54 protein-coding genes (2 of these 54 cut by a window edge) are annotated in these 55031 nt (G+C 66.5%); 13 read left to right on the top strand and 41 right to left on the bottom strand.

Translation table 11 applies throughout. From position 1 onward, the window contains the following. Both JQX08_RS05110 and JQX08_RS05105 read left to right on the top strand, forming a co-directional pair. Positions 1-389, top strand: partial view of an aminoacyl-tRNA deacylase gene (locus JQX08_RS05110; protein WP_204915162.1) — the 3' portion only. 79 nt of this gene lie to the left of the window's left edge; 389 of the gene's 468 nt are visible here — the last part of the coding sequence; its start codon lies off the left edge, out of view; its stop codon occupies positions 387-389. Positions 390-567: 178 nt separating this feature from the next. Then, positions 568-1071 carry a phosphate-starvation-inducible protein PsiE gene (locus tag JQX08_RS05105; RefSeq protein ID WP_204915161.1) on the top strand — a complete coding sequence of 168 codons (504 nt, stop codon included), beginning with the start codon at positions 568-570 and terminating at the stop codon, positions 1069-1071. Here JQX08_RS05105 and JQX08_RS05100 read toward each other — a convergent pair. Further along, complete coding sequence (locus JQX08_RS05100) at positions 1035-1355, bottom strand: DUF3509 domain-containing protein (protein ID WP_204915160.1); 321 nt, start codon at positions 1353-1355, stop codon at positions 1035-1037. The two genes, JQX08_RS05105 and JQX08_RS05100, sit on opposite strands and share 37 nt — an antisense overlap. A gap of 274 nt (positions 1356-1629) precedes the next feature. Between JQX08_RS05100 and JQX08_RS05095 the strand changes: the two genes are divergently transcribed. The 6 genes from JQX08_RS05095 to JQX08_RS05070 all read left to right on the top strand — a co-directional run bounded on the left by JQX08_RS05095 (position 1630) and on the right by JQX08_RS05070 (position 5792). Beyond that, positions 1630-1929, top strand: coding sequence for a DUF3649 domain-containing protein (locus tag JQX08_RS05095; protein WP_204915159.1), 300 nt, complete (start codon positions 1630-1632; stop codon positions 1927-1929). Further along, positions 1926-3458: a PepSY-associated TM helix domain-containing protein gene (locus JQX08_RS05090; protein ID WP_204915158.1), complete on the top strand. Its 1533-nt coding sequence runs from the start codon at positions 1926-1928 to the stop codon at positions 3456-3458. Before JQX08_RS05095 ends, JQX08_RS05090 begins: the two co-directional genes overlap by 4 nt. Then, the gene (locus tag JQX08_RS05085) at positions 3458-3781 is read left to right on the top strand and encodes a DUF3325 domain-containing protein (RefSeq protein WP_204915157.1); all 324 of its coding nucleotides are present in this window, start codon (positions 3458-3460) and stop codon (positions 3779-3781) included. The genes JQX08_RS05090 and JQX08_RS05085 overlap by 1 nt, the downstream gene beginning before the upstream one ends. A 227-nt stretch (positions 3782-4008) precedes the next feature. Continuing rightward, a complete protein-coding gene (locus JQX08_RS05080; protein WP_204915156.1) occupies positions 4009-4311 on the top strand; it encodes a DUF3509 domain-containing protein in 303 nt (100 codons plus the stop codon). Between the two features lie 126 nt (positions 4312-4437). After that, complete coding sequence (locus JQX08_RS05075; protein ID WP_204915155.1) at positions 4438-4839, top strand: PA2779 family protein; 402 nt, start codon at positions 4438-4440, stop codon at positions 4837-4839. Beyond that, positions 4827-5792, top strand: a complete 966-nt coding sequence (locus JQX08_RS05070; protein ID WP_204915154.1) for a PA2778 family cysteine peptidase — start codon at positions 4827-4829, stop codon at positions 5790-5792. The genes JQX08_RS05075 and JQX08_RS05070 overlap by 13 nt, the downstream gene beginning before the upstream one ends. A gap of 37 nt (positions 5793-5829) precedes the next feature. On the opposite strand, the gene JQX08_RS05065 is transcribed toward JQX08_RS05070, so the two are convergent. Continuing rightward, positions 5830-7416, bottom strand: coding sequence for an AMP-binding protein (locus JQX08_RS05065; RefSeq protein ID WP_204915153.1), 1587 nt, complete (start codon positions 7414-7416; stop codon positions 5830-5832). Between the two features lie 155 nt (positions 7417-7571). Next, a complete protein-coding gene (locus JQX08_RS05060) occupies positions 7572-8450 on the bottom strand; it encodes an AraC family transcriptional regulator (RefSeq protein WP_204915152.1) in 879 nt (292 codons plus the stop codon). Between the two features lie 145 nt (positions 8451-8595). Here JQX08_RS05060 and JQX08_RS05055 point away from each other — a divergent pair, with 145 nt between their 5' ends. Continuing rightward, a complete protein-coding gene (locus JQX08_RS05055) occupies positions 8596-9489 on the top strand; it encodes a DMT family transporter (RefSeq protein WP_204915151.1) in 894 nt (297 codons plus the stop codon). A 292-nt stretch (positions 9490-9781) separates the two neighbouring features. Here the strand turns inward: JQX08_RS05055 and JQX08_RS05050 are convergent, their stop codons facing one another. From JQX08_RS05050 to yaaA, 32 genes are all read right to left on the bottom strand, one after another. After that, a complete protein-coding gene (locus JQX08_RS05050; RefSeq protein WP_204915150.1) occupies positions 9782-10756 on the bottom strand; it encodes a 2-hydroxyacid dehydrogenase in 975 nt (324 codons plus the stop codon). Positions 10757-10826: 70 nt separating this feature from the next. After that, complete coding sequence (locus tag JQX08_RS05045; protein WP_204915149.1) at positions 10827-11087, bottom strand: hypothetical protein; 261 nt, start codon at positions 11085-11087, stop codon at positions 10827-10829. 235 nt (positions 11088-11322) lie between these two features. Further along, complete coding sequence (locus JQX08_RS05040) at positions 11323-13860, bottom strand: TonB-dependent receptor (RefSeq protein ID WP_204915148.1); 2538 nt, start codon at positions 13858-13860, stop codon at positions 11323-11325. Between the two features lie 112 nt (positions 13861-13972). Next, a complete protein-coding gene (locus JQX08_RS05035) occupies positions 13973-14926 on the bottom strand; it encodes a FecR domain-containing protein (RefSeq protein WP_204915147.1) in 954 nt (317 codons plus the stop codon). A gap of 1 nt (position 14927) precedes the next feature. Further along, positions 14928-15437 carry a sigma-70 family RNA polymerase sigma factor gene (locus JQX08_RS05030; protein ID WP_204915146.1) on the bottom strand — a complete coding sequence of 170 codons (510 nt, stop codon included), beginning with the start codon at positions 15435-15437 and terminating at the stop codon, positions 14928-14930. A 150-nt stretch (positions 15438-15587) separates the two neighbouring features. Then, entirely contained in the window at positions 15588-15965 is a 378-nt protein-coding gene (locus JQX08_RS05025) for a hypothetical protein (protein WP_204915145.1), read from the bottom strand. Positions 15966-16046: 81 nt separating this feature from the next. Beyond that, positions 16047-16523 carry a 2TM domain-containing protein gene (locus JQX08_RS05020; protein ID WP_204915144.1) on the bottom strand — a complete coding sequence of 159 codons (477 nt, stop codon included), beginning with the start codon at positions 16521-16523 and terminating at the stop codon, positions 16047-16049. A 95-nt stretch (positions 16524-16618) separates the two neighbouring features. Then, positions 16619-17401, bottom strand: coding sequence for an N-acyl homoserine lactonase family protein (locus JQX08_RS05015; RefSeq protein ID WP_204915143.1), 783 nt, complete (start codon positions 17399-17401; stop codon positions 16619-16621). A 74-nt stretch (positions 17402-17475) separates the two neighbouring features. Then, positions 17476-18477, bottom strand: a complete 1002-nt coding sequence (locus tag JQX08_RS05010; RefSeq protein WP_204915142.1) for a GNAT family N-acetyltransferase — start codon at positions 18475-18477, stop codon at positions 17476-17478. 23 nt (positions 18478-18500) lie between these two features. Further along, entirely contained in the window at positions 18501-19154 is a 654-nt protein-coding gene (locus tag JQX08_RS05005) for a glutathione S-transferase family protein (RefSeq protein WP_239481963.1), read from the bottom strand. Between the two features lie 92 nt (positions 19155-19246). Continuing rightward, complete coding sequence (locus JQX08_RS05000; RefSeq protein WP_204915140.1) at positions 19247-19681, bottom strand: GFA family protein; 435 nt, start codon at positions 19679-19681, stop codon at positions 19247-19249. A gap of 94 nt (positions 19682-19775) precedes the next feature. Beyond that, a complete protein-coding gene (locus JQX08_RS04995) occupies positions 19776-20213 on the bottom strand; it encodes a YciI family protein (RefSeq protein ID WP_204915139.1) in 438 nt (145 codons plus the stop codon). A 128-nt stretch (positions 20214-20341) separates the two neighbouring features. After that, on the bottom strand, positions 20342-20755 hold the full coding sequence (locus JQX08_RS04990) for a DUF6841 family protein (protein WP_204915138.1): 414 nt from the start codon (positions 20753-20755) through the stop codon (positions 20342-20344). A 258-nt stretch (positions 20756-21013) separates the two neighbouring features. Continuing rightward, a complete protein-coding gene (locus JQX08_RS04985; protein WP_204915137.1) occupies positions 21014-21592 on the bottom strand; it encodes a hypothetical protein in 579 nt (192 codons plus the stop codon). A 29-nt stretch (positions 21593-21621) separates the two neighbouring features. Next, a complete protein-coding gene (locus JQX08_RS04980; RefSeq protein WP_204915136.1) occupies positions 21622-22074 on the bottom strand; it encodes a hypothetical protein in 453 nt (150 codons plus the stop codon). Positions 22075-22122: 48 nt separating this feature from the next. After that, positions 22123-22452, bottom strand: coding sequence for a hypothetical protein (locus tag JQX08_RS04975; RefSeq protein WP_204915135.1), 330 nt, complete (start codon positions 22450-22452; stop codon positions 22123-22125). Positions 22453-22608: 156 nt separating this feature from the next. Further along, on the bottom strand, positions 22609-23439 hold the full coding sequence (locus JQX08_RS04970; RefSeq protein ID WP_204915134.1) for an SDR family oxidoreductase: 831 nt from the start codon (positions 23437-23439) through the stop codon (positions 22609-22611). A gap of 82 nt (positions 23440-23521) precedes the next feature. Beyond that, complete coding sequence (locus tag JQX08_RS04965) at positions 23522-23986, bottom strand: multidrug transporter (protein WP_204915133.1); 465 nt, start codon at positions 23984-23986, stop codon at positions 23522-23524. A gap of 167 nt (positions 23987-24153) precedes the next feature. After that, a complete protein-coding gene (locus JQX08_RS04960; protein WP_204915132.1) occupies positions 24154-25266 on the bottom strand; it encodes a transporter substrate-binding domain-containing protein in 1113 nt (370 codons plus the stop codon). 210 nt (positions 25267-25476) lie between these two features. Further along, entirely contained in the window at positions 25477-26934 is a 1458-nt protein-coding gene (locus JQX08_RS04955) for a mannose-1-phosphate guanylyltransferase/mannose-6-phosphate isomerase (RefSeq protein ID WP_204915131.1), read from the bottom strand. A 129-nt stretch (positions 26935-27063) separates the two neighbouring features. After that, positions 27064-27723, bottom strand: a complete 660-nt coding sequence (locus JQX08_RS04950) for an alginate O-acetyltransferase AlgF (protein ID WP_204915130.1) — start codon at positions 27721-27723, stop codon at positions 27064-27066. A gap of 15 nt (positions 27724-27738) precedes the next feature. Continuing rightward, entirely contained in the window at positions 27739-28890 is a 1152-nt protein-coding gene (locus tag JQX08_RS04945; RefSeq protein WP_204915129.1) for an alginate O-acetyltransferase, read from the bottom strand. A gap of 12 nt (positions 28891-28902) precedes the next feature. Further along, positions 28903-30465, bottom strand: a complete 1563-nt coding sequence (locus JQX08_RS04940; protein ID WP_204915128.1) for an MBOAT family O-acyltransferase — start codon at positions 30463-30465, stop codon at positions 28903-28905. Positions 30466-30686: 221 nt separating this feature from the next. Further along, the gene (locus JQX08_RS04935; protein WP_204915127.1) at positions 30687-31796 is read right to left on the bottom strand and encodes a mannuronate-specific alginate lyase; all 1110 of its coding nucleotides are present in this window, start codon (positions 31794-31796) and stop codon (positions 30687-30689) included. 8 nt (positions 31797-31804) lie between these two features. Next, positions 31805-33232: an alginate O-acetyltransferase gene (locus tag JQX08_RS04930; RefSeq protein ID WP_204915340.1), complete on the bottom strand. Its 1428-nt coding sequence runs from the start codon at positions 33230-33232 to the stop codon at positions 31805-31807. A gap of 26 nt (positions 33233-33258) precedes the next feature. Then, complete coding sequence (gene algG, locus JQX08_RS04925; RefSeq protein ID WP_239481962.1) at positions 33259-34926, bottom strand: mannuronan 5-epimerase AlgG; 1668 nt, start codon at positions 34924-34926, stop codon at positions 33259-33261. Between the two features lie 17 nt (positions 34927-34943). Continuing rightward, positions 34944-36404 (bottom strand): alginate export family protein, encoded by a 1461-nt coding sequence (locus tag JQX08_RS04920; protein WP_239481961.1) that lies wholly within the window; start codon positions 36402-36404, stop codon positions 34944-34946. Between the two features lie 32 nt (positions 36405-36436). Beyond that, the gene (algK, locus tag JQX08_RS04915) at positions 36437-37897 is read right to left on the bottom strand and encodes an alginate biosynthesis TPR repeat lipoprotein AlgK (RefSeq protein ID WP_430472500.1); all 1461 of its coding nucleotides are present in this window, start codon (positions 37895-37897) and stop codon (positions 36437-36439) included. 7 nt (positions 37898-37904) lie between these two features. After that, positions 37905-39068 carry an alginate biosynthesis protein Alg44 gene (locus JQX08_RS04910; protein ID WP_204915125.1) on the bottom strand — a complete coding sequence of 388 codons (1164 nt, stop codon included), beginning with the start codon at positions 39066-39068 and terminating at the stop codon, positions 37905-37907. A 33-nt stretch (positions 39069-39101) separates the two neighbouring features. Next, positions 39102-40583: a mannuronan synthase gene (alg8, locus tag JQX08_RS04905; protein WP_204915124.1), complete on the bottom strand. Its 1482-nt coding sequence runs from the start codon at positions 40581-40583 to the stop codon at positions 39102-39104. A 237-nt stretch (positions 40584-40820) separates the two neighbouring features. After that, the gene (gene algD, locus JQX08_RS04900) at positions 40821-42131 is read right to left on the bottom strand and encodes a GDP-mannose 6-dehydrogenase (protein ID WP_204915123.1); all 1311 of its coding nucleotides are present in this window, start codon (positions 42129-42131) and stop codon (positions 40821-40823) included. Positions 42132-42800: 669 nt separating this feature from the next. Next, on the bottom strand, positions 42801-43580 hold the full coding sequence (yaaA, locus tag JQX08_RS04895) for a peroxide stress protein YaaA (protein ID WP_204915122.1): 780 nt from the start codon (positions 43578-43580) through the stop codon (positions 42801-42803). A gap of 437 nt (positions 43581-44017) precedes the next feature. On the opposite strand from yaaA, the gene JQX08_RS04890 reads away from it, so the two are divergent. After that, positions 44018-45409 carry a PhoH family protein gene (locus tag JQX08_RS04890; protein WP_204915121.1) on the top strand — a complete coding sequence of 464 codons (1392 nt, stop codon included), beginning with the start codon at positions 44018-44020 and terminating at the stop codon, positions 45407-45409. A gap of 186 nt (positions 45410-45595) precedes the next feature. Here JQX08_RS04890 and JQX08_RS04885 read toward each other — a convergent pair whose 3' ends face one another. The 6 genes from JQX08_RS04885 to JQX08_RS04860 all read right to left on the bottom strand — a co-directional run bounded on the left by JQX08_RS04885 (position 45596) and on the right by JQX08_RS04860 (position 53824). Further along, positions 45596-48055, bottom strand: a complete 2460-nt coding sequence (locus JQX08_RS04885; protein WP_204915120.1) for a TonB-dependent siderophore receptor — start codon at positions 48053-48055, stop codon at positions 45596-45598. Positions 48056-48209: 154 nt separating this feature from the next. Continuing rightward, on the bottom strand, positions 48210-49172 hold the full coding sequence (locus tag JQX08_RS04880) for a FecR domain-containing protein (protein WP_204915119.1): 963 nt from the start codon (positions 49170-49172) through the stop codon (positions 48210-48212). Continuing rightward, positions 49169-49672 carry a sigma-70 family RNA polymerase sigma factor gene (locus tag JQX08_RS04875; protein WP_204915118.1) on the bottom strand — a complete coding sequence of 168 codons (504 nt, stop codon included), beginning with the start codon at positions 49670-49672 and terminating at the stop codon, positions 49169-49171. The genes JQX08_RS04880 and JQX08_RS04875 overlap by 4 nt, the downstream gene beginning before the upstream one ends. A gap of 120 nt (positions 49673-49792) precedes the next feature. Next, positions 49793-52249, bottom strand: coding sequence for a TonB-dependent siderophore receptor (locus JQX08_RS04870; RefSeq protein WP_204915117.1), 2457 nt, complete (start codon positions 52247-52249; stop codon positions 49793-49795). A gap of 76 nt (positions 52250-52325) precedes the next feature. After that, positions 52326-53291 (bottom strand): FecR family protein, encoded by a 966-nt coding sequence (locus JQX08_RS04865; protein ID WP_204915116.1) that lies wholly within the window; start codon positions 53289-53291, stop codon positions 52326-52328. Then, positions 53288-53824 (bottom strand): sigma-70 family RNA polymerase sigma factor, encoded by a 537-nt coding sequence (locus JQX08_RS04860; protein WP_204915337.1) that lies wholly within the window; start codon positions 53822-53824, stop codon positions 53288-53290. Before JQX08_RS04860 ends, JQX08_RS04865 begins: the two co-directional genes overlap by 4 nt. Positions 53825-53982: 158 nt before the next feature. On the opposite strand from JQX08_RS04860, the gene moaC reads away from it, so the two are divergent. The 3 genes in view from moaC to moaE are tightly spaced (at most 2 nt apart) and all read left to right on the top strand, a layout consistent with a single transcriptional unit that may run on beyond the window. Then, complete coding sequence (moaC, locus tag JQX08_RS04855; RefSeq protein WP_204915115.1) at positions 53983-54459, top strand: cyclic pyranopterin monophosphate synthase MoaC; 477 nt, start codon at positions 53983-53985, stop codon at positions 54457-54459. Further along, positions 54456-54704, top strand: a complete 249-nt coding sequence (locus JQX08_RS04850; protein ID WP_204915114.1) for a MoaD/ThiS family protein — start codon at positions 54456-54458, stop codon at positions 54702-54704. Before moaC ends, JQX08_RS04850 begins: the two co-directional genes overlap by 4 nt. A gap of 2 nt (positions 54705-54706) precedes the next feature. Beyond that, a protein-coding gene (gene moaE, locus JQX08_RS04845; RefSeq protein WP_204915113.1) for a molybdopterin synthase catalytic subunit MoaE crosses the window boundary here: on the top strand, positions 54707-55031 show its 5' portion. Its footprint extends 125 nt past the window's final position; 325 of the gene's 450 nt are visible here — the first part of the coding sequence; its start codon is at positions 54707-54709; its stop codon lies off the right edge, out of view.

Raw genomic sequence — 55031 nt, 5'->3', positions numbered from 1 at the left:
TCACCACCCGCGAAGCCGCGCGCCGCGCCGGCATCCCGCTGCAGCAGATGGCCAAGCCGGTGATCCTCGACGACTTCCAGGGTCACTGGCTGATGGCGGTGGTCCCGGCCAGTCGCCAGGTCGATCTGCAAAAAGTCCACAAGCTGACCAGCCGGCATTGGCGGCTGGCCCATGAGGGCGATTTCGGCAACCGCTTCGACGACTGCGCACTCGGCGCGATTCCCGCCGTCGGTACGGTGTTCGGCCTGGAGACGCTGATCGACCAGGCGCTCACCGAGCAGCCCGAGGTCTACTTCGAGGCGGGCGACCACGCCGCGCTGGTGCACATGAGCGGCGCGGCCTACCTCGAGCTGATGCCCGAGGCGCGGCGCGGCCGCTTCAGCGAGTAGCGCGCGACCGCCGCCAGCCGCAACGGCCGGCTCGTCCGAGTCGGCCGCGAGTGGGCTGCGGCTGTTTGCCGCGTGGCCTGGGTCAGCGACGCACCTTCACACTGGGGCTGGCCTTGTTTCTGCATAACGTCATGAACAGGCCGCAGACTGATCCGCCTGTTGCACAAGGAGCCTCACCGTGAAGATCAATTGGGCCGAAGACCTGCGCGAGCGCGTGCACGACCTGGCGGAATCGCTGGGCAACCTGTTTGTCGAAGGCTTCCACTACCTGGCGCTGTTCGCCATCGGCGGCATCACCGCCTGGGCCTCGGTGATGGCCTTTCTGGGCATGGTCGAGAAGGGGCACATCTCAGTCGATGACATCCTGCTGCTGTTCATCTACCTCGAGCTGGGCGCAATGGTCGGCATCTATTTCAAGACCAACCACATGCCGGTGCGCTTCCTGATCTACGTGGCGATCACCGCGCTGACGCGCCTGCTGATCTCCGACGTGTCGCACCACAACGGCCCGGGCATGGGGGTGATCTACGTGTCGGCGGCGATCCTGCTACTGGCGCTGTCGATCCTGGTGGTGCGCTATGCCTCCTCGCAATTTCCCTCGGAGGTGAGCGCCAAGCCGCGCACGCGGCGCCATCTGGTCATCGCTCAGAACCGCGCGGAAGGCGATCCCGGCGAGAGCTGAACGCGCTTGAGCGGGCGGCCCAGGTGTGCGCTGCTGAGGGTGTCGAGCACCTCGCGCGCGGCCTGGCCCTGGTCGATAGCGATGCCGAACTGCACGCTCTGGATCAGGTTGTGCAGACGCTTCGGGTCGCGCCGCTGCTCGGCGCTGATGCGTCGCTTGGCGATCACCGCGCCACGCGCATCGGAGAGCGTCAGCATCACGCAGCCATCCAGGCTCTCGATGCTGAAGTTGACCCGGTACTGGGGATGGAAGGCGTCGGTCAGCAGCTGGAAGGGATTGTCCATGGCGAGATACCGGGAAGGAGGGCGATGAGCGATGGACCTGCCCGGCGGGGCAAAAGTTCGTCACTGCAGACGATTGGCGCGCACCGTTTGTCTCCTGGTTTTCGCGCGTGATTGCAGCGGCCGATTGGCCCCGCCATGCAAGCTCGGCACCAATCTGCATGATCGGAACATTTAGAGATAATCTCGCCTTTCTGTCGCGAATGTTTCTCAATAATATACGCAGGTCTATCGTTGCCTGTTGCTGTTCGGCGGGCACTCCATTCAGGACCTGACCGTGACCAGCAAGCACAAAGCCTCCAGCCCCTGGAGCATCACTTCGCGCGTCCTCGCCGCCCTGCTCGGCGGGTATGCGCTGGCCTACGCGTTCACCGCCTTCTTCACCGTCTACCTGCCGCTGGCGCGCCCCGACCGCGTGGTGTTTTCCAGCCTGGTCTGCTTCGCCGTGTGGACCGCCGCGGCGATCTATGTGTTCGCCGCGCGCAGTGCCAGCCGCGCCTGGCTGGTGCTGCTCGGGCTGATCCTGGTGATGGGCCTGGCGGCGTACCTGCCGAACGACCTGGGGGTGCGCCCATGAGCCTTCGACAAAGCATGGCCGGTCTGCACACCTGGGGTGGTCTGCTGCCGAGCTGGTTGCTCTACGTGATCATCTTCGCCGGCACCGTGGCCTGCTTCGACAAGGAGCTGGAGCGCTGGATGCGACCGGCGCTGCATGTGCCGACTGAAAGCAGCCTGAGCGCCGACCAGGTGCGCGGCTGGCTCGAGCAGAACGTCCACGAGCCGCTGCATGCCTTCTGGGTGCAGGGGCCGAGCGAGCGTGAGCCGTACTGGCGGCTCGGCTGGGAAGTGGACAAGACCGAGGAAATCCACAACGTCGCGTTCGACCCGGCCACCAGTCAACCGATGCCGGAAACCCTCGGCGGCAACTTCTTCTTCACCCTGCACTACAACCTGCACGGCGGCACGATCGGCATGTACATCGTCGGCCTGGCCGGCATGTTCATGCTGGTGGCGCTGGTCAGCGGGGTGATTATCCACCGGCGCATCTTCAAGGACTTCTTCACCCTGCGGCCGAACGCCAATGGCCAGCGCGCCTGGCTGGACGCGCACAACCTGTTCGGCGTGATCGGCTTCCCGTTCCACCTGGTGCTGGCCTACACCGGCGTGGCGATCTTCGTCGCCTCGTACATGCCGGCCGGCGCGCAGACTGCCTACAAGGGCAACGTCGAGCACTTCTTCAGCGAAGTGATGGGCGCCTACAACCGCGAAGGCATCGACCAGAAAGCCAGCAGCCGCACCTCGCTGGATGCGCTGATCGCCCAGTCGCGGGAGAAGTGGAACGGCGCGGAAGCCGGTTGGACCAGCGTGCACCACCCGGGCGACGTCGCCGCGGTGGTCGACGTGCGCCAGCGCAGCGAGTCGCGCATCGGCTCGCCGCAGGCGACCCTCAGCTATGACGAAGCGACCGGCGAGTTGCTCAGCGAGCAGCAGGCCTCCACCGGCTATCGCGCCTACATCTGGCTGGCCGGCCTGCACATGGGCCAGTTCGGTGGCGGGCTGGTGCGCTTCCTGTACTTCTTCCTCGGCCTGGCCGGCTGCGCGATGCTGGTCGGCGGCCTGCAGGTCTGGCTGAACAAGCGCGAAGCGCGTGGCGGTGCTGGTATCGGCGTGGTGCGCGCGCTGAACGGCGCGGTGATCGGCGGCTTGCCGCTGGCCAGCCTGGCGCTGCTGTGGGGCAACCGCCTGCTGCCAGCCGGCCTGGCCGAGCGCGCCACGGCGGAAGGCTGGGTGTTCGCCGGTAGCTGGATGCTGTTCGCCCTGTGGGCCGTGCTGCGCCGCAGCCAGCCGCGCGCGCTGCGTCGCGACCAACTGGCGCTCGGTGCCGTGCTGGCACTGGGGCTGCCGCTGCTCAACTGGCTGACCACCGCCCACGGCCACCTCGGGGCGACCCTGGCGCGCGGCGACTGGGGGCTGGCCGGCGTCGACCTGACGCTGCTGCTGAGTGGCGCCCTGGCTGCGCTGTTTGCCTGGCAGGCCGCGCAGCCGCAAGTGGTGTGCAGCAAGGCGCCGCGTGAGCGCCGCCAGCTGGCCGAGGAGGGTGTGTGATGCTGTGGTTGAGTTTCGCCTTCCTCTACCTGGCCATGCTCGGCCTGAGCCTGGCCATGTCGCGCCACCACAAGGCGCTGTTCGGCGCCGCCCCGGCGCCGGGCCGGCAACGCCTGCTGCGCCTCGCCGCGACGGTCGTCGGCGTGATTGCCCTGGCGCTCTGCGTGCAAGCGCGTGGCGGAGAGATTGGCACGGTGATCTGGCTGGGCCAGCTGATGCTCGCCGGCGTGCTGCTCGGTGGCATGCTGGCCTGGCGGCAGCGCTGGGCACTGTCGCTCGCCGCGCTGCTGCCGGCCGGCGCGCTGCTGCAGCTGCTGGTCTGAGGCCTGCGGTCAACGCCCGGCAGGGCTGGCTTTTGGCTATCAGCGCTGTTGCCCGCAAACGGGGCAACAGCGCCAGAATTGCGCCGTTGTCTGTCGTCTTGGCTGAGCGCCACTGTCGCCGTAGCGCCCATTTAGAGGGGTGACGACCACTGGTCGCAGTTCTTGGCGAGTTGGCCTCGCCCTTGCTGGTACCCAGACGTGTCCGCAATCGCGTCAGGTGTACCGCCATGCTCAATCCCTTCAAGTTCGTCAGTGACTCCTTCAAGGGCCAGTTCCAGGTCCGCTTCACCATTGGCAGCCCGGATGGCAGCACCACCTTGTCGCTCTGCGACGAGCAGGGCACGGTCGCGCAACGTCTGCTCAGTAGCGAGCAGTTGTGCGATCCGGCCAAGCTCGAGCAGACCATCCAGAGTATCCGCTTCGGCCTGGCCATCGACCGCGGCCAGGGCCTGTCCGGCCTCGACGAACTGAGCAAGCCGCCGGCCAACGAAGACGCGCTGCGCTGGGACGGCCCGAGCACGCGGCTGTAAGGTTTTTCGGCGGGTAATGGCGAGGCAGCCGCGGCGGTTGCCCCCGCGCCAGCGGCGGCGGAAGACCTGTGGAACCGCCGCTTCGCTTGGCCGGTCTACTGGGAACCCCACCTCAGGAGAGACCCCATGCCCAATCCCGCCTCGATGCGCCGTCTTGCCGCCGGCGTTGCCGCCCTGCACCTGGTGATGTTCGCCCAACTGCCGATGGCCCAGGCCGCGATGATCGGCACGCCGCAGGTACTGCAGCAACAGCAGCATCAGGTCGACCAGGCGCAGCTGCGCGCCATGCTCGATGACCAGCAGGTGCAGCAGAAACTCGAAGCGTTCGGCGTCGAGCGCACTCAGGTCGAGGCGCGCATCGCCAGCCTGACCCCGGCCGAACTGGCCCAGTTCAACCAGCAGCTGCAGCAGGAGCCGGCCGGCGCCAGCGGCGTGGTCGGCATCATCGTGCTGTTCCTGGTGATCTTCATCATCACCGACATGCTCTGCGCCACCGACATCTTCAGCTTCATCAAATGCATCCGCTGACCGCCCTGCGCGCGGCGGCGTTGCTGGCCCTCGGCCTGCTCGCCGGCTGCGCCGGCCACATGCAGTTGCCGGCGCAGAGCGAGCGTCTGCCGCAGGCGGTGGAGCTGAGCGACACGCCGTTCTTCCCCCAGGACGCCTACCAGTGCGGCCCCGCCGCGCTGGCCACGGTGCTGGTGCAGCGCGGCGTCGACACCAGCCCAGCGCAGCTCAAGCCACGCGTCTACCTGCCCGAACGCAAGGGCAGCCTCAAGCTCGAGCTGGTCGCCGCCGCGCGGCAGAGCGGCCTGCTGGTCTATCCGCTGGCGCCGGAGCTCGACGCGGTGCTGGCCCAGGTGGCCGCCGGCAATCCGGTGCTGGTGATGCAGAATCTCGGTTTCGACTGGTGGCCGCAGTGGCACTTCGCGGTGGTGGTCGGCTATGACCGCCGCAAGCAGGAACTGGTGCTGCGCTCGGCGACCACCAAGCGCTGGCTCACCGATTTCGCCGCGTTCGACATCAGCTGGCGGCGCGCCGGGCGCTGGGCGGTGGTGACCCTGCCGCCAGAGCGGTTGCCCGCCGAGGCGCAGCTGCAACCCTGGCTGCAGGGCGCCAGCGACCTCGAGGAAACCGGCCAGCGTGCGGTTGCCGCACGCGCCTACCGCACCGCCGCCACGCACTGGCCGCGCGAGCCGATGCCGGCCTTCGCCCTGGGCAATGCGCGCTATGCGGACGGCGACCGGCAGGGCGCCGAACAGGCGCTGCGCGACAGCGTGCAGCGCCAGCCGGACTTTGCCCTCGGTTGGTTCAATCTCTCGGAAGTGCTCAACGAGCAGGGTTGCGCCAGTCAGGCCGGCGTCGCACGGCGCTGTGCCCAGCAACTGGCGCCCACGGACGGCCGCCTGGCGGCGCCGCTGGAGGCCGCCGGCAAAGGCGCTGCGCAGTGCAGCGCGCTGCCGGCCTGTCCACTGCGTTGAAGGTCGTCGCACCCGGCCGGTGCCGGGTGCGCCGCCACTAGGCCGACTGCTCTGCAGCCAACTGCTTGCGCAGCTCGGCCTTGGCGATCTTCTCCAGGGTCACCCGCGGGAAGTCCTCGACGATGCGCCAGCCGGTCGGCACCTTGAAGTCGGCCAGCTGCTCGCGGCACAGCGCCTGCAGGCGCTCGACGAACTCCGCGTGACGCTCGGCGGCGATGTCGTCGGCCAGGCGCACGAAGGCGAACGGCACCTCGTTGAGCATCTCGTGGGGCTGGGCCACCACCGCCACCTCGACCACACCGGGCAGGCTCATCAGCACCCGCTCGACTTCCGAGGCCGCGACGTTCTCGCCGCCGACCTTGAGCATGTCCTTGTCGCGATCGCCGAACTGCAGGGAACCGTCTTCCAGCAGCTTGATGCGGTCACCGCTGATGAACCAGCCGTGTTCGTCGAACGCCGCGGCGGTTGCCTCGGGGTTGTCCAGGTATTCCTTGAACAGCGACACGCCGCGCATGCCGAGCACGCGCAGCTCGCCGCTGCCACCGGCGGCCACCGGCTGGCCCTGCTCGTCGAGCACGGCGATCTGGTAGGTGGTGGCGGCGCGGCCGATGCTCATGCTGGTGTTGGGCAGGTCGCCGAGCGCGATGATCGGGTGTGAGATGGTTTCGGTCATGCCCCACCAGCCGATCACCTTGATGCCGAACGGCTGGGCCGGCGCCGGGTCGCACATCGCCGTGCCCCACAGGCGGAAATGGTGGCGCTCGGGGATCGGCTGGGCGAGCAGGGCGCGCATGAAGAACGGCAGGGTCGAGTGCCAGGTGCAGCGGTTGCGCAGGGCGATGTCCCAGAAGCGGCTGGCCGAGAAGCGCGGCATCAGCACCAGGGTGCCGCCGACCCACAGCGATCCGAGGAACGAGTAGCCCAGCGCGTTGGTGTGGAACAGCGGCATCGCCGCCAGCTGCACGTCGTCGCTGCGCAGCTCCATGTGCAGCGCATTGACCCGCGCCGACCACAGCGCGTTGCCGTGGGTGAGCACCACGCCCTTGGGCCGGGAGGTGGTGCCGGAGGTGTACTGCACGTACATCGGTCGCAGCGGGTCGGCTGGCAGCCGGCGGCGCTCGGCGGCCGGCTCGCTAGCGAGCAGTTCGGCGAAGGGCAGCACGCCGGCCGGCAGCGGCGCCGGTGCGCCAGCATCGTGGGCGGTGCAGGCCACCCAGCGCAGCTGCTCGCGTACGCGTTCCAGGCTGGCCAGCAGGTTCGGCTGGGTGATCGCCACCCGGCACTGGCTGTGGCTGACGTAGTAGTGCATTTCTTCGACGCTGGAGCGGGTGTTGGTGTTCACCGCGATGGCGCCGAGCTCGCCGCAGGCGGCCCAGGTGAAGAGGAACTCCGGGCAGTTTTCCAGGTGGATCAACACCCGGTCGCCGCTGCTCACGCCGAGCGCGGCCAGGGTGCTGGCGACGCGGCCTACGTTGGCGTGGAATTCGGCGTAGCTGATGGTCTGCGGCGGCTGGTCGAAGGGTTCCCAGACCAGCAGCGGCTTGTCGGGGTGCGCGGCGGTGCGGGCGGCGAGCAGCCAGTTGAAGTCCTGGCCGGCGAACGGATTGCTGAACTGATGCGACATGGGCCCTCTCTGCTTGTTGTTTTTGGTGGAGGTGCCCGGATTCTTGCACCGCCCGCCGCCTTCACGTTGCAACTTTTTGTATCTCGGCGGCGACCGGAGGCGCGCACGTGGTCGTTGTCCGACCATGGGCGTGGCGGCGCGGGGAATGGCGCGAGCTAGTGCGTGGTGACGGCCAGGCGGTAGTGGCCGGGCGTGGCGCCGAACGCTGCGCGGAAGCGATTGCTGAAGTGACTGGCGCTGGCGAAGCCGCAGGCCAGGGCGATCTCGCCGAGCGGCAGCTGGCTGTGGCGCAGCAACTGGCAGGCGCGCGCCAGGCGGCGGGCGAGCAGGTAGCGGTGCGGCGGCACGCCGAAGCTTTCGCGGAACATTCGCGCGAAGTGGTACTCGGACAATGCGACCAGCGCGGCGAGGTCCTCAAGGCTCAGCGGTTGCTCGAGGTGCTGCTCGATGTAGTCCTGCAGCAGGCGGCGCTGGTGCGGCGCCAGGCCGCCCTTGAGGCGCGGCGCGTGGCGCGGCCCGGCCTGGGTGAGCAGGGCGTGTTCGAGCATGGCGTGGGCCAGGCTGCTGGTCAGCAGGCGTTCGCCCGGCTCGCGCCAGTCGAGGGCGATCAGCTGGCGGAAGCGCTGTGCCTGCTGCGGGTCGTCGACAAAGGTCTCCTCGCGCAGTTCGAGCTCGCGCGGTTCGCGGTCGAACACCTGCAGCGCGCCGAGGGCGAAGCGTTCGGCGCTGACGTACAGGTGCACCAGGCGGATCTCGCCATTGATCACCCAGGACGACTCATGCCCGGCCGGCAGCACGCACAGCTTGTCCGGCGCGCCGCGCTCGTACGGCCGGTCGCGGCGGAACGTGCCGGTGCCGCCGGCCAGGTAGCAGGACAGCGTGTGATCGCGCGGGCTGTGGTACTCGCGGGCGTCGTGGTGGTTGCTCCACAGCGCCACGCACAGGCCGTCGCCGAGCTCGGCGCACTGCTCGAGGCGGGCGTGCGGCGAACTGCTGAGCGACTGGAAGACCTGGTGCTGTTCGAGCTGCGACATGAGCCGACTCGCGCGGTGGGAGATGGGCCTCATGCTAGCGCGCCCGCGCGCCGCTGGCAGCCGGTCGCGGACAATAGGCGCAAGAACGTGCAAGCGCCCGGCGCGGCGGCGGACGACACTGGCGACAGTCGCCATGGAGCCTGTCATGAACCTCGGCCTGTACCTGCTCACCGTGCTGATCTGGGGCACCACCTGGATCGCCATCAAGCTGCAACTGGAGGTGGTCGCCATTCCGGCCTCCATCGCCTATCGCTTCGCCCTCGCCGCGCTGGTGCTGTTCGCCGTGCTGCTCGTCAGCCGGCGTCTGCAGAAGCTCGACGTGCGTGGCCAGCTGATCTGCCTGGCGCAGGGCGTGTGCCTGTTCTGCCTGAACTTCATGTGCTTCTACACCGCCAGCCAGTGGATCCCCAGCGGGTTGATCGCCGTGGTGTTCTCCACCGCCACCTTGTGGAACGCGCTGAACGCGCGGCTGTTCTTCAAGCAGCGCATCGCCGCCAACGTGTTGGCCGGTGGCGCCCTGGGCCTGCTCGGGCTGGGTCTGCTGTTCTGGCCGGAACTCGGCGGCCATCGGCCCAGCCAGCAGACCCTGATCGGCCTGGCGCTGGCGCTGGTCGGCACGCTGTGTTTCTCCGCCGGCAACCTGCTTTCCAGTCTGCAGCAGAAGGCCGGCCTCAAGCCGCTGACCACCAACGCCTGGGGCATGCTGTATGGCGCGCTCCTGCTGAGCGGCTACTGCCTGCTGAGCGGCACGCCGTTCGCCTTCCAGTGGAGCAGCGGCTATGTCGGCTCGCTGCTGTACCTGGCGATTCCCGGCTCGGTGATCGGCTTCACCGCCTACCTGACCCTGGTCGGGCGCATGGGCCCGGAACGCGCCGCCTACTGCACGGTGCTGTTCCCGGTGGTGGCGCTGAACATCTCGGCGTTCGTCGAGGGCTACCAGTGGACCGCGCCGGCGCTGCTCGGCCTGGTGCTGGTGATGCTCGGCAACGTGCTGGTGTTTCGCAAGCCCAGGGTGCTGCCAGTGACGAAGCTGGCGTAGGGCTCAGTGCCTGCTCTTTGCTGCGCTGGGTGCGGCGGCTGGGTGTGAAGGGCGGTCGCCTGAAGCGCTTTGCGGGGCGCGGTGGACCTCGGTGGCCGGTTTTCTGGGGCCCCGCCTGCGCGGGGACGACGGGGCCAGGTATTCGGTGCGTCGAAATCCCTCCGCGCTGGCGCGGGGACAACGAGGAGCGGATGTCCCCGCTGAAGCGCCTCGCACCGTCAGTCCCGCGCAGGCGGGAATCCAATTGCGCAGCCGGGCGTAGGCGCCGCGCCGGCCAGCCGGCGCGGAGCGCTTAGGCCCGCCACACCTGCGGATTGACCAGGTCACGCGGGCGTTCGCCGGCGAGCGCGGCGAGCAGGTTGTCCACCGCGCGATCGGCCATGGCCTGGCGCGTCTCGTGGGTGGCCGAGCCGATGTGCGGCAGGCACACCACGTTGGGCAGCTGGAACAGCGGCGAGGTGGCCAGCGGCTCCTGTTCGTAGACATCCAGCCCGGCGCCGCGAATCTGCCGGCGCTGCAGGGCGTCGGTCAGCGCCGCCTCGTCGATCACCGCGCCGCGGGCGATGTTGACCAGGATCGCTCCGGGCTTCATCAGCGCCAGTTCGCGGCGGCCGATCAGCTGGCGGGTCTGCGCACTGAGCGGCACCACGATGCAGACGAAATCGGCCTCGGCGAGCAGCGCCTCGAGGCTGCGGTACTGCGCGCCGAGCTGCTGTTCCAGCGCCGGCTTGCGGCTGTTGCCGCTGTACAGCACCGGCATGCCGAAGCCCAGGTGGCCGCGGCGGGCGATGGCCGCGCCGATGTTGCCGAGGCCGACGATGCCGAGGGTCTTGCCGTGCACATCGCTGCCGAACAGCTCCGGGCCGAGCGTGCGCGTCCAGTTGCCGGCGCGCGTCCAGGCGTCCAGTTCGGCGACGCGGCGTGCGGCGCTCATCAGCAGGGCGAAGGCCAGGTCGGCGGTGCTTTCGGTGAGCACGTCGGGGGTGTTGGTCAGCAGGATGCCGCGCTCGCTGAGATAGTCGACGTCGTAGTTGTCGTAGCCGACCGAGATGCTCGACACCACCTCCAGGCTTTCGGCAGTCGCCAGGCTGTCGCGCCCCAGGCGCCGGCCGACGCCGAGCAGGCCGTGAGCGCGCGGCAGGGCGGCGGCGAACTGCGCGTTGAGGTCGCCGCCATCGGCGCCGGGAATGATCAGCTCGACCTGCTCCTGCAGGCGTTCGACGATGCTCGGCGCGAGGCGGCTGAAGGCGAGTACGGTCTTTTTCATCGGGACTTCTCGTAACGGCAGAACGACAGTTGCCCACGTTAGCATCGCCGAGATGTCTAGCGCGCCGTGTTCAGGGCGTTTGCGGGCGATTATCGGCGCTTGTCTGTTCGGTCTTGCGCGCGCCGCGGATGTTCATCGCCGCCAGACACAGCTGCAGAACGATCAGCGCCCAGGCGTGGGCGTACCAGCCCCAGGCGATCCACAGCAGGTTGCTGGCGATGAATACCCAGAAGCCGACCTTGCGCCGACTTTTCCGTTGCGAGCCGATCAGCCAGGCGGCGGCGATCGTCACCAGCATGGCCGGCCATTGCAGCCAGTCGAGGTAGTCCATGAAGAGGGTTCGCCCGTTTGCCGTGGTTCTCTAGTGAGCGGCAAAGCGAGGCGGTGGTTCCGTTGCAGATATCGAGTTGGCTGGCAGGTCGGGCGGGGCGCAGAGCTAGGCCGGCCCTCACCCTAGCCCTCTCCCGAAAGGAGAGGGGGAACGGAGCTGGGGCGGCGTGCGGTATCAGGCCTCGCAAGCACCCTCTCCCACTGGGAGAGGGCCGGGGTGAGGGGCGGTGCGGCGATCAGAAGTCCACGCTGTAGCTCAGGCTGTAGGTGCGCCCACGGCCCTTGTAGTCGAACAGCGCGGCGGGCGCGAGGGTGCCGTAGAACACCTGGGCGCGCTGGCCCCAGACCGTGGTGTAGTCCTTGTCGAACAGGTTCTGGATGCCGGCGCTGAGCGTGCCGACCGGCAGCACCTGGCTGCCGAGCAGGTCGAAGGTGGTGTAGCCGTCGATCTTGTGGTCGTTGCCGTCGAACTGGCCGGCCACCAGGTTGCCGTCGTCGCTCAGGTTGAAGGTGCGCACGCCCTGCAGGCGCACGCTGGTCTCGCCGTTCTGCCAGCCGACGAAGGCGGTGGCCTTGGACGGGCTGGCGGCGGTGACGTCCTGCTTCTCCCAGCGGTCGTTGATCTCCTGCTGCGAGCGGATCGCCAGCGCGCTGGTGCCGAGCTGCCAGTTGTCATCCAGCCAGTAGGTCAGCTGACCTTCCAGGCCGTAGTTGCGCTTCTTGTCGGCCAGCTGTTCGACCAGCAGGGTGGTGCGGTTGTAGGTGATGCTCTTGTCCGACCAGGCGTAGAACGCGGCGAGCTGGGCATCCAGGCTGCCGTCATGGTGGCGCCAGCCGAGCTCGACCTGCTTGGTCTTGATGCCGTCGAGCGCCGACTCGGCGACGTTGACGCTGTTCTGCAGCACCCAGCGACCGGCCACTGGCGCGGCGCTGTAGACGCCCTGGCCGTAGTACTTGGCCGGGTCGGGCAGCTCGAAGCCTTCCGAGTAGTTGGCCCAGACCTGCTGCGCCTGGCTCAGCTTGTACACCGCGCCGAGGTTGTAGAGGTCGACGTCGTAGTCCTTCTCGCCGCCGGGAATGGCGTCGGCGCTGCTGCCGAGGCCCTTGCTGATGAGGATCTGCTGGGTGGCGCCGACGAAGTCGCCGATGTCGGTGGTGATCCACTGGCGGCGCCAGCCGCCGGACAGGGTCAGGTCCTCGGTGGCTTTCCAGGACAGCTGGGCGAAGCCCGAGCGGCTGTCGGTGTCGATGCCCGGGTAGCGGCCGACCTTGGCGTACTGGTCGGCGACCAGGCCGCCGCTGGCCTGCGCGGTCGGCAGGTCGAACAGGCTCTGGCTGGAGGTGAAGTTCTCCCACTCGAAGTCCGCGCCGTAGTTCAGGGTGACGCTGTCCCATTCCTTGACCAGCACGGTTTTCAGACCCCAGTAGTCGGTGTCCTGCTGCGACGCGGAGTAGTACGACTGCAGCGGGTTGACCGCGCCGCCGCCCGTGAAACGCACGTTGGGAAACGGCTGGAAGGCCATCTCCTCGGTGCGGTAGTAGGCCTGCACGTAGAGGTCCTGACCGAGCACTTCCGGGGCGTGGTAGGTGGCGTTGTACTGCTGGCGCTGGGTTTCCGGCTCGAGGTCGTAGTCGGCGCCGCTGCGCATGTCGAACGGCGCCGTGCCGCGCAGGGCCTGGAAGTTCTGGCCGAGATACAGGCCCTTGTCGCCGTCGTAGCCGGAGTCGTACCACTGCGCGCCGAAGCTCAGGCTGTGGCCGTTGGCGAAGGCGACGTCGAGGCTGCCCATCACGTCGACCGCCTTGTTGTACTGCAGGTCGGTCTGGGTGATGTCCATCAGCACCTGGTCGCCGTTGCCGTCGTAGGCGGCGCCGTTCTTCTGGTAGGCGACGGAGAGGCGGCCGTTGATCTGCTCGGTGCCGCCGCTGACCGACTGCGCGGCGCGCCAGTCGTGGTCGTCGCTTTCCTGGAAGCCGCTGCGCACGCCGACTTCGCTGGTGAAGCGCGCTGCGCCGGCTTCGCCCTTCTTGGTGACGATGTTGATGATCCCGCCGGTGGCGCCGCCGCCGTACACCGCGCTGGCGCCGGAGAGCACTTCGATGCGCTCGACGTTGAACGGGTCGATCGAGTCGAACTGGCGGCTGATGCCGCGCGAGCTGTTCAGCGACACGCCGTCGATCATCACCAGGGCGCTACGGCCGCGCAGGTTCTGGCCGAAATTGGTGCGCCCCTGCGGGCCGATGTCGAGGCCGGGGATCAGCTGGCCGAGGGCTTCCTTGAACGGCACGCCGGCCTTGGTCTGCTCCTGCAGCTGGGTGCTGTCGATTACCCACACGGTGCCCGGCAGCTCGCTGATGCTGGTTGGCGCGCGCGAGCCGATCACCACGGTGCGGTCGACTTCCACCGCCACGCCGGAGAGTTTCAGGGTGTAGCCGCCGTCGCTGGCCACCGCGCGCAGGCCACTGCCGTCGAGCAGGCGGTCGAGGCCGTCGGCGACGCTGTAGCTGCCGTCCAGGCCCTGGGTCTGGCGGTTGGCGGTGAGCTCCGAGCTGAACGACAGCAGCACGCCGGCCTGTTCACCAAACTGGTTGAGCGCGCTTTCCAGCGGCCCGGCGGCGATGTGGAACTGCTGCAGGCCGGCCTGCTGTTCGGCGGCGATCGCCGGCAAGGCCGGGGCGACGCCGGCGACGGCCAGGCCGAGACCGAGGAGCAGCGGCGACAGCGCACGGCTGAGGGGCGAGCGGGCGAAGGGAGCGGGGCGGGATGGACGCATGGGCTTCTCGTGCAAGGGAAATAAGTGGGGTTCTGATGGCCTTGTCACGCGAGCTCGGGAAAAAGGTTCAGGCGGCTGCAAAAAAGTTGGCGGTCGGCGCGGCGCGGGCGCCTCAGGCCCGCGCGCGTGGATGCACGCTGACCCAGTAGCGGGTGAAGTGGCGCACTTCGATGGGCAGCGCGCGCGGCAGCAGGGCGAGGATGCGTTCGCTGTCATCCAGCGGGTAGCTGCCGGACAGGCGCAGGTCGGCGATCGCCGGGTCGCAGCTGAGGCGGCCGTGGCGGTAGCGGCTCAGTTCGGCGAGGAAGTCGGCCAGGCGCATCTGGCTGGCGATCAGCATGCCGCGGCTCCAGGCGCGGCTGTTCTCGTCCACCGTCTGCAGCGCGCCGAGCTGGCGGCTGTCGAAGCTGAGCTGCTGGCCGGCCAGCAGGCGCAGTGGCGCACCGGCGTGGGCGCGCGGCTGCACCAGCGCCTGGCCCTCGAACAGGCTGACCCGGCTGCTGGCGTCGGCCAGGCGCACGCTGAGCTGCGTGCCGGCCGGGTCGATCAGGCCGTGCGGCGTACTGACGCGCAGCGGCCGCGGGTCGGCGGCGCCGTGCAGGAAGATCTCGCCACGCTGCAGGTCGATCAAGCGCTGGGCGTGGTCGAAGCGGATGTTCACCGCGCTGTCGGTGTTCAGCACCAGGCGCGTGCCATCGGCGAGGGTCAGGTCGCGGCGTTCGCCAACCGCGGTGTGCTGATCGGCCAGCCAGGGTTGCCAGGGCTTCTCTTCGAGCAGCCCCCAGCTGGTGGCGCCGGCGCCGAGCAGCACCGCCAGGGTCTTCAGCGCATCGCGGCGCTGGCGCGAGGCCGGCGCGTCGAGGGTCCGCCGCGCCAGGCCGCTGGGTACCCCACGCAGGCGCTGGTTGACCGATTCGATGCGCTGCCAGGCCTGCTCATGCTCCGGCGCGGCGGCGCGCCAGGCGGCCCAGGCCTGGCGCTGCTGGTCGCTGGGCTGGCCGTCCTGCAGTTCGAGCAGCCAGCGCACCGCCTGCTCGGCGACCGCGGCACTGATCGGCGCATGCATCTCAGTCGACCTCGGCGAAGTAGCACTGCTGCGCGGCCTTGGCCAGGTAGCGCTTGACGCTGGACAGCGAGATGTCCAGCTGCGCGGCGACCTCGGCGTAGGTCAGGCCGTCCAGCTGCACCAGCAGGAACACCTGGCGGGCCAGGCGCGGCAGACCGTCGAGCAGGCGATCCAGCTCGAGCAGGGTTTCCAGGATGATCGCCCGGCTTTCCTCGCAGGGCACCTCGGCGACCGGCAGGCTGGCCAGCGCTTCCAGGTAGGCGCGTTCGATGTCCTGGCGGCGGTAGTGGTTGGCCAGCACGCGCTTGGCGATGGTAGTGAGGAACGCGCGCGGCTCGCGGATCGCCGGCAGCTCGCGGGCCACCAGGACTTTGACGAAGGTGTCCTGGGTCAGGTCGGCGGCGCTTTCCGGGCAGCCGAGGCGGCGCCGCAACCAGCCGCTCAACCAGCTGTGGTTGTCGAGGTAGAGGCGCTGCAGGGCGATGTCCGGTGCGGTCTGGGCGATCGACACGAACGCGGGCTCCAGGAAGAGTCGTTTATCAAATGCTAACTGTTCTTAATTGTATGGGCTTCGCATCGGATTGAGCAATATTTGGCCATGCGCCGGACGCCGCGCCGGTTGGGTGGCGTGCTGGTGCGGTGCGGAAAATGCGGGGGCGAGCTAGCGGAAACGCGCGAACACCCGGGGCGACAGGCACAGCCACAGGCTCAGCGGATACAGCAGGTAATGCAGGAAGAACAGCACGGTGCCCATCGGGCTGGGCTGGTCCTGCAGGGTCATCATCAGCAATAGCAGCAGGTAGAGCACGCCGAGCCCGGCGGCGTACAGCCCGGTGAGTCGCCAGCGTTCGCCGAGGCTCGGCGCCCGGCGCACGCGCCAGGCAAAGCACAGCGCCACTCCCGCGGCGACCAGGACTGCCACGCACAGGCTGGCGAGCACCCCGCCGACTTTGACGAAGCCGCGCAACAACAGGTTGAGCAGCAGCACGGCGATCATCCCGGCGAGGGCGTAGTGGCGAACGGCGATGGTCTGGAGCATGGCGGATATCCGGCAGACCGGGCCAAGGCGGCCCGGGTCTGCAGACGCTAGTCGGCTAGCCGCGTGGCGACAAGCCTTGGCTCACGACGAGCGGGCGTCACGCCGGGCGCGCTTGCGCGCCGCGCGCTCGCTCCAGGCCTCGCCGAGCAGCGGAAAGCGCCCGGATTCGCGGAGCACGCGCAGGCCGAGGATCAGCCCCCAGATCAGCGCCGGATAGAGGAACCACAGGTGCTGTGGCGAGGTGAGCAGGTTGATCAGTAGCAGGCCGCCAATCACCGTCGCATAGCGGATCAGGCGATAGCGCAGGGCCGGGCTGAGCGACAGCGGCGGGGCGAGTGGCGGGGTGTCGTGGGGTTGCATGGCGGTCTCCGGAACGGGTGGCGGGGCGGACAGCTCGACCAGCGGCACGGCAAACACGGCAGCCAACGCATTGAGGGTTTCCAGGCCGGCCGACTGGCCGCCTTCCAGACGCTGGATGGTGCGGACGCTGAGGCCGGTCAGTTCGGCCAGCTGTTCCTGCGACCAGCCACGGGCCAATCTCAATTCGCGAATGCGCATGACGTTACCTGCTGTACGGCTGAGCCCCGATTGTTCCTATCGCCTGCCCGTGTGACCACGACAGGCGCCCGACAATTACCCGACAGTCCGCCCTGTCAGTCCCGCCAGGCGGGGAATGGCGCCTGGCGATGGAAGAACTCCAGGTCGTGGTTCGGCCACAACTCGGCGCCTTCGTCGTGGGCCAGTTTATTCAGTTTGCGGATGCTCGCCAGGGCCAGCGCCTCGTTGTCCTCCCAGCAGTAGCCGGGCGCGACCTCGTCGCTGAGGTTCTCGCTGAGGTCGGCGGCGTCGCCGCAGAGGATCACCGGCGGGCCCTTGGGCAGCTCGATCAGCAGCGACATGTGCCCGGCGGTATGCCCGGGCGTGGCGATGGCGTGCACGCCGCTGCTCACCGTGTACTCGCCGCTGTGCACGCGCCAATGCTCGGCGCCGGCGAGCTCGTCGGGAAACACCCCGTCGTCCAGGCCAGTGCGTGCGGCGGCCAGCTCGTCGGCCTGGATGTGCACCTCGCAGCCGGGCAGGTCGCAGATGCCTCCGACATGGTCGAAGTGCAGGTGGCCGACGAACACCAGGTCGATGTCCTTGGGCGTCAGGCCGAGGCGTTCCAGGTAGCGGGTGACGCGCTGCTCCTCGGTCATCCGCGGTGGATCGAACAGCGGCTGCATCGGTGCGAAGAACTGCTTGTTCAGCTGCGGATCGGCGACCTTGCGATAGTCGCAGCCGACGTCATAGAGGATGCGCCCGTTCGGCGTCTCGATCAGGTAGGCGAGGATCGGTGCTTCGATGAACTGGCCATGGCCGCGGTCGCGCGTGGAGACGGTTTTTTCGTAGCGGTGCAGGCCCGTGAGCAGCGGCCAGAGCTTGAGGGCGTGGGTCATGGCGATCTCCTCGCGACGGGCTCAGACCGGCGGCCTCTACGCTGCCGCCGGGTTCGCGCGCCTGGACCGTCGCCTTACAGCGGGACGACGGGGATGCAGATCTCGCAGGCGAACAGGCCGCGTTGCGGATCACAGGCCGCGTCTGTCGGATAGTGCTCGAAGCAGGGCCGGGCGTCGAGTTGCAGTCCGCTCGACGGCAGCCAGTCCAGCAGCAGGGCGTCCCAGGCCGCGCCGATCTGCCGCGCCTCGCCGCTGAACGCCAGCACCGCGTAGCGCCCGCCGGGCAGGGTGGTGCGCAGGGCGTCGCCGGTCAGCACTTCGTCGGCGGCCACCTCGACGCAGGCGTCGTAGCGGCACTGCGCGGCCGCGGTGATGGCCGGGTCGTCGTGACTGATGCCATAGCGGGCGCGGCCGAGCAGGTTGTTGGTGGCCATCCAGGCGAACACCTGCTCCTGCCAGAAGCGCGAGATTGGTTCGCCGTAGGCGCCGAGGTGGCGCAGGTAGGCGAGTTCGGTGGGGCGACGGTCGATCAGACGGACATTCATGGCGGTCTCCACAATGGCGGGCGTCAGCGGGCGGCGCAGCGCGTGGCGCTCATTCAACCCGGCGGCTTGCTCCTCGGCGAGGATGGCCAGCAGGAACGGCGGGGTTTCTGCGCGACCCAGGGCGACGAAGCCGGCCCGGCGGTACAGCGCGGCACTGGGCGCGAAGGCGCTGAAGGTGGTCAGGTACAGCGCCGGCTGGTCGCGCGCCGCGGCCCAGGCGATCACCTGGTTGAGCAACGCGGCGCCGAGGCCGCGGCGGGTGTGCGCCGGATGCACGTCGAGCTCGGCGAGCAGCACCTGGCCATCGACTTCTTCGCCTAGGGCGAAGCCGACCGGCGCACCCGCGGCCTCGCGGGCTACCCACAGCCGCGCCTCGCGCTGCCCGGCGTGCAGGTGTTCGGCTGCCAAGGTGTGCTGACGCAACGCACTGGGCAGCAGGGCCTCGGGCAGCAAGCCGGCGGCGGCCCGCTCGATGGCCGGCAGCGCCGCCAGGTCGTCGCTGCGGGCGAGCTCGATGCAGTAGTCGTGCATGGGCGCTCTCTGTTGTCTCGCGCTCAATCCTGATCCGGCGCGCCGATCGGGAACAAGTCTCGATAGGGGCGTGCTTCCTCCACCACCCGGGCGAACGAGGGGCGGCCCAGCAGGCGCTGGCGGTAGGCGCGCAGCTGGCTGAAGCCGGCGTCGATCGGGTGCACCCAGTCGGCATAGAACAGCGCCGGCGCAGCGGCGCAGTCGGCCAGGCTGAAGCTTTCGCCGACGGCCCACTGGCGGCCGTTCAGGTAGTCGTCGAGCCAGGCATAGGCGCTGACGAGCAGCTCGCCGGCCTCGCTCACGCCGTAGGGGTCGCGCTGCTGCGGCTCGCGCAGCACGTCGAAGACGTACTTCATCATCGGCGTCATCACGTAGTTGTCGAAGAAGCGATCGAGCAGGCGCACCTCCAGCGCCGCGTTGCGGTCCTCGGGAATCAGCCGCACGGGGCCGGGATGCCGCAGGTCGAGGTACTCGATGATGATGCTCGATTCGAGCACCGGGCGGCCGTCATCGACCAGCAGCGGCATGCGCTTGAGCGGCCACAGCTCGGCGTGCTCGGCCACGGCAGCCGGGTTGTCGGGGCCGAGCTGGCGCCATTCGAAGGGCGTGGCGTTCTCGTACAGTGCGATCAGGACCTTCTGGCAGTAGGACGAGAACGGGTGGGCATAGAGTTTCATGGCGCTGCATCTCCGGGGTGGCGTGTCGAATGGTCGGACGGTGCTCGGCGAAATCGACATCGGCGTACCCGGCCACCCCGTCGCGTTCGCGGCTACTCGGGCAGGATGACGCCCGAGCCGCCCATTTCCGCCGGGAAGTCCTGCATCTTCGGCAGACCATCCTTGATGCGCAGCACGGTCTCGCGGTAGTTCACGTGCACCGCCGGCTGGTAGTTCAGGGCCGGAATCACCGCGGCATACACGTCGGTGAAACCCAATCCCGGATGCTCGCTGAACAGATGCCCACCGCAGGTCTTGCACCACTTGCGGTAGCTGTTCTCGGTCTTGTGGTAGGTGCCGATGTTGTCCGCGCCCTGGGTGACCTGCACGGCGTCGGGTTGCCACAGGGTGAATGCATTGACCGGCCCTGCCGACCAGTGCCGGCAGGATTCGCAGTGGCAGTAACCCATCGCCACCGGTTCGCCGGTCACGGTGAACTGCACCGCGCCGCAGAAGCAGCTGCCTTGGTAAGTACTTGCGTTGCTCATGACCTATCTCCTCGACGAAGGACGACACGTCCGTGTGCGGACTGGCGCCGGCGGCGCCAATCGAGGCACGCAAGTGTAGTTGCCGGAGAAGCGCTCAGCCTTTGTGCGCCTGTTCGTCGATCTGCGCACGCAGCTGCTCTTCGCGGGCGCGCAGCTCCGGGGTGAACTCGGCGCCGAAATCCTCCGCCTCGAAGATCGGCCGAATCTCGATCTCCGCCTCGCTGCCGGGCATCGGGTCGGGGCAGCGCTTGACCCAGTCGATGGCCTCCTGCAGCGAATTCAGCTGCCAGATCCAGAAGCCGGCGATCAGCTCCTTGGTCTCGGCGAACGGCCCGTCGGTGACGCTGTGCTTGCCGCCGGAAAAACGCACCCGCGCGCCCCGCGAACTCGGGTGCAGGCCGTCGCCGGCGAGCATCACGCCGGCCTGGACCAGCTCCTCGTTGAACTTGCCCATCGCCGCCAGCAACTGCTCGTCCGGCATCTTGCCCGCTTCACTGTCCTGGGTGGCCTTGATGATGATCATGAACCGCATCGGTGTTCTCCTGTGCCGTGGTTGCGTCGCTGCTGCGCCGCTCTGTCCTATGGTCGAACGGCGGGGCGGCAATTCGACAAGGGTGCGGCGGTGCTGCCGGCAGGAGTGTAGTAGCGGCTGCGGTGCGGTCAGGCGGGATGGTCGGTGGAGGTGAACACCAGGAAGCGGCCTTCGGCCCAGCACAGGTTGTACGATTCCCGCCACGCACTGAGGACGGAGTGGTCCGCGGCGAGAAGCTCCCAGGTCACCGTGGCGAGGGCGCAGTCCTTGCCAAGGGCTACCACCGCCAGGTCGTGGTAGCGGCACAGCCGACACCCCTGTGCGTGGTACTCGTCGACGATGCGTTGAAAGTACGCCGCCACTTCTGCGCGCGACGTGAAGACCTGCACAGCCCCGTAGCGGTGAAAGGCCAGGTATGGGGTCAGGTAGCGTGCGGCAATGATGTCGCCGTCGAAGGAACGGAAGGCCTCGACGAAATCATCGAAGAAGGTGCGAGCACGACGTTCAAGTTCTGTGGGGTTCACGCGCAATCCCTCGGCCAAGGCGGGTATCCGGAGTCACGGCATCCTGGGGGCCGCGATCTGACTCTTAATAGACAGCCAACGGTCGGCTCTCAACTGCATCAGTGGCGTGAATACGACGTACCGGCTTGCGCTGCCTGAGAAGGGGCGGCTTATCGCGTCGCTGCCAAGCAGCCGACGCCGCAGGAGGGTTGAGTATTTGGCACGGCGCCGCGCATGTCCTGTGGGCGCCGCGAGGGTACAGCCACGGTGAAGGACACCGTGGCCAAGCAGACGGTTTTACTTGATTAGTCCGTCGGTTTTCATGCGGAACACCAGGTTCTTGTAGGCGTTCTCGTTGATCTCTTTTTCGGCTTTGAACGGGTTGTCGGTAAACGGCATGGCCACGATCATCGGCAGCCAGATCACCATCGTCGCCGAGTCGCGTAGGTCGTAAGCACGCGACAGGTCGCCGCGGTTCACGTCGGCAGAAATGTGCACATTCAGGGTTGCCCAGCAGGGCAAAACCGTCATGGTAAAGCCGGACAGCGTAGCGGCGAGGCCGGCCGCCGGATTGGCCTCGGCATAGGCCTTGCCGTCGACCACGACATCGGCCTCAGCCGCACTGCCGACCAGCGTGCAGCAATCGGACTTGGCAACCACATCGTCGAACTGCCGTTTGTACGAAGCGTTGATGGCTTCATTCGCGGGGTAACCAGATTCCAACTTCCACTGACTGAAGATCTTGGTTCGCGCGTCCGACGGCGGTTGCAGTTTGTCGTAACCGATTTCGGGAAGGTTGTTGGCCTTGAAGCCCGCGCATCCGCTTAGCAAGAGTGCTGCGCTGAGCAGTGAGGCGGAAAGGAGTTGCTTGTGCATGTTGTGATGCCTGTTGTTTTTATTCTGATTTATATTTTTTGTTCGCTGCTGCTGGATGTTATGCGCTTTCCTCGTAGCGCCTCAAAGATTCCAAGGGAAAGTGCAGGCTTATGCTCCTTTCCTTTTAATGCTTTTACACCAGTTACAAAAAAGCTCGCCATGCAGTATCCAGCTAGAATGCTCGAGACTACCGGTACAAGAAGGTCGCTCGAGATAAATGGGATTGTAAACTCTCCATCTCTGGCGACGATTCGCAGCGCGCCGACAATGATTGCAATGACCACGATCAAGATGGCTATTGAAATAATTAGGTCGAATATTTTAAGTGCTACGTTCTTTGAAAGATCCAGTGAGCATTTCTTGTAGATAAAGTAGAGCCCTGCAGGCAGGAGCAGGGTGAACCAACCCGAGAGGTAGGTCGCGGCAATGATGGCTGCTGGCGTTGCTACTGCTACGAGCCGGTCCTTGCGAATTCCTTTCATGTGACTTCCTTGCGCTATCTGGTCTTCAGGTTGCTAAGTGCTGCGTTGTTAAATGCCGACTGAAATAGGGTTTGTAATTTTAATTATTGTTGCGATTACTGCGTATTCGAGGATGACTGCAAATACCGCTAGTTTGATTGCGCTGAGTATGCCTTCGCCTGTGCATATCTTCAGGCCGATTATGTAGGCTGCAAACACTGCAGTTGCTGCTATTGGGTCAAATGAATCCTGTTTTCCTAGGAACATCTGGCTTATGGTTTCCACACATATCGCCACGACAAAGGCCTGAACCAGGCTTAGCGAGATATTCATTAATTTTGATGCGCCGAACAAACCAAGTCCGTTCAGAATTGCGGTTATTGCCAATTGTATGAACATTTCCAAGTTCCTTTTGGAGGTGAGACGTTCAAGCTGCTTCTGCAGCACGCCTTACAGGAACGCTATCTGACTGTAAGGCTCTGCCGCATTCCTCTGCAGCGCGACGCTACTATTTGGCCATCATCGAGTCCAGCCCCCATCCCCGGCATTGCAAACTCACGCAGGCTGATTCAGCCCAAAGCGCTTCTTCAGCACCGCTTCCAGCAGCCCTTTCGGCAACACTGCGGCCAGCAGCGGCAGGGCGCGGCTGCCGTTGCCGAGGCGCAGCAGGCGCGGGCGTTGGGATTTCTGTGCGGCGGCGAGCAAGTCGCGGGCGACGCTGGCGGCGGGGGTGGGGTGGTCCTGGGAGGCGTTGGCGCGGGCGCGGATGCCGTCGCGGAACGGCCACCAGGGCGAGCCTTCCTGGATCAGCTGTTCGGCCTGCTGGCTGGCGTTCCTGCCGAAGCTGGATTCAATGGCGCCGGGCTGGACTTCCATGACGTCGATGCCGAACGGCGCCAGCTCCAGGCGCAGTGCGTCGGAGAGCGCGTGCACGGCGGCCTTGGAGGCGCAGTAGGCGCCGGCGAACGGGGTGACCAGCACGCCGGACACGCTGCCGATGTTGACCACCAGGCCGCGCGCCTTGCGCAGCGCGGGGAACAGCGCGCGGGTCACGCCGATCACGGCGAACACGTTGGTCTCGAACTGGCGGCGCAGGGCGTCGGCGCCGGCGTCGAGCAGCGGGCCCATGGCGCCGTAGCCGGCGTTGTTGATCAGCACGGCGAGGCCCTCGGCTTCGGCGTTCAGGCGCGCGCCGAGCAGCGCCACCGCGTCGGCGTCGTTGACGTCCAGCGGCACGCCGACGAAGCCGGCGGCGTTCAGCGCGGCGACGTCTTCGGCTTTGCGGGCGGTGGCCCAGACCTGGTAGCCGGCGGCCTGGAAGGCATCGGCGAGGGCACGGCCGATGCCGCTGGAGCAGCCGGTGATGAGGGCGATGGGCTGGGACATGGGCGCTTCCTTGTGATGAGCGAAAGGCGCCAGCTTGCGGGCACGTCGCGGTCGGGGGCAAGGGGCGACGTGGTGTTGGGGCTCAGTTGGCGAAGCTGCCCTGGATGCGTTCGGCGCGGTATTCGAGGGTGGCGGCGCGGTAGCCTGCGCGCAGGGTTGGCAGCGGCAGGCAGTCCTGCCAGCTGTCGCCGGGCAGCAGTTCGCCGGGGCCGCGGTAGCGCGGCGCGTCGTAGAGGTTGCGGGCGAGGTTGACGGTGTCGCCGGGGCGGTAGGCGGCGACGTCCCAGCGCAGCTCCTGCAGCGGCGCGCGGGCGCCGTTCTTCAGGTCGAGGGCCAGCGGGCGATCGGCCGGGCAGCGCTCGGGGGCGAAGGCGATACGCAGTTCGAGGTGTGCCAGCTGGCGCTTTTCGCGTTGGTCGAGCCAGTACATCCAGGCGCCGACCAGCAGCAGGCCGATCAGCGCGGCGGCGGAAATCGGCAGGGCCTTGGCCGGGTAACGGATCAGCAGGACCAGCCAGGTGAGGATCAGGAGGATGCCGATCAGCATGGAGTTCGTCCGGATAACGGGTGCGCTCAGCTTAGCGCAGCAACGATTGGCGACGACGCGTATCCAGCGGAGAGGGCAGCTGGAAATCGCAGCGGTTAGGTCTATGGATGGGCTCCGGCTAACCCCGTCAGGAGCAGGCAGCGGCGCCGAGCGAAAGAGTGTCGGTCTCAGTCGCCGAAGTATTTGATCCGCAATGCTTCTAGTTCACCTTGTTCCTTGGCGTTGAGGAGTTCGACAGTGACTTGTCCGGTCAAAGGACTGGCGTGTTGCAGGCCGAAGCCGTATTTGTCCGGGGCGAAGATGCTCCCCGTCATGGAGAGGGCTGCCTGAGGGTGGGCGTGAACATAGTACTCGAGCACCGGGGCGTCGCCGATTAGCGCCGCGATGCGCTTTTCCCGGAGCGCCTTGATTGCGCTGTCGATATCGGAGAACGGGCGGTGATCGAGCCCCGACTTGCGTGCGAACTCCTCGGACACGCTACCGGCAAACACGCCGACCGTCTTTCCGGCCAGGTCTGAGAGGTTGTTGATCTGGTTGGTCAGCGCAGTCGCAGTCATCACACTGGTCACCGAAGAGGTCACGAACGCGACGCCGGCGATGCCGCCGATTAGCCAGATTCCGGTGAGTACCCGTCCCACCCAGCCAAAGTGGTTTCTCTCCAACTGCGGATTTCCGGAAATGATCAGCACGATGTAGAGAAAACTCTGGGAAAGTCCCTCCGTCCACTTGCGTGGGAAGTCCGGGGCATAGCGCCGGTCGAAGACGGTCAGCAGCCAGGTCCCCAGGAGCAGTAGTACGCTGAGAATGAAATACACGCGCACGAAGCCGGATCTCCACAAGCCGTTCAGGACATCCCAGCCGGTGCTGGAGTCCTGGCTGATCATGATTCTCTGCCCGGCGTCGAACCATGGTTGGGTGAAATCGATCTTCATGGCCCTATCGTGGGTGATCGACAGATTGCTCACGGCGACATCGATCTCGCCTTTTTCCAGCGCATCCACCAGCGCGTTGAACGTAGGGAACACCATATAGCTGGATGGGGTATCTGAATCTCGCTGGAGCAACTGCCAGAGCTCGATTGCCATGCCGCTGTATCTGCCATCCTTTTCCATCACGAAGGGTGCACTGATGTTGACTCCTACCCTGAGGCTGACCTTTGCTTGCGCTGCTTCCTGGGCCACGGCCGGGCACACCACGAGCAGTGCAACGAGCAGCGCCACGCACCGTCGCAGGATTATCCCTGGCCGGGTTGCATTCTCGTCGCGCGCCGAATCGAACATGCTCTGCTCCAGTTTTCAAACCTGATCGATGTAGGTGGTAGTGCGATTTTCCGGATGCTGCCATTTCCACTGTAGTGTGCTCGGGGATGCGCTGAAGGGCTGGCGACGGTGGGGCAAGCATCGCAGCTCGACCCTCACCCGCTCCGTGCCCCAGAAAGCAAAAAGCCCCCGCACTGTCGGGCGCGGGGGCTGGGTACCGGGTGCGTCCGGTTACTGCTGGCTGATGGTCTTCACGTGCACCGCAGTCTCGGCGTGCGCGTCGCTGCGCCCGTAGACGTCCTCGAAGCGTTCGATGTCGTCTTCGCCGAGGTAGCTGCCCGACTGCACTTCGATGATCTCCAGCGGGATCTTGCCGGGGTTGGCCAGGCGGTGCACCGAGGCGATCGGGATGTAGGTCGACTGGTTCTCGGTGAGCAGGAACACCTTGTCGTCACAGGTCACCTGCGCAGTGCCGGACACCACGATCCAGTGCTCGGCGCGGTGGTGGTGCATCTGCAGCGAGAGCTGCGCGCCGGGTTTGACCGAGATGTGCTTGACCTGGAAGCGCCCGCCCATGTCCACCGAGTCGTAGCTGCCCCATGGGCGGTACACCTCGCAGTGGTTTTCGGTTTCGCTGCGGCCCTGCTGCTTGAGGGTGTTGACCAGTTGCTTGACGTCCTGCACGCGGTCCTTGTGGGCGATCATGGTGGCGTCCTTGGTTTCCACTACCACGATGTCTTCCAGGCCTATCACCGAGACCAGCTTGCCGTTGCCGTGGATCAGGCAGTTGTGGCTGTCCTGCACCACCACGTCGCCGTGGGTGACGTTGCCGTCGCGGTCCTTGTCGTGCACGTCCCAGATCGACGACCAGCAGCCGACGTCGCTCCAGCCGGCGGCCAGCGGCACCACGCAGGCGCGCGAGGTCTTTTCCATCACCGCGTAGTCGATGGAATTGTCCGGGCAGCAGGCGAAGGTGGCTTCGTCGATGTCGATGTTGTCGCCGTCGTGCTTGCTGCGCTCGAGGGTCAGCAGGCAGGTGTCGTAGATGTCGGCGTCGTGTTTTTTCAGCTCTTCGAGGAAGCGGCTGGCGCGGAACAGGAACATGCCGCTGTTCCAGAAGTAGTCGCCACTCGCGACGAACTGCGCGGCGCGCTGCTCATCGGGTTTCTCGACGAACTGGGCGACGCGGATCACCCCTTCCGGCAGGCCGCTATCGCTGCTGGTCTTGATGTAGCCGTAGCCGGTTTCCGGCTTGGTCGCCGGCACGCCGAACAGCACCATCTCACCGCTTTCCGCGGCGATGGTGGCGAGCGCCAGGGCACGCTGGAAGGCCTTCTGGTCTTCGATCACGTGGTCGGCGGGCAGCACCAGCAGCAGCTCGTCGCGGCCTTCGTTGATCAGCTTCATCGCCGCCATCGCCACCGCCGGCGCGGTGTTGCGGCCGAAGGGTTCGAGCAGGATCGCCTGGGTCGCCAGCTTCAGCGCGCCGAGCTGTTCCTGGACGATGAAGCGGTGGTCCTTGTTGCACACCACCACCGGTGCCTGCATGCCTTCGAACGCCAGGCGCTCGAGGGTCTGCTGGAACAGCGTGTGCTCGCCGGTGAGGGCGAGGAACTGCTTGGGAAACTGCTTGCGCGAAAGCGGCCAGAGCCGTGAGCCGCTACCACCAGAGAGAATGACGGGGATCATGGTGTTTCTCCTGAATTTATCCGTAAAAGGTTTCGCTGCGTTTTCGTGAGCCCCGCACTGCGGTCGCGAGGCAATCTTTGTTGTCCGGTGCGACGCGGCCGGCGGCATGCCGAGCCGCGCCGCGGCAATTCACTTGGCCATGGCCGGGCGTTTGACCCACACCGGGGCGAACTTGCCGGCGCTGCCGGTGACGTACAGGCACACCGCTTCACCGCGGGCCAGGGCCACCGGCTTCAGGTCGCTGATCTTCTTGCTGCCGTCGTACAGCGCCAGGTTGACCTTGACCGGGTTGATCTCGCGGTCGCCGTGGCTGTTCGGCGCGACGTCCTCGACCACGGCGGTCTTGCCGTCGGCGGTCTTCAGCGTGAGCTTGGTGTCGGTGAGGTTCTGCACGCGCAGCAGGGCTTTCTGCTTGTTGCGGAACGGCGGCTCGTTGACCAGCTTGGGCTGGCCGGCGGGCATGTTGACCAGGGTGTAGTAGCTGTCCGGGCTGAGCTGGACCGGCACGGTCTGGCTGCCGACCTGGGCGCTGTAGCTGCCGCCGGGCAGGAAGCTGAAATCGGTGCTGCCTTGCGGGCCGACCTCGTCGAGTTTGGTGTTGCCGACGTTGGCGCTGACTTCCTGGCCGGTGGCGTTGAACAGCCGCACGAAGGCCGAGCCTTTCGGGGCGACCGGGCCGTACAGTGCGGCATCCGCGGCGGCGTGGGCCTGCCAGGAGAACAGTCCGCTGAGCAGCAGGGCGCCGGCAGTGGCGATGGATTTGCGAGCAAGGGTCGATTGCATGGTCATTTTCTCCGTTGGTTCTTATCGAGTGGCCGTGTCGGCCAGGCGTTCGCCGGCTGCGGCGGAGGCTTTGAGCTGGGCGACCCATTCCGGGTCGAACTGGCTCAGGTCGGCAGCCATCGGCAGGTAGCGTTCGGGGAATTCCCAGATCACCAGTTGCGGCGGCGAGTTCTTCAGCTCGTCGCTTTGCAGGTACTTGAGCATCGGTTGCAGCGGGCCCTGGCCTTCCTCGGCGAAGCTCACCAGGTCGGTGCCGAGCGCCTGGCGCAGCGCACCCTGGAAGTTCCACTTGGGATTGGCGCTGTAGCTGGTGCCGACCAGCACCACCGGCACCTGGTCGTCGGCGAACAGCGCGTCGCCACTGGCCGCCTGCTCGGCGTCGAGGGCGCGGGTGGTGCGCTGCTGCAGGCGGTCCGGCGGCGGCAGCAGGTCGCTGAACAGCGGGTCGAGCGGCAGGAAGCTGGTCAGGTCGCCCTTGTACGGCGCGGTGGCGCCGAAGTCGGTGACGAAGCGCTGGCGTTCGCCCTCCAGTGGCATGCGGCGCTGCACGGCGAGACCGATGCGCTGCGCCACCACCTCGGCGCCGTGCGGCGTCCAGTGGGTGTCGGTGCGCAGGTACAGCGCGCCGTTGCCCTTGGCCCGCTCCAGGCTGGCGAGCAGGTCGGGGGCGACGATGCCGGCGCGGCGGACCTGCACATGGAAGCGCTGGTACAGGTCGCGGCGTAGGCTGGCCGGCTGCACTTCGCCGAGGTGTTCCGGGTACAGGCGCGCCTTGGACGGCACGATGGCCAGCAGCAGCTTGATGTCGTGGCGCGCCAGGCTCTGGCGCACGCCTTCGACCAGGCGCAGGTTGTTCTCGACGTGCTGCTCGCCCTTGGCCACCGGGTCGAGTTCTTCATCGCTGAACAGCCAGTTGTGGCGGCCCAGTTCGACGCCCGGACGACCTTCCTTGAACAGCGTGTAGTCCATCGCCGCCCACAGGTTGGTGGCCAGGCGCTTGAGCGGGAACTCGGCGTCGTAGCGGGTCTCCAGCGCCTTGGCCAGCTTGCCGTTGAGCACCTGGGTGTCGGGCGGCACGCTGTAGCCGAAGAAGCCGCGCACGGACCAGGCGCCGAGGCCGAAGATCAGGGCGAGGAACAGGCTGATGTAGAGGATGCGCAGGGATCGGGTCATGGTCGGCGGTCCTCAGAACTGGAAGTACAGGAAGGGCGAGTAGCTCTGCGCCGAGAGCTTCAGCAGCGAGGCACAGAACAGCAGCAGGACCAGGCCGCGCAGCAGATAGCGGGTCCAGTCGATGCTGAAGCTGGTCGGCTGCACCAGCGCCCCGGCCGGCCCGGCGACGACGATCTCCGGGTTGTCGCCCGGCACCGCGCGCAGCACGCCCGGCTGCGCAGTCGCCGGACCGTCGGCCTCGACCGCGCTGTCGGCAGCCGCCTTCGGTGCGCGGCCGTCCAGCGGCTTGCGGTAGAAGTCGTACAGGCCGCACACCGCGAGGGTGGCGTAGGCGACCAGCAGGGTGGCAATCTGCAGGGTGGTCAGGTTGGCGGCGCCGAGCTCCGAGAGCTGCCAGTCGCCGAAGCTGAACATCGCCTGGTACATGCGCATCGCGGTGTGCAGGTTCTCGGCGCGGAAGATCACCCAGCCGATTACCACCAGCAGGAAGGTCGCCGCCCACTTCAGCGGGTTGAAGGTGCGCGGTGCGGCGTCGACGCCCAGCGCCCGCTCAATGGCCAGCCAGATGCCGTGCCAGGCGCCCCAGATCACGTAGGTGAAGTTGGCGCCGTGCCACAGGCCGCCGAGCAGCATGGTCAGGAACAGATTGCGGTAGGTGGCGAAGGTGCCGCCGCGATTGCCGCCCAGGCTGATGTACAGGTAGTCGCGCAGCCAGGTCGACAGGCTGATGTGCCAGCGCCGCCAGAACTCGGTGATCGACTGGCTGATGTATGGCTGCTTGAAGTTCTCCATGAAGCGGAAGCCCATCATCAGGCCGAGGCCGATGGCCATGTCGCTGTAGCCGGAGAAGTCGAAGTACAACTGCGCGGTGTAGGCCATGGCGCCGAGCCAGGCGTCGCCGGTGGTCGGGTTGTCGAGGGCGAAGCAGTGGTCGGCGACGATCGCCAGGGTGTCGGCGATGAACACCTTCTTGATGAAGCCCTGCATGAAGCGCGTGCAGCCCTCGGAGAACTTGTCGAGGGTGTGGGTGCGGTGGTTGAACTGGTCGACCAGGTCGCGGAAGCGCAGCACCGGGCCGGCGATCAGGTGCGGGAAGATCGCCACGAAGGCGGCGAAGTCGACCAGATTGTGGGTCGCTGGGGTGTCGCCGCGGTACACGTCGACGATGTAGCTGATCGACTCGAAGATGTAGAACGAGATGCCGATCGGCAGCAGGATGTGGGTGATCACGAACGGCTGCAGGCCGAACGAGGTGATGATCGCGTTGAGGCTGTCGACGCCGAAGTTGGCGTACTTGAAGTAGCCGAGCACGCACAGGTCGACGGCCACGCCGAGGATCAGCCAGCGCTTGGCCAGCAGGGTGCGGACGCCGGCGGCGCCGACCTTCAGGCCGATCCAGTAGTTGAACAGCGTCACCGCGGCGAACAGGGCCAGGAAGTCCACCCGCCACCAGGCATAGAACACGTAGCTGGCAATCAGCAGCAGCAGGTTGCGGTAGCGGTTGCCGCTCAAGTAATACAGGCCGAGAAAGATCGGCAAAAACAAGAACAGGAACACGTTGGACGAGAAAACCATCCGCGTTTCTCCATCGAAGAACTGTCAGGGCCATCCGGCCCACCCATTCCTCCCCGGGTACAGCAAGGTGTTGCGTCCGCCCGCGTCATCAGTGCGTGGGTCGGGTTGTTATTCCCCTCGCCCATTGGGAGAGGGGTAGTACGTAGGATGGGTCGAGCGCAGCGATACCCATCGAATGGCGTTGCCGCGTGGGTATTGCTGCGCTCGACCCACCCTACGGTTCAGCCCTTCTTTTCCTTGTCTTGCGCCTGCGGATCGAACACCCGGGTGACGTCGCCACCCAGGCGGAAGTTCTTGAACGGCTGCATGTCCTGCTTCCATTCGAGGGTCTTCGGGCTGCAGCGGTAGACCGTGCAGTAAGGCTCCAGCCAGCTGAATTTCTCGTCCTTCTTCAGGTCGGTCATGTCCTGGTCGTCGCCGGTCTTGTCCTCGAACGCTTCGGGGTCGGCGACCCCGGCCATCACCCGTTCGGCGAGGCGGCGCAGCGCTTCGTCGTGGTCCTCGCGCAGGTCCACGCCGTTGGCCTGGGCGAACGCGGCGATCATCGCCAGCGGCGGTAGGGCGTAGTTGTGATAGGCGAGGGCGCGTTGCTTGCGCTTCAGCTCGTTGGGCAGGTAGCCGTCGGCGTCGACCTGCCCGGCGGCGACCTGGAATTGCTGCACCGACCAGTCGAACAGGTCGCGGCGGTTGGTCACCACCGAGGTCGCCATCACCGACCAGGCGGCCCAGTAGGAGTGGTTGTTGATCTGCTTGAGCGGCAGGTTGCTCCAGTCCTTCACCGTCTGTTCGGCGAGCTTGGTGAACCACGACTCGATCAGTTGCGACTGCTGCGCGTAGGGCGCCAGCGGCCGCGACTCGGAGTACTTGAGGCGCAGCCAGGCCGAGGACAGACTGCCCAGCGCCCATTTGCGCATCGACTTGCCGGTGTGGTTGAAGTCGGTGGACAGCAGCGCGTCGGCCTGCGCCCAGGCGCTCAGCCATTGCAGGGTGCATTGCAGGTCCTGCGGCTGGCCCTTGCTCATGAAGCGCATGACCTGACGATTGACGCCGCGCTCGAGGGTGGTGATGTCCTTGGTCTTCGCGCGGAAGGCCTTCTCGGAGTCACGATTGAGCGTGGCGCGCGCGCCGTCCGAGCCTTCGTACTTGCTGCGGAACACCAGCTGCGCGGTGTAGGGCGTCGGCGCTGCGGCGCACTTCGGCGGCTCGCCGCTGACGACCTTCTCGATCGGCGCGTAATAACCGTGCGGCGGCACCAGGCTCGCCGCGTGCACCGCGCCGGCCAGCAGGGCCAGACCGAACAGGCCGGCCTGAAGCAGGTGGGGTGTTTTCATCGGATTCCTCACAGGCCGGCCTGGGCGGTTTGCGTGCCGCTGCCGACGGGTTTGCGCTGGCACACCTTGGCCTCGACGTCGAGCGGCTGACCGCCGGCGGCCGGGCCTTCCAGCTCCAGCGAGAGCAGGTTCTGGTTGGCCCAGTCCTGGTCCTCGCGCAGGTTGAAGACGAACTTGCCATTGGTGTCGGCGGTGGCCGGCTTCTCGATCTTCAGCGACTCGTGGCGGCCGTTCAGGTACCACAGGGTGGCCTTCAGGGTTTTCACCGTCGGGTCGGCGAAGTCGACCTCGATACGGCCGTTGCGGTTGGCAATGTCCTTGACCCCATTGGTGCCGTTGATCAGCACCTCGTTGTTGCCGGAGCGCAGCTTGGTCTTGCCGGCCAGCACCGTGGACTTGCCGTCGCAGCCGTCGTCGAGCAGGGCGAACAGCTGGCGGTAGATGGTTTCCTGATCGAGGCTGTAGAGCGCCGAAAATTCCCAGATGAGGATCTTCGGCGGGTTCTTGCGGAATTCCTCGCTGCCCAGGTACTCGATCATCGAGCCCTCCAGGCCGCCACCGGGGAACGACACGTTGAGCACGTCGGCGCCGATCGACTCCTGCAGGAAGCCGGCGAAGTTGTAGTTCGGCCCGCTGTGGCTGGTGCCGACCAGGACGATCTTCGGATCACCGCCATCGCCGAACAGGTCGTCGCTGCCGCTGGCGTCCTTCGGCTCGGTGGCGAACTGGTTGATGTACTCGATCGCGTAGCTGGTGCCGCACAGCTGCCCGGCGACGTTGTGCAGGGTGCCTTTCTTGCCCATGCGACCGATCACCTTGCTGACGAACTCGCGACGCGGGATGTCCTTGAACGCCGGCATCTGGTGCACGGTGTCGGCCACCAGCTTGGCGGTGCGCTGTGCGCCGTACGGTGTCCAGTGCTGGTCACCGCGGAAGTAGAAGGCGTGCTCGTTCTTCTCGTCGGCCAGCGGCGACAGGTCGGGCACTTCGTAGCCCATTTCTTTGAAGCGGCCGAGCATGGTGCGGTAGTTGGCCAGCGCGCGCTGGTAGTCGAACTGCGCCTTCTCCGCCGGGTTGAGCTTCTCGCGATTGACCAGCCCGCGGGTCGGTTGATAGACCAGCACCAGCTCGATGCCACGCCGCTTGAAGGCGTCGTGCAGCTGCTCCATGCGCTTGTAGCCGGCCGGGCTGGTGGTGAACTCGGTGCGCAGGTCTTCCTTGGTGCGGAACAGCCAGTCGCCTTGCGCCTGCACCAGGGTGATGAAGTTCTTCTGGTAGTTGGTGGTGTACAGGCTGGCGTCGTGCGCCGCCGGGCACAGGTTGCAGCACGGCGCGGCCGTGTAGGTCGGCGCCGGCAGGCCTTCGGCGCGCAGCTGGCCAGCGCTGGCCAGGGCGAGGGCCAGTGGCGACAGGGCAATCCAGTTCCTCAGCGTCATGCGGGGCAGTTTCATCTTCATCTTCCTCAGTCCTGGAGTTCGGTCTGGCGTTCCACCGGGTCGATCAGCACGGCTTTCTGCTGGCGAACCAGCAGGTCGAGAATCTCTTCTTGGCGTTCACCGAGAATGCCGCTGAAGGTGATGCCGCTCTGCTTGCTGGGCATCAGCATGTCCACGCGGTACAGCTCGACAGACAGCGGCGAGTCGATCGCCAGCGGGCTGGAGCCGTTGCCGGCGAGCTGGCCGCCGACCACGATCATCGACACCTTGGTGTCGAACGGGTCGAGGGCGATGTCGCGGTCGGTGTCGGAGAGGTCCTTGGTGTGCCCGTACACGCCGATCAGCTGGTTGCCGGCGGCGACGTTCTCGTACAGGCGGATGTTCACGCTGTTGCGCAGGCGGATGCCGTGGCGCGCGTTGTCGATCACACGGTTGCCCCACAGCAGGTTGTTGGAGCTTTCGTAGATGGTGATGCCGTCCGACTCGTTGCCGTGCACGTCGTTGTAGGCGATCAGGTTGTTCACGCTGTTACGGTCGATGACGATGCCGGAGAGCTTGTTGTCGTAGCTCTTGTTATTGATGATCCAGCTGTCATTGACCTCACGGGAAATGATGATGCCGTGCTTCTTCTTGGTCCCGTGCACGGTGTTGTCGGCGATGATCAGCCCGTGCGAGCGGTCGTGCGGGTCGATGCCGTAAACCACGTTGTCGCGGTAGGTGTTGCCCTTGACCACGAACTTCTCGGTCTCGTAGCAGTAGAAGCCGTACCACATGTCGACGAAGGTCGAGCCGAGGATCCAGCCGGTGGGTTCCTTGCGGCCCATCTGCTTGGTCATGTTCGGCGTGTACTGCGAGATCGACACACCGTAGGACTTGCTCTCGCTGTAGCCGAAGCTGGTCAGCGTGCTGTTGACGATGTAGGTCTCGGTGCCGCCCCAGGAGAGCAGGAACGGGCGGAATTCCTTGGGCTTGCGGAAGGTCGCCGGGCCGTTGTCAGCCTCGCGCCAGGCGGTCAGCTTGCTGTCGTTGACGAACAGCTTGCCGTCGTTGACCAGGAACGCGCCGCGCTCCTGCGACAGGCGCAGCTCCTTGGTGTGGCCGTCGATGTGCAGGGTCGCGCCGTGCGCCACCAGGATCGGCAGACGCAGCAGGTAGACCCCTGGGCTGGTTTCGCTGAGGTACTGCTTGGGCACCTTCTTCGCCAGGTCGGTGAGGTTGACGTAGCCACCCTCGATGAAGATCGCCTGCGGCATGCCGCGCTGGCGGCGCACCCACTCGGCGAGGCGGTTGTCGCCGCCGATGAACTGCTTGAGTGGCGCCTGTTGCAGCATGCGCCGTACCGTCACCTGGCCGGGCTGGCGGTGGTCGATCTTGGCGGCGACTGCGGCGGCGGTGTAGCCGGACAGGTCGGGCAGCTTGGGGGTGGCCAGGTACAGCGGGCGGATCGGGGCGCTGGTCACCGTGTAGGTCTTCGCCTCGCGCAGTTCCTTGGTGGCGCCGTCCGCCGCCGGTACCCGGGTGTTGGCCAGGGCTACCGCGCTGCCGGTAAGCAGCGCGGCGGCCAGGCACAGGCCGTGGGCGAACCTGGCGGAGCCCCGTACCTCAGCCCGCTCGCCGGGCGAGCAGGTGCCGTGGGTTGGGTCCAGCGGCGCGCGTCCCAGCGCGCCGTTGGCCATGTCGCTGTGCCGTTTCATGTTGCCGTTCCTCCGCATCAGAAGCGCCAGATCACGTCGATGAACGCGCGGTGCATCGTCGAGTCGACGTCACTGCCATAGGCGTCGCCGGGCTTGAATACCCCGCCGCGCAGGCGCACCAGGGCCGAGGGTTCGTCAATCGCCTCGGCCAGGGCGGCTGGCAGCAGGCCTTGCTTGAAGTACTTGGTCACGATCAGGTCGACTTCCTGGCCGACGTCCTTGTCGTTGTTTGGCATCGCCGCAGTGATGCCGCTGTCGCCGATCGGCTGGTCGCCGTCGACGCGCCAGAACCGGTGGTAGACCAGGCTGGCGTCGTATTCGTCGCGCAGCTGCCAGGAACCGAACAGGGTGGCCGCCTGCAGGTTGGAAAGTTCACCGCGGAACGCCTCGCCGAAGCGGTGCACGCGCGAGCGGGTACCGGTGTAGGTCGAGCGGTTGCTCTCCAGACCGGTCTGCTGGAAGTTTTCGCTGCCGTCGTCGCCACCGCCGCCACTGCCGCGTGCATAGGCGGCACCGGCCTGCCAGCTCTCGTCGAAGCGCCAGCGCAGGCCGAGGTCGGTGCCCCAGGCGTTGACGTCGCCGCTCTGCTTGCCGGTGGCGATGCGCTCGTTGCCGATTGTGGTGCTGCTCAGCCGGTCGCGGTCGCCGGTCAGCCAGATTGCGCTGGCCCAGTAATTGAGCTGCTGGGTGTTGCGCGGGCTGTAGGCGTCGCTGTTGGCGTTGAGGCCGAGCCAGGTGAGGTCGCCGGTGGTGGTCTTGTCGAGCGGATCGACCACTTCGCCGGGGCTGGCGAGGTCGCCGTCGTCACGGCTGTGGTGGGCGTTCAGGCCGACCCAGTGACCGGGGGTCCACTGCGTGGCGATGTCGCCGTAGAGGTGCAGGCGATCCTCGTCTTCCGGGGCCAACTCGTCGATGTCGGTGCGGTATTCGCTGAAGCGCTCGGCGACGCCGAGGTGGGCGCGCAGCAGGGTGGTGTCGAAGTTCCAGTTCAGCGCTTCGATGTTGGTGTCGCGCCACAGACCGTCTTCGCTGCGCAGGCGCTGACGGCCGAAGCGCAGTTCTTCGCCGGGGTAGGCGGTCAGCCCGGAGTAGCCGACCCAGAATTCGCGCAGGGCCAGGTAGCTCTTGTCCGGTTCGCGGCTGTCGTCGCCGCTGTCGTTGGAGTCGGCGCTGAGGTCGTCGGACTGCAGGGTGTCGGTTTCGATGATGTCGGTGGCGGTGACCGCCTGGCCCATGGCGAAGGCGCTCCAGTCGCCACGCTTGAGGTAGCCCCACGGCCGCAGGTCGAGGCCCAGGCCGTTGACGTCGCCGCCGCTGCGGGTGCCGAGGTCACGGTCGTCCTCGGACTGCGCGGTGATCTTCACGTCCAGGCCGTAGCTGTTGTCCTGCAGTTGCACGGCCCAGGCCGACCCGGTCAGCAGCGGCAGGGTCAGGGTGGTGCCGAGCAGTTTGTAGCCGAGCAGGGCAGGGCGTTTCATAGGCAGTTCCATCAGTCTCATCGGGTCTTCCTTCAGGGTTTCAAAGCAGCGGTGCTGGGCGCCTGGGTCGGCGCCGGGGCGGCGGCCTCAGTGCTGTCGTCGGCATCGATCACCGCCGCCACCGCTGCGGTCTGCGCCGCGTTCGGCTGGGTGCCGCGGTACTGGCGCTCGGCCTGCAGCAGGCTTTCCGCACGGGCGCGCTGGTTGGCCGGCAATTGCAGGGCGATCTGTGCGGCGAGGTCGTTGGCCTCGGGCTTGCCGCTGAGCAGCGAGAGCTGGCTGAACACGTAGGCGTTGACCGGGTCCGGCTGCACGCCGCGGCCCTGGCTGTACATCTGCGCCAGGGCCATGTCGGCGTTCGGTTGGCCGCCGCGCGCGGAGGTCAGCAGGCGCTGCAGGGCCTTGTCCGGATAGACCTGGCCGAGGAAGCCGCGGCGGTAGATCTGCCCCAGGTAGTAGTTGGCGCCGCTTTCGCCGGCGGCCGCGGCCTTGAGCAGGTGCTGCTCGGCCTTGAAGGGGTCCTGCGGGACCAGCTTGCCTTCGTAATAGAGCTTGCCGAACAGCAGATCGGCGCGCGGCTGGGCGGCCTCGCGGCCCTTGTTCAGGTAGCCGAGCATCTCCTCGGTGTCACCCAGGTCGGGGTAGTCGTAGAGCAGCCGGGCGAGGCTGACCCAGGCCGCCGGGTAACTCGGTGCAATCTCCTCGAGCAGGCCCTTGGCGGCCTTGCCGTCCGGGGTGCCGATTGCCGGGTCGGCGAGCACGTTGGCCACCGAGTCGAGGCGTTGCGGCGGAATGCTGCCGGCCTTCCAGCCGGTGCGCAGGCGTTCGAGCAGCGCCTGCTGCTTATCGGCCTGGCCGCGTTTCTGGTACACGGTGGCCAGCTCGACGTAGCACACGTCGTTGGTCGCCAGCGCCTGTTCGCAGATCTTGGCGATCTCGTCGAGGTGCTGGTCGTAGGTGCCCTGCGTGCGGTACAGGAGGATCTGCGCGAGGTCCGCCTGCGGCTGGCCTTCGGCGCGCCACTGGCTGATCTGCTGCTGCGCGTTGACCTGCGGGAAAGCCTGCGGGTACTGCAGGTAGAGCAGCGCCAGCGGCAGCAGGGTGTTCTGTTCCCCGCCGACGGCGGCGCGCTTGAGCAGCGCCTCGGCTTCGCGGCGCTCGGCGTCGCTGGCGTTCGGCTTGCTGGCCAGCAGCCGACCGAGGCGGGCGGCCGCGCGCGGCGACTCTTCGGCGGCCTGGCGGTAGGTCGCTTCGGCCTTGCGCAGCGCCTCGGGATCGCCGCTCTCCACGTAGATGTCGGCCATGCCAACCTGCGCCTCGGTGTAGCCGAGGTTGGCGAGTTGCTGGTAGTTCTGTTCGGCGGTCGCGGTGTCACCGCGGGCCAGCGCTTCCTGGGCCAGCCGTTGATCCGGCAGGCCGGCGCAACCGGCCAGGGCCAGCGCCACGGCGGCGCTCAGCAGGAGCAGTTGGGGTTGTAGGCCTGCCATATCCATTGCCTCCTCAGAGCCCCGCGGCCATGGCTTTGTCGACCAGCCAGTCGAACGACGGGCCACGGCTGGTGCTGACTTCCACCGGGCGACCGGTGAAGGCGTTGTCCAGCGGCTCGTCCGGCTCGATCTGCACGCGGATGTCGGTGGACAGACGGGCGCTGTCGTCCAGGGTGCTGCTGACGATGTGGCCGCTGCGGGTGCGGTCTTCGCCGGCGACTTCGAAGCTGACACGGGTGCCCGGTTTCACTTCGGCGAACTTCTGGTAGGGGAAGCGCGCTTCGATGTTGGCCTGGCCGCCGCGCGGGGCGAGCTGGAAGATCACGTCGCCCTTGCTGGCGTACTGGCCGTCGGCGACCAGCTGGCGCACCAGGGTGCAGTCGCAAGGGCTGGTCAGGGTGCCTTTCATCTGTTTGCCGAACAGCTCTTCGATCTTGCCCGGTTGCAGGTCGCTGTCGTCCAAGTGACCCTTGAGCATTTCCAGCATCGAGGCGCTGAAGGTGGCGATCGGCGCACCCTTGGCGACTTCGCCGTCTTCGCCGATCAGGCTCTGCACCGTGCCTTCGCGCGGCATGGTTACCTGCATACCGCTGAGGCTGACCATCGCCGACTGTGCGTGACTGACGAAGTACAGGTTGTACAGCGAGTGGACGATGAAGCCGAACGCCACCGCGCCAATCGCCAGCACGCCGAAGCTGATGGTCACTGCACGCAGGCGGGCGAGGGCACCGAGGCCGCCAGTCTTGTCCTTGCGCGGCTTGGTGAAGTTCTCGCGCTGCAGGGTGCTGAGCAGTTCGCCGACGCTGATCAGCTCACCGGACAGGTGGGCGGTGATCAGTTGCCGCAGGGTGGCGATCTCGCGGGCGTTGAGGTTGTGGAACTGGCAGCCGATGCGGCCGCTGTCGGTGTCCACCGACCGCACCTGGAACTCCACTTCGAGGCCGAGGCTGAGGTTGTCGATGACGAACATCAGCTTGCCGCGATGGAAGTCGCCGACCTGCACCGGGATCTTGCTCGAGGTGTAGCCGAAGCCCCCCGCGGAGATATCCAGGAGGTTCTGCTCGACCACCTCGCGGTTGCGCCCGGCGAAGCGGATCTTCGCCGGAATGCGCACGCGAGCGTGCTGACGCTGGGTTTCCGATTCATGCACGACGTTGACGTTCACGGCTGTATTCATGGTGTTTTCCTACTCAATTCCATTCGGGTTGGCTCAGACCACCAGCAGCAGCGTGGCGATGAACACGCTGGCGGCAGAGAAGGTCATGGAGCGTGACGACCAGGTGTTGAACCAGCGCTGGAAGCTGGCGAGGTCGCGGGTGAGCTTGGTCGGCTGGCGCGTCCAGGACTGCTGGTCTAGGCGGAAGAACACATAGACCTTCACCATGGCGCCGACGATCTGGTTGTAATAAAGGATCAAGGGATAGGCCGGACCGATGTGGTGGCCGGTCACGGTGAGCAACAGGGTCAGAGCAAGGCGGGTGGTGCCGATCCACAGCAGGTAGATCAGCAGGTAGGCGATGCTGTATTTGATGCTGGCAATCAACGCCACGGTGAGCCCGAGCAGGCAGGTCCACATCGAGATGCGTTGGTCCATCAGCACCACGCTGGTGAACCAGCCGAGGCGCCGCGGGCCGAGCGCCAGGGCGCGCGAGTTCTGGCGCAGGTTGTTGCCGTACCAGCGGAACATCAGCTTGCGGCTGGCCTTGATGAAGCTCTTCTCCGGCGGGTGCTCGACCGTGTTGATCGCCGCATCCGGCACGTAGAAGGTGTCGTAGCCGAGGCGCATCAGGCTGTACCAGCTCGACTTGTCGTCACCGGTGAGGAAGCGGAAGCTGCCCAGGCGCCAGTGCTCGAGGTGGTCGCTCTCGACGTCGTCGATGAACTCCGGGTTGGTGACCACCGTGGCGCGGAACATCGACATGCGCCCGGTCATGGTCAGCACGCGCTTGCTCAGCGCCATCGAGCACATGTTGAGGTGGCGCTGGGCGAAGCGCAGCTTGTGCCACTCGCTCATGATGTAGCTGCCGCGCACCTCGCAGAACTCATTGGTGGTCAGGCCACCGACCCGCGGGAACAGCTTGAAGTAGCGCACGGTGTTCCGCACCACGCCTTCTTCCAGCACGCTGTCGCCGTCGATCACTGCGACCACTGCGTCGTCGTCCGGCAGGTGCCGCGAGATGGCGCGGAAGCCGTTGGCCAGGCCGTCACGTTTGCCGGTGCCGGCGATGCGCACGAAGTCCAGCTTGACGTGTTCAGGCGGCTGGTATTTGGCCCACAGCTTCTTTACCAGCAGTTCGTCGGAGCGCTCGACGATCGAGCACACCACGGTGGTCGGGAAGCCGCAGCCGATGGCTTCCTCGATCACCGAGCGGTAGACCATCGCGGTGGTCAGCGCGTCGATGCGAAAGCTGGTCACCATCAGGTAGACGTGCGACGGGTCGGCGCTGGCGCCGAGGCGGCGCGCCTTGCGGCGGTAGTGCGGGTAGACCACATAGAGGAACAGCACGCCGCGCAGGAAGTGCATGGCGCCCATCGAATAGCGCCAGAGGCCGACGGCACCGACCAGCAGGAGGAAGTCCTTCGAGTTCGGATCGAACAGCGTGCGAGGCAGCGCGAGGGCGATCACCATCAGCAAGCTGAGGTAGAACAACCACCCGGCGGCCTCAAAGAAACCCTTCTTTAGCCTGTCCATTCGTCAGCATCCGTCATCATTTTGTGCGGACGCACCTTGGGCGCGGTGGCTGCGAAAGGCGCGTGCCGCCGGGCAAAGATGGTCCGCAAAATAAGGCAATAAGTTCTGATTCCGCCGGCGTGATCCGGGTGTTGCGGTGCACCACTGGCACCGGCGGAACAACTGCAGAAAAGGTCGTCGCGTTACGACTGGGCGCCGGCGCTCAGTGGCGCCGGGGCGACGACCGGCATCGGCGGACTACCAGCAGATGCCTTCGCTGCCATTACCGCTGGCATGCGACATAAACCCAACCAGGTCGACGATCTGCTTGCCCTCGAGCTTGTGCTCGACCAGGCCGCGGAAGCGCTCATCGGCATTGCCGAGGACGATCAGATCGGCGCGTTCGATCACCCGTTCGAAGTCGCTGTCGAGCAGCGACGAGACGTGGGGGATCTTCGACTCGATGTATTCCTTGTTGGCGCCGTGTACGCGGGCGTACTCGACGTTGCGGTCATAGATGCTGAGGTCGAAGCCCTTGCCGATCAGCATCTCGGCCAGCTCGACCAGCGGGCTTTCACGCAGGTCGTCGGTGCCGGCCTTGAAGCTCAGGCCGAGCAGGGCGACCTTGCGCTTGTCGTGGCTGGAGATGATGTCGAAGGCGTGCTGCACCTGGGCCACGTTGCTGCGCATCAGCGAACCGATCAGCGGGGTATCGACGTCCAGGCTGGTGGCGCGGTAGTTCAGCGCGCGCACGTCTTTCGGCAGGCACGAGCCGCCGAAGGCGAAGCCGGGACGCATGTAGTACTTGGAGAGGTTGAGCTTGTGGTCCTGGCAGACCACGTCCATCACTTCGCGGCCGTCGACCCCCACCGCCTTGGCGATGTTGCCGATCTCGTTGGCGAAGGTGACCTTGGTCGCGTGCCATACGTTGCAGGTGTACTTGATCATCTCGGCGACTTCGACGTCCTTGCGGATGATCGGTGCGTCGAGCTCGCTGTACAGCGATTCGAGGGCATCACCGGCGGCCTTGTCGAGCTCGCCGATGACGGTCATCGGCGGATGATCGTAGTCCTTGATCGCAGTGCTCTCGCGGAGGAATTCCGGGTTCACCGCGACGCCGAAGTCGACCCCGGCGGTCTTGCCCGAGCAGTCTTCGAGGATCGGAATCACCACGTTCTTCACGGTGCCCGGCAGCACGGTGCTGCGCACCACCACGGTATGGCGCTCGCTCTTGTTGCGCAGCACGAAGCCGATCTCGCGGCATACCGATTCGATGTAGTCGAGTTCCAGGTCGCCGTTCTTCTTGCTCGGCGTGCCGACGCAGATGAACGACAGGTCGCTGCTGGCCACCGCCTCGGCGACGTCGGTGGTGCCACGCAGGCGACCGGTCTGCCGGCCCTGCTGCAGCAGCTCTTCCAAGCCGGGTTCGACGATGGGCGATTTGCCCTGGTTGATCAGATCGATCTTGGCGGTGGAAACGTCCACGCCAATCACGTCATGACCGCGGGCGGAGAGGCAACCGGCACACACTGCACCGACATAGCCGAGACCAAAAATGCTGATACGCATTGTATTCACCTTTTTCAATTATCACGCCTATATAAGTTCCGCCGGATATTTATATGGCGGAGTCCATTTCGTATTCCGCGCAATCAATGTTGGCGGAACGGAGGCATAATAAAAATTCCATGCGCCGAGTATTCGCGCGCATTACTTGGGCATCTTGTTGGAGAGTGTGCCCGGAGATAGTGGCAAGCGCTCCAACACTGGGCGCCATACCTGGCTTAGGCTGCGTGTGGTCTACTTTTGGTGCATTTTCTCCTGAACTAAAAGTAGGACTTTGCATATACAAAGTGCCATCAGGAATTAACATGCGACTACGGCAGAAAGTCCCCTGCAATGACACTTCGGTAACGCTTGATAAATAAGCGTTACGGGACTATGAGGGGGGTTTTTAATCGATAGTTCCTACCGTTCGTCTGCCTTTTGCAAAAGATTTCAGACTGGTATCGCGACTATCTAGTGCCGGCCTAGTAATGGCACTTGCATGCAAGCCGTTGATAGCGCGGCTCTTCATGGCGGTATGACTGATTGCCACCATCCAAAAAGCGTAGTCCCCGAGAATGGGGGCAGGGCGGAAAAAAGCGAGTTTGCGACTAAAGGCCTATACCGGCTGTCGGCATTTGGCGGCGCGGAAGGAGGGCGACCGCTCGCTTGCGAGCGGTCGCTGGGGGCTGGTCAGGCGGGTGGTGCGTCGCGCAGGAACACCAGGCTGTCGGTGCTCGAGTCCTTGGCGGAGAAGTAGTAGCCCTGGGCGTTGAAGTCCTTGAGGCCTTGCGGGTCGGTGAGGCGCTGCTGGATCACGTAGCGCGCCATCAGGCCACGGGCCTTCTTGGCGTAGAAGCTGATGATCTTGTACTGGCCGTTCTTCAGGTCCTTGAACTCGGTGTCGATGATCCGCGCGCGCAGCGCCTTGCGCTTCACCGCGCCGAAGTACTCGGTGGAGGCCAGGTTGAGCAGCACGTCGTCGCCCTGGGCGGCCAGTGCCTCGTTGAGCCAGCCGCTGATGCGCTCGCCCCAGAACGCGTAGAGGTCCTTGCCGCGCGTGTTGGCCAGCTTGGTGCCCATCTCCAGCCGATACGGCTGCATCAGGTCGAGCGGCCGCAGCACGCCGTACAGGCCGGAGAGCATGCGCAGGTGGCGCTGGGCGAAGTCGAAGTCGGCCTCGCTGAAGTCCTCGGCGTGCATCCCGGTGTACACGTCGCCCTTGAAGGCGAGCAGCGCCTGCTTGGCGTTGTCCGGGGTGAACTGCGGATGCCAGCTGCCGAAGCGCGCGGCGTTGAGGCCGGCGAGCTTGTCCGAGAGGTGCATCAGCTCGGCGATCTGCGGCGGGGTCAGCTCGCGCAGCTGGCCGATCAGTTCCTGGGCGTGGTCGAGGTATTCGGGTTGGGTGAAGCGGGGAGTGACCGGCGGTGTCTCGTAGTCGAGGGTCTTGGCCGGAGAAATCACCATCAGCATGCAGCGTCTCCTCAAAGCGAGGGCCGATTGTAGCCTGCCGAAGGGGTGCTGCGGGTTGGCCCAGATCAAGCGGGCGACGCACTGCAGTGGTGCGCGGATGATGCGGAGGAGGGGGTAAACGACGTGGCGACTGACGGCGGCGCAGCGACTCGCGCCGGGGTGGGATTTCTGACTTTAGCGGTCGCAGCGGGGTGCGCCAAGCGTTATTTGTCGGGCGGAAAAATAAACCCGCGAAAGCGCAAAAGTCGTTTTTATTGTCATGTTTTTTGGAGTATCAAACAGGCTAGACCGTCGAAACCTGCAGACTCAGGTGGCGGCCATCGGCCCATACCTTGCTTGCATGCTCTCGTGCCGCAGTCCGAGAGGTCGGCGGTCTCTCCGCGGCGGAGCGCTGTTCCGGCATTCCGTCGCCTGGCCCTAGCAGAAGGTGACCGAGTATGGATGATCAAGGACGCACCCGCCCCACCGCCCCCACTCTCTACGCCCTCGATACCAACGTTCTGATTCACGATCCCAACGCGCTGCTCAACTTCGAGGAGCACCACGTTGCCATCCCGATGACCGTGCTGGAGGAGCTGGACAAGCTGAAGAGCGGGAAGCAGGGCGTCGCGGCCGAATGTCGCCAGGCGATTCGTCTGATCGACAAGATTCTCGGCGGGGCGGCCCCCGATCAGGTCGAGCACGGCGTGCCGATTCCGCGCGATACCGGTGGCAGCTGCGGCTTCCTGTCGATCCTCATGAGCAAACGGGCCGAGCCGATCACCTGGCTGCCGGAAGACCTCAACGACAACAAGATCATCAACCAGCTGGTCGAACTGAAGACCCGCAAACCCGGCTTCTCCGTGGTCCTGGTGACCAAGGACATCAACATGCGCCTGAAGGCGCGTGCCTGTGGCATCGAGGCGGAGGACTACCACACTGACCAGCTGATCGATGACATCTCGCTGCTACCGAATGGCTACCACACCCTCGAAGGCTCGTTCTGGGACCGCGTGAGCACCGTCGAGACCCGCCAGGATCACGGCCGCACCTGGCACCGCGTGCAGCTCATCGACAACCTGCCGGCGGTACACATCAACGAATTCATCGTCGACCAGCAAGGCTTCGTCGGCTGGATCAAGGGCATCGAAGGCGGCGAACTGCTGATCCTCGATCTGCACCAGGAACCGCTGCTGCATCAGGAAGCCTGGGGCCTGCGTCCGCGCGACATCTACCAGGCGCTGGCACTGTATGCGCTGCTCGATCCGGACATCCACCTGGTCAACCTGGCCGGCGCCGCCGGTTCCGGCAAGACCATCCTGGCGCTGGCCGCGGCCATCGAGCAGACCATGGTCAGCAAGCGCTACCGGCGCATCATCGCCACCCGCAGCGTGCAGGGCCTGGACCAGGAGATCGGTTTCCTGCCCGGTACCGAGGCGGAGAAGATGGAGCCCTGGCTCGGCGCGATCACCGACAACCTCGAAGCGCTGCACATGGATGACGAGAGCACCCACGGCAGCGTCGATTACATCCTGCAAAAGGTCCCGTTGCAGTTCAAATCGCTGAACTACATCCGTGGGCGCAGCTTCCAGCAGAGCCTGATCCTCATCGACGAGTGCCAGAACCTCACCCCGCACCAGATGAAGACCATCATCACCCGCGCCGGCACCGGCTCGAAGGTGGTCTGCCTCGGCAACCTGGCGCAGATCGACACGCCTTACCTGTCGGCGCCCAGCTCGGGGCTGACCTACCTCACCGAGCGTTTCAAGGACTTCCCGCACGGCGTGCACATCACCCTGCAAGGGGTGCCGCGCTCGATCCTCGCCGAGTACGCCGAAGCCAACATGTAACCGCGATCGCCCCTCTCCATCCCGGGGAGGGGCCGTTTCTGTCTTCGAACCTTTTTACGATCTCGCGAGCTAGAGCCAGACAAGGCGAAATCAGGCGAGGACGAGGAGTTTACGAGTTGTAAATGACGAGTCCGAGCCTGATTGCAACGCTGTATGGCCGACGCGCAGCAGATCGTAAACAGGTGCTTAGAACTGCCAGGTGCCCGACAGGCTCAGGCTGCGGGGCTCGCCGTAGTAGGTGGTGCCGAAGTTGCCGAGGCCGGTCAGGTATTTCTTGTCGAACACGTTCTTGGCGTTGAGGCTGGCGCTCAGGTGCTCGTTGACCTGGTAGCGGGCCATCAGGTCGACCAGCGTGTAGCTCTCCTGCTTGAGCAGGTAGGGGCCCCACGCCTCGCCGTAGAACTCGCTCTGCCAGTTGATCCCTCCACCGACGGTGACGCGGTTCAGCTCGCCAGGCAGGCGGTAGGTGGTGAACAGTCGCGCCAGGTGCTCCGGCTTGGAGGTCGCCAGCGGGAAGCCGAAGATGCGCTGCTCGTCGGCATCCCGGGTGCGGGCGTAGGTGTAGCCGGCGGAGAGGTTCCAGCCTTCGCTGAGCTCGCCGGCCAGTTCCAGTTCGATGCCCTTGGTGGTCGCGCCTTCGACCGGCTTGTAGTAGTCGAAGCCGCCGACGGTCTCGACGTACTCGCCGATGTTGTCCTGCTCGATGCGGAACGCCGCCAGGCTGGCATTCAGGCGACCGCCGAAGTATTCGGCCTTGATGCCGCCCTCGTAGCTGGCGCCCTCGACCGGATCGAGCGTGCCGCCGCCGACCTGCTTGAGGATCTGTGGCTGGTAGATGGCGGTGTAGCTGGCGTACAGCGAGTAGGTGTCGTCGAGGTCGTAGATCACCCCGGCGTAGGGCGTCACCACGCCGTGCTCTTCGTAGCTGGTGCGGGTGTCGGGGTCGACGAAGTAGTCGCTGCTGTCGTCGAACTTGAAGTTGCTGACCCGCGTGCCGAGGATCAGCGCGAGGTCATCGGTCGGCTTGAAGCGCGCAGCCAGGTAGGCGCCGTTCTGCCGCTGGTTGGTTTCGTAGTCGCCGACCTCGGGGAAGTACGGCTTCGGGTAGTCGCCATTCCAGTCGAAGATGCTGCCGGGCACGGCGCCGGTCAGGCTCGGGTCGGACGGCGACGTGGCGAACAGGTCGCCGGTGGTTTTCGCCGCCGCCGCGGTGAAGCCGGCGACCAGTTCGTGCTCGCGGCCGAGCAGCGAGAACGGCCCGCTGACGTTGATATCGGCAGTGTCCTGCACCCGATGGCCTTCCCAGTGGCCCCAGTACAGCGACATGCCTTCGCCGGTCAGCGGGTCCGGGCTGCCGCCGCTGGCCGAGCCGAGCAGGGTGTCGTGGTCGTTGATCATGTGCGTCAGGCTGGCCTTGAGCTTCCAGTCGTAGGCCAGGTTCTGCTCCAGCGAACCGAACAGTGTGGTGCTCTCGAAGTCGCGGCGGCTCCACTCGGTGCCGGGGTTGAACGAGCGCGGGAAGTCGGTTTCCGTGCCGTCGGCGTAGAACGCCACGTCGCCGGTCCATGACGAGCCGCGCGGTTTGACGTTCTGGTGGTCGACGCCGAAGGTCAGCAGGGTATCCGGGGTCAGGTCGGCCTCGAACACGCCGTAGAGGATGTCCTTCTGCTGCTCGTAATGGTCCAGGTAGGAGTTGCGGTCCTGATAGACGCCGACCACGCGTCCGCGCAAGGTGCCCTCGGCGTTCAGCGGTCCGGACACATCGCCTTCGCTGCGGTAGTTGTCCCAGGAGCCGGCGCTGCCGGTCACCGAGGCTCGGAAATCGCGGGTCGGCCGCTTGCGCACCAGGTTGACGGTGGCCGACGGGTCGCCGGCGCCAGTCATCAGGCCGGTGGCACCCTTGATGATCTCCACGCGGTCGTAGATGGCCATGTCGGTGTGCGTGGTGCCCTGGTCGTAGACCCCGTCGTAGATGGTGTTGACGCCGTCGTACTGGTAGTTCGTGATGGCGAAGCCGCGGGTGGAGAACTCCACGCGGTCGCTGTCGTAGGCCTGCATCGAGATGCCCGGCGCGCGGCTCAGCACGTCGCTGATGGTGCGCGCGTCCTGGTCGTCCATCTGCTGGCGGGTGACCACGGTGACCGACTGCGGGGTTTCGCGCAGGGTTAGCGGCAGCTTCAGCGCGCTGCGCGTCTCGCCGGTGGTGTAGGCGCCGGTGCCTTCGGTGGTGTCGCCCAGGCCGGCGGCGGAGATGCTGGTGGCGCTCAGGTTGAGGGCGCCGTCGCTATCTGGCTGGCTGATCAGCGAGAAACTCGCGTCGCTCTCGCGCACCGCCTGCAGGCCGCTGCCGGCAAGCAGCACGGCGAAGCCCTGGTCGGCGCTGTACTCGCCACGCAGGCCGGGGCTGTGCTTGCCGCGGGTCAGCTGGGCGTCGAACGACAGCACCACGCCGACGGCGCCGGCGAAGCGGCTGAGGGTCTCGCCCAGCGGCCCGGCGGGGATGTCGACCGGCTGGCGCCGCTCCGCGTGGGCCGGCGACGGGGTGGCGAGCAGCAGCGTGGCCAGCCCGCCCTGCAGCGCCAGGGTGGTGCCGAGGATCGCGAGGGCCAGGGGATTGCGGCGGCGAAGCGGGTACTGCGGATGCATAGCGACTCCTGAAAGCGGGGGAACCGGATGATTGCCAGAGGGCGTTTGCAGGGGGAGTCGAACGAGCGGGGGCAAATCGACAATCACGGGCGTAAATTTTTTCGGCAGTGAGTCAGGGCGACGGCGAGTGCACGGTGAGCGACTGGGCGGGGGCTCAGCCGCGCGGCAGCACGCGCACCCAGTAGCGCGTGCGGCTGAGCACCTGCACCGGCACCGCGCGGGCGATGGCGGCCAGGGCGCGGTCGGTGTCATCCAGTGGGTAGGCGCCGGACAGGCGCAGCTCGGCGACCTTGGGATCGCAACCGAGCAGGCCCGGGCGATAGCGATCCAGTTCGGCGAGCAGGTCGACCAGGCGCCAGTCGTTGACCACCAGGCGTCCGTTGGCCCATTCCGCCTGCAACGGGTCGGCGCTGTGCAGACTGGCGACGCGCTGCGCGTCGAAGCTCAGGCGCTGCCCGGCGTCGACCCGGGTTTCCGCCTGCGCGCCGTGCGCGGGGCTGACCGCCACGGCGTGCTGCAGCACCGCCACTTCGCTGCGCTCGGCGTGCTGGCGCACGGTGAAGCGCGTGCCGAGCGCGCGGATGCGGCCGTGGCGGGTGTGCACGATGAACGGTCGGGCGCTGTCCTTGGCGGTCTCGACGAGGATCTCGCCGGCCTGCAGTTCGAGCCGACGCTGGCCGGCATCGAAGCGCACGTCCACCGCGCTGGCGGTGTTCAGGGTCAGCCGCGTGCCATCGCTGAGCGTGATGCGGCGCTGCTCGCCAGTGGCAGTGCGGTAGTCGGCCAGCCATTCGGCGGGCGAGCCCGGATAGCCGCTGTACACCAGGCCGCCGGTGCCGGCCACCAGCAGCAGGCCCTTGAGCACGCTGCGGCGGTCCAGCGGCGAGCCGCCGGCCTTGGCGAAAGTGTCGTAGGCGAGCTGGCCGGGCAGGCCGCGCAGTTGCGTGTGCAGCCCCTCGACGCGTTGCCAGGCCCACTGGTTGACCGGGTGCTGAGCCTGCCAGTCGCGCCAGGCGCGGCGGTCCTCCTCGCGCACCTGTTCGGCGCCGAGCACGGCGTACCACTGGGCGGCGGATTTCAGCGCCAGGCGTTGCTGGTCGAGCGGCTGGCGGCTCATTGCTGGGCCTCAAGGGCGAACAGCAGGCAGTGTTCGGTGGCCTTGGCGATGTACTTGGTCACCGAGCTGACCGACACCTCCAGTTGCCGGGCGATCTCGGCATAGCCAAGGCCCTGCAGCTGCGAGAGCAGGAAGGCGCGCTTGGCCTTCTGGCCGAGGCCATCGAGCATCGCGTCGAGGGCCAGCAGGGTTTCGAGGATCAGCAGGCGCTCCTCGGGCGAGGCATCCAGCGCTTCCGGCTGGTGCGCCAGGCTTTCCAGGTAGGCGCGCTCCAGGGCGCGGCGGCGGAAGTGGTCGACCATCACGCGTTTGGCCACGGTGACCAGGAAATGCCGCGGTTCGCGCAGCTCGGCGGGGGCCTGGCCGACGATCAGGCGCACGAAGGTGTCCTGCGCCAAGTCGGCGGCGCTCGCCGAGCAGTCGAGGCGGCGCCGCAGCCAGCCGACCAGCCAGCCGTGGTGGTCACTGTAGAGTTGCTGAACCTGTTCGCCTGCCGACATCAACCGCCTCCAAGCATGTCGTCGAGGTGCGGATGGTAATTCTTCTCAAATGAGAATAGCTAGGCTTGTCGTCGCGCCAACCGGGAATTCGCTGCCACGCATGTGGCAGCGCTGAGGGGATTACCAGTCGTACTTGACGCTGCCGAGCACCGTGCGCGAGTCGCCCGGGTAGCAGCTGTTGATGCTGTCACAGCTCGCCACGTACTCCTCGTCGAGCAGGTTTTGCGCGTTCAGCGACAGGGTGATGTGGTTGTCCAGACGGTAGCTGACGGCCGCGTCGAACAGCGTGTAGCTGTCGACTGCGAAGTTGTTGGCGTCGTCGCCGAAGGTCGAGCCCACATAGCGGGCGCCGCCGCCGATGCTCAGGCCACGCAGGCTACCGTCGAGGAAGCTGTAGTTCAGCCAGCTCGAAGCCATGTTCTTCGGCGTCTGCATCGGCCGGTTGCCCTTGTTGGCGTTGGCGCTCTTGGTGATCTCCACATCGTTGTAGGTGTAGGAGGCGAGCAGGTCCCAGGCGTCGGCGAGCTTCACCCGCGCTTCCAGTTCCAGGCCCTTGGAGCGCACTTCACCTTCCGAGGTCAGCTCGAAGGTCACCGGCCGGTAGGACGGCACGTTGTTCTTGGTGATGTCGAACCAGGCGGCGGTGAGCAGCACGCGGTCGGTCGGCTGGTATTTCACGCCGGCTTCCCACTGCTTGGCCTCGCTGGGATCGAGGGCGATCTCGGTGACGTTGTTGGCCACCACCCCGGCATTCGGGGTGAACGACTCGGCGTAGCTGACGTACGGCGCCAGGCCGAAGTCGGTCAGGTAGGTGAGCCCGGCGCGGCCGGTAAAGGCGTGCTTTTTCACCGTGCCGGAACCGCTCGGCACCAGGTAGTTGTCGGTCTCCACGCGCACTTCGTCGTAGCGGCCGCCGGCAGTGAGCAGCCAGTGCTCGTCGAACTTCAGCTGGTCCTGGGCGTAGACGCCGGTCTGCTCGATGGTCTGGTCGTAGTCGACCTGGCGCACGGTCGGGCGGTTGACGTTGATGCCGTACTGCGGGTTCAGCGGGTTCAGCAGCAGCGGTGCCAGTTGGCCGAGGAAAGCGGTCTGCAGCGGAATGAAGGTGCGCTTCACGTCGGCGTCACTGCGCGCGTAGTCGACGCCAGTGAGCAGGGTGTGACCGATGCCGTAGGTGTCGAAGTCGAGCTGCAGTTGGTTGTCGACGGTGAAGGCCTGGAAGTGTTCGTCGAAGCGCTTCGGCTGGCGAACCATATAGTTGGCCATCGACGACGGCAGGAAACCGGCCAGGCCGAGCTGGGTCACGGTGCCCTGCGGCTGCAGGTTGTTGAGGATGAAGTCGACCTGGCCGTAGCGCAGGTTCTGGCGGAATTCGGCCATGTCGTTGAAGCGATGGCGGAACTGGTAGCCGAGGCTGTACTGCTCCTGGTCGGAGTGGTTGAACGAATGGTCGCCGAGCAGGGTGTCGCTGGCGTGGCCGTAGCTCGGGGTGTAGACCGAGATGGTGCCGCCGCTGCGATCGTGCAGGAAGTCGGCCAGCAGGGTCAGGCTGGTGTCTTCGTCCGGCGCCCAGGTGAAGGACGGGGCGAGGTATAGGCGGTCGTCGCGCACCTCGTGACCGTCGCTGTAATCGAACTGGGTGTTGGCATCGCGCGCCACGCCGATCACCCGGTAGAGGTATTCGCCGTCCGCGTCGAGGCGGTCGCCGAGGTCGAACTGGCCCTGCCAGTGGTCGTTGTTGCCAGCCTGCAGCTCCACCTGGTGGACGCCCTCGGCAGTCGGCACCTTGCTCACCCGGTTGATGATGCCGCCGGCGTCGCCCATGCCGAACAGGCTGGAGGACGGGCCGCGCACCACGTCGATGCGTTCCAGCGCATAGGGTTCGGTGCGGAAGAAGCTGTAGCTGTTGCTGAGCTGCTTGAGACCGTCGCGGTAGTCGCTGGTGGCCTGGGCGTTGAAGCCGCGGATGTTCAGCCAGTCGTAGCCCTTCGGATCGGTGCCGTAGGTTTCCACCCGCACGCCGGGCACGTAGCGCAGCGCCTGGCTGACGGTCTGGGCGTTCTGCGCGTCCATCTGCGCGCGGGTGATCACCGAGATCGACTGCGGAATCTCGACCAGCGGCGTGCCGGTCTTGGTCGCGCTGCGGCTGGTGCTCGGCACGTAGCCGACGTCCGGCGCGTCGCCGTAGCGGCTGGCGCTTCCGTTGATGTTGGTCGCCTCGAGGGTCAGCGCGGCGTCGCTGGGCAGCGCTTCGAGCATGTAGCCGTCGGCGCTCGGCCGAGCCATCAGGCCGCTGCCTTGCAGCAGGCGGGCGAAGCCTGCATCGACGCCGAAGCTGCCGTGCAGACCTGGCGAGCGCAGGCCGCGCACCTGGCCGGCGTCGAAGGAGATCGCCACACCGGCCTGGGTGGCGTAGCGGTTCAGCGCGTCGCCCAGCGGCCCGGCGGGAATGTCGAACTGGCGGGCTTCGCTCTGCGCCAGCAGCGGCAGGCAGTGGCTGGCGAGCGCGGTGGCGAGGCCGAGCTGCAGGGCGAGGGCCAGCGGTGAAAGGCGTCGAGGCATCGAAGGGGCGTACATGGCGGTTCCTGTTTCATGGACTTATGCCTTTCAGGACGGGCCTGAAATGCAAACTGGAACCACCTGGGAATAATTTTTATTTGGCAGCGCTGGCGGGGGCGACCCGCACCAGCCACGGCGTGAACTGCTGCAGCCTGATCGGGAAGCTGCGGCTCAGCAGGCGCAGGGCGCGGTCCGGCTCGTCGAGCGGCAACACCGCGGAAACCCGCAGCCCGCCGAGCGCGTCGGCGTCGTAGCTGAGGTGCCCGGCATGCTGCTCGGCGAGCAGCGCCAGCACTTCCGGCAGCGGGCGATCCTGGACCACCAGCTGGTGCTGGCGCCAGGCCTGCTCGAAGGCGCCCGCATCGATGCTCTCCGGCGTACCGAAGCCGCGCGCATCCAGGCGCAGGCGCTGGCCGGCGACCACCTGGGTGGTGCGGCCATCGGTAGCGCTGCGCACTTCGACCTTGGATTCCAGCATGGTCAGCCAGGTCGCCTGGTCGCGTTTCTCGACCACGAAACGGGTGCCCAGCGCGCGGATGCTGCCGTGTTCGGTCTGCACCACGAACGGCCGTCCGGCGTCGGCGGCGACATCGACGAGGATGCCGCCCTGTTCGAGGTGCAGGGTGCGTTGCCGGGCGACGAAGCGCAGGTCCACCGCCGAGTGGCCCATCAGGCTGATCCGCGAGCCATCTTCCAGCTGCGTGCTGTGCCACTCGCCGCTGGCGGTGCGCAGGTCGGCGAGCAGGTAGCTCGGCGGGTTGCTCCTCAGGAACAGCGCCAGCGGCACCGCCAGGGCCAGCGCCAGCAACGCGCTGCCGGCCGAGCGCTTGACGCTGCGACGGCGTTCCAGACGGTGCGCGGCGCCCAGCGCGGAATGTGTTGGCGCCGCGGGGAGGCTCTGAAAACGCGCCAGCACGCCCTGCAGGCTGGCGATCGCCGCGGCGTGCCGCGGGTCGCTGCGCTGCCAGTTGTCGAACTCGCGGCGGCACTGCGGCTCGGCCTCCAGACGCACCAGCCATTCGGCGGCCTGCTCGAGTACGGCGTCGGCGGGGCGGCTCATGCGGGGTCCTCGAGGCGGCGGTGGCAGTGCAGCAGGGCCTGGACCAGGTATTTCTGCACCATCTTGGTGGACACGCCGAGGCGTGCGGCGATCTCGGCGTGGCTCAAACCGTCCAGCTGGCGCCACAGGAACGCCTGGCGCGCCTTGCTGGCCAGCCCCTGCAGCGCCTCGGCGATCTGCTCGAGGGCTTCCACCGCAGCGGCCACCTGTTCGGCGGAGGGGAAGCCGTCGAGGGATTCGGCCAGGTACTGCAACTCGTCGAGGTAGGCCTGCTCGATCGCCCGACGCCGCGCGCGATCGATCAACAGGCGGCGCGCCACGGTGGCGAGGAACGCCTTCGGCTCACGCAGGCCGAGCTGTTCGCGGGTCGCGAGGATGCGCACGAAGGTGTCCTGCGCCACGTCGGCGGCGTTCTGCGAACAGCCTAGGCGCTTGCGCAGCCAGCCGGTCAGCCAGCCGTTGTGCTCGACATAGAGCTCGCCGACGCTGGCGGCGTCGAGGCTGGGCGGGCAGGGTGGCGGAATCGGCGGCATGGCGACAGTTATCACTTGCGAATCATTCGCAATATAAGGGAGAAGCGCTGGCCAGACAATGGCCAGTGCCGCTGGACGGTGCTCGCCGCCAGGGTGATTTTTTTGTATACAATCCACTCGACGCGGGTTGCTCAACGGCCCGCCCGAGGAGACTTGCTGTGCTGACCCATCTCGATTCCCAAGGCCGCGCCAACATGGTCGATGTCACCGACAAGGCGGTGACGTCCCGTGAGGCGGTGGCCGAAGCGCGCGTGCGCATGCGTCCGGAAACCCTACGCATGATCGTCGACGGCGCCCACCCCAAGGGCGACGTGTTCGCCGTGGCGCGCATCGCCGGCATCCAGGCGGCGAAGAAGACCGCCGACCTGATCCCGCTGTGCCACCCGCTGATGCTCACCAGCGTCAAGGTCGAGCTGCAAGCCGACGGCGAGGACGCTGTGCGCATCCAGGCGCGCTGCAAGCTGGCCGGGCAGACCGGGGTGGAGATGGAGGCGCTGACCGCCGCCAGCGTCGCCGCGCTGACCATCTATGACATGTGCAAGGCGGTCGATCGCGGCATGGTCATCGAAGCGGTGCGCCTGCTGGAAAAACTCGGCGGCAAGAGCGGCCACTACCAGGCCGGGGACGCGCCATGATTCGCGTGCAGTACTTCGCCCGCTACCGCGAGGCGCTCGGTCTCGACGGCGAGCAGCTGCACTGGACGGCCGAGTTCGCCAGCCTCGACGACCTGCGCCGGCACCTGCTCGCGCGCGGCGGCGTGTGGGCGGTGCTCGGCGAGCAGAACCTGATGTGCGCGCGCAATCAGGAACTGTGCAGCCTCGACGAAGCCCTGGCGGACGGCGACGAGGTCGCGTTCTTCCCCACGGTCACCGGAGGCTGAACATGAGCGTGCGTGTCCAGCAGGCCCCGTTCGATCCCGGCGTCGAGCTCAACGCCATGCATGCCGCGCATGTCGGGGTGGGCGCGGTGGTCGGCTTCGTCGGTTACGTACGCGATTTCAATGACGGCCAGGAGGTCTCCGGGATGCTCCTCGAGCACTATCCGGGGATGACCGAGAAGGCGCTGGCAAAGATCGTCGGCGAGGCCGAGGCGCGCTGGCCGCTGCTCAAGGTCGAGATTCTGCATCGCATCGGCCGCCTCGAGCCGGGCGAGCCGATCGTGTTCGTCGGCACCGCCAGCGCACATCGGCAGGCGGCGTTCGACGCCT

It is taken from the genome of Zestomonas insulae, from assembly GCF_016901015.1.
GTDB classification, from domain to species: Bacteria; Pseudomonadota; Gammaproteobacteria; order Pseudomonadales; family Pseudomonadaceae; genus Aquipseudomonas; species Aquipseudomonas insulae.
This window is presented reverse-complemented; position numbering and strand designations above follow the sequence as displayed.

What these genes read in the sequence shown, in the direction of transcription:
- JQX08_RS04890 (WP_204915121.1), top strand. Translation starts at nt 44,018, where the DNA reads ATGGATGATCAAGGACGCACCCGCCCCACCGCCCCCACTCTCTACGCC.
- JQX08_RS04955 (WP_204915131.1), bottom strand. Translation starts at nt 26,934, where the DNA reads ATGATCCCCGTCATTCTCTCTGGTGGTAGCGGCTCACGGCTCTGGCCG.
- JQX08_RS04950 (WP_204915130.1), bottom strand. Translation starts at nt 27,723, where the DNA reads ATGACCATGCAATCGACCCTTGCTCGCAAATCCATCGCCACTGCCGGC.
- JQX08_RS04940 (WP_204915128.1), bottom strand. Translation starts at nt 30,465, where the DNA reads ATGGTTTTCTCGTCCAACGTGTTCCTGTTCTTGTTTTTGCCGATCTTT.
- JQX08_RS04935 (WP_204915127.1), bottom strand. Translation starts at nt 31,796, where the DNA reads ATGAAAACACCCCACCTGCTTCAGGCCGGCCTGTTCGGTCTGGCCCTG.
- JQX08_RS05045 (WP_204915149.1), bottom strand. Translation starts at nt 11,087, where the DNA reads ATGGACTACCTCGACTGGCTGCAATGGCCGGCCATGCTGGTGACGATC.
- JQX08_RS04965 (WP_204915133.1), bottom strand. Translation starts at nt 23,986, where the DNA reads ATGCTGATCGGCATCCTCCTGATCCTCACCTGGCTGGTCCTGCTGATC.
- algK (WP_430472500.1), bottom strand. Translation starts at nt 37,897, where the DNA reads ATGGATATGGCAGGCCTACAACCCCAACTGCTCCTGCTGAGCGCCGCC.
- JQX08_RS05025 (WP_204915145.1), bottom strand. Translation starts at nt 15,965, where the DNA reads ATGCTCCAGACCATCGCCGTTCGCCACTACGCCCTCGCCGGGATGATC.
- algG (WP_239481962.1), bottom strand. Translation starts at nt 34,926, where the DNA reads ATGAAACGGCACAGCGACATGGCCAACGGCGCGCTGGGACGCGCGCCG.
- JQX08_RS04970 (WP_204915134.1), bottom strand. Translation starts at nt 23,439, where the DNA reads ATGTCCCAGCCCATCGCCCTCATCACCGGCTGCTCCAGCGGCATCGGC.
- JQX08_RS05050 (WP_204915150.1), bottom strand. Translation starts at nt 10,756, where the DNA reads ATGAAAAAGACCGTACTCGCCTTCAGCCGCCTCGCGCCGAGCATCGTC.
- JQX08_RS04880 (WP_204915119.1), bottom strand. Translation starts at nt 49,172, where the DNA reads ATGAGCCGCCAGCCGCTCGACCAGCAACGCCTGGCGCTGAAATCCGCC.
- JQX08_RS04885 (WP_204915120.1), bottom strand. Translation starts at nt 48,055, where the DNA reads ATGCATCCGCAGTACCCGCTTCGCCGCCGCAATCCCCTGGCCCTCGCG.
- JQX08_RS05000 (WP_204915140.1), bottom strand. Translation starts at nt 19,681, where the DNA reads ATGAGCAACGCAAGTACTTACCAAGGCAGCTGCTTCTGCGGCGCGGTG.
- JQX08_RS04910 (WP_204915125.1), bottom strand. Translation starts at nt 39,068, where the DNA reads ATGAATACAGCCGTGAACGTCAACGTCGTGCATGAATCGGAAACCCAG.
- algD (WP_204915123.1), bottom strand. Translation starts at nt 42,131, where the DNA reads ATGCGTATCAGCATTTTTGGTCTCGGCTATGTCGGTGCAGTGTGTGCC.
- JQX08_RS05065 (WP_204915153.1), bottom strand. Translation starts at nt 7,416, where the DNA reads ATGTCGCATCAGTTCAGCAATCCGTTCGCCGGCCAGGACTTCAACTGG.
- JQX08_RS04985 (WP_204915137.1), bottom strand. Translation starts at nt 21,592, where the DNA reads ATGCACAAGCAACTCCTTTCCGCCTCACTGCTCAGCGCAGCACTCTTG.
- JQX08_RS05015 (WP_204915143.1), bottom strand. Translation starts at nt 17,401, where the DNA reads ATGACCCACGCCCTCAAGCTCTGGCCGCTGCTCACGGGCCTGCACCGC.
- JQX08_RS04850 (WP_204915114.1), top strand. Translation starts at nt 54,456, where the DNA reads ATGATTCGCGTGCAGTACTTCGCCCGCTACCGCGAGGCGCTCGGTCTC.
- JQX08_RS04865 (WP_204915116.1), bottom strand. Translation starts at nt 53,291, where the DNA reads ATGAGCCGCCCCGCCGACGCCGTACTCGAGCAGGCCGCCGAATGGCTG.
- JQX08_RS04920 (WP_239481961.1), bottom strand. Translation starts at nt 36,404, where the DNA reads ATGAAACGCCCTGCCCTGCTCGGCTACAAACTGCTCGGCACCACCCTG.
- JQX08_RS05080 (WP_204915156.1), top strand. Translation starts at nt 4,009, where the DNA reads ATGCTCAATCCCTTCAAGTTCGTCAGTGACTCCTTCAAGGGCCAGTTC.
- JQX08_RS05060 (WP_204915152.1), bottom strand. Translation starts at nt 8,450, where the DNA reads ATGTCGCAGCTCGAACAGCACCAGGTCTTCCAGTCGCTCAGCAGTTCG.
- JQX08_RS04980 (WP_204915136.1), bottom strand. Translation starts at nt 22,074, where the DNA reads ATGAAAGGAATTCGCAAGGACCGGCTCGTAGCAGTAGCAACGCCAGCA.
- JQX08_RS04870 (WP_204915117.1), bottom strand. Translation starts at nt 52,249, where the DNA reads ATGTACGCCCCTTCGATGCCTCGACGCCTTTCACCGCTGGCCCTCGCC.
- JQX08_RS04930 (WP_204915340.1), bottom strand. Translation starts at nt 33,232, where the DNA reads ATGACGCTGAGGAACTGGATTGCCCTGTCGCCACTGGCCCTCGCCCTG.
- JQX08_RS05085 (WP_204915157.1), top strand. Translation starts at nt 3,458, where the DNA reads ATGCTGTGGTTGAGTTTCGCCTTCCTCTACCTGGCCATGCTCGGCCTG.
- yaaA (WP_204915122.1), bottom strand. Translation starts at nt 43,580, where the DNA reads ATGCTGATGGTGATTTCTCCGGCCAAGACCCTCGACTACGAGACACCG.
- JQX08_RS05010 (WP_204915142.1), bottom strand. Translation starts at nt 18,477, where the DNA reads ATGCACGACTACTGCATCGAGCTCGCCCGCAGCGACGACCTGGCGGCG.
- JQX08_RS05020 (WP_204915144.1), bottom strand. Translation starts at nt 16,523, where the DNA reads ATGCGCATTCGCGAATTGAGATTGGCCCGTGGCTGGTCGCAGGAACAG.
- JQX08_RS04960 (WP_204915132.1), bottom strand. Translation starts at nt 25,266, where the DNA reads ATGTTCGATTCGGCGCGCGACGAGAATGCAACCCGGCCAGGGATAATC.
- JQX08_RS05040 (WP_204915148.1), bottom strand. Translation starts at nt 13,860, where the DNA reads ATGCGTCCATCCCGCCCCGCTCCCTTCGCCCGCTCGCCCCTCAGCCGT.
- JQX08_RS05100 (WP_204915160.1), bottom strand. Translation starts at nt 1,355, where the DNA reads ATGGACAATCCCTTCCAGCTGCTGACCGACGCCTTCCATCCCCAGTAC.
- JQX08_RS05055 (WP_204915151.1), top strand. Translation starts at nt 8,596, where the DNA reads ATGAACCTCGGCCTGTACCTGCTCACCGTGCTGATCTGGGGCACCACC.
- JQX08_RS05075 (WP_204915155.1), top strand. Translation starts at nt 4,438, where the DNA reads ATGCCCAATCCCGCCTCGATGCGCCGTCTTGCCGCCGGCGTTGCCGCC.
- JQX08_RS05005 (WP_239481963.1), bottom strand. Translation starts at nt 19,154, where the DNA reads ATGAAACTCTATGCCCACCCGTTCTCGTCCTACTGCCAGAAGGTCCTG.
- JQX08_RS04975 (WP_204915135.1), bottom strand. Translation starts at nt 22,452, where the DNA reads ATGTTCATACAATTGGCAATAACCGCAATTCTGAACGGACTTGGTTTG.
- JQX08_RS05035 (WP_204915147.1), bottom strand. Translation starts at nt 14,926, where the DNA reads ATGCATGCGCCGATCAGTGCCGCGGTCGCCGAGCAGGCGGTGCGCTGG.
- JQX08_RS04860 (WP_204915337.1), bottom strand. Translation starts at nt 53,824, where the DNA reads ATGCCGCCGATTCCGCCACCCTGCCCGCCCAGCCTCGACGCCGCCAGC.
- JQX08_RS05090 (WP_204915158.1), top strand. Translation starts at nt 1,926, where the DNA reads ATGAGCCTTCGACAAAGCATGGCCGGTCTGCACACCTGGGGTGGTCTG.
- JQX08_RS04995 (WP_204915139.1), bottom strand. Translation starts at nt 20,213, where the DNA reads ATGCGGTTCATGATCATCATCAAGGCCACCCAGGACAGTGAAGCGGGC.
- JQX08_RS04945 (WP_204915129.1), bottom strand. Translation starts at nt 28,890, where the DNA reads ATGACCCGATCCCTGCGCATCCTCTACATCAGCCTGTTCCTCGCCCTG.
- JQX08_RS05070 (WP_204915154.1), top strand. Translation starts at nt 4,827, where the DNA reads ATGCATCCGCTGACCGCCCTGCGCGCGGCGGCGTTGCTGGCCCTCGGC.
- alg8 (WP_204915124.1), bottom strand. Translation starts at nt 40,583, where the DNA reads ATGGACAGGCTAAAGAAGGGTTTCTTTGAGGCCGCCGGGTGGTTGTTC.
- JQX08_RS04875 (WP_204915118.1), bottom strand. Translation starts at nt 49,672, where the DNA reads ATGTCGGCAGGCGAACAGGTTCAGCAACTCTACAGTGACCACCACGGC.